This is a genomic window from Zoogloea sp. LCSB751 (assembly GCF_002028455.1).
Classification (GTDB): domain Bacteria; phylum Pseudomonadota; class Gammaproteobacteria; order Burkholderiales; family Rhodocyclaceae; genus Zoogloea.
In genome coordinates this window covers 1-57,306 of sequence record NZ_MWUM01000017.1, presented here as the reverse complement: position 1 = coordinate 57,306, position 57,306 = coordinate 1, and the positions used below count along the sequence as shown (strand labels likewise).

47 protein-coding genes (1 of these 47 only partly in view) are annotated in these 57,306 nt (G+C 67.5%); 22 read left to right on the top strand and 25 right to left on the bottom strand.

Annotated features, from left to right (window positions below; all coding sequences use genetic code 11):
• On the bottom strand, positions 1–82 hold the 5' portion of the coding sequence (gene pal, locus B4920_RS17640; RefSeq protein WP_079435933.1) for a peptidoglycan-associated lipoprotein Pal. Its footprint begins 446 nt before the window's first position; 82 of the gene's 528 nt are visible here — the first part of the coding sequence; the start codon lies at positions 80–82; its stop codon lies off the left edge, out of view.
• Positions 83–543: 461 nt separating this feature from the next.
• On the opposite strand from pal, the gene B4920_RS17635 reads away from it, so the two are divergent.
• The 5 genes from B4920_RS17635 to B4920_RS17615 are packed head-to-tail and all read left to right on the top strand — an operon-like array spanning position 544 to position 5,636.
• Positions 544–1,788, top strand: a complete 1,245-nt coding sequence (locus tag B4920_RS17635) for a GTP cyclohydrolase II (protein WP_079435932.1) — start codon at positions 544–546, stop codon at positions 1,786–1,788.
• Complete coding sequence (locus tag B4920_RS17630) at positions 1,785–3,029, top strand: URC4/urg3 family protein (protein WP_079435931.1); 1,245 nt, start codon at positions 1,785–1,787, stop codon at positions 3,027–3,029. Before B4920_RS17635 ends, B4920_RS17630 begins: the two co-directional genes overlap by 4 nt.
• Positions 3,030–3,055: 26 nt before the next feature.
• The gene (gene upp / locus B4920_RS17625) at positions 3,056–3,688 is read left to right on the top strand and encodes a uracil phosphoribosyltransferase (protein ID WP_079435930.1); all 633 of its coding nucleotides are present in this window, start codon (positions 3,056–3,058) and stop codon (positions 3,686–3,688) included.
• The gene (locus B4920_RS17620; protein WP_079435929.1) at positions 3,685–4,371 is read left to right on the top strand and encodes a TetR/AcrR family transcriptional regulator; all 687 of its coding nucleotides are present in this window, start codon (positions 3,685–3,687) and stop codon (positions 4,369–4,371) included. Before upp ends, B4920_RS17620 begins: the two co-directional genes overlap by 4 nt.
• On the top strand, positions 4,359–5,636 hold the full coding sequence (locus B4920_RS17615) for an amidohydrolase family protein (protein WP_079435928.1): 1,278 nt from the start codon (positions 4,359–4,361) through the stop codon (positions 5,634–5,636). The genes B4920_RS17620 and B4920_RS17615 overlap by 13 nt, the downstream gene beginning before the upstream one ends.
• 590 nt (positions 5,637–6,226) lie before the next feature.
• On the opposite strand, the gene B4920_RS17610 is transcribed toward B4920_RS17615, so the two are convergent.
• On the bottom strand, positions 6,227–6,991 hold the full coding sequence (locus tag B4920_RS17610; RefSeq protein WP_079435927.1) for a 2'-5' RNA ligase family protein: 765 nt from the start codon (positions 6,989–6,991) through the stop codon (positions 6,227–6,229).
• A gap of 98 nt (positions 6,992–7,089) precedes the next feature.
• Positions 7,090–7,506, bottom strand: coding sequence for a hypothetical protein (locus B4920_RS17605; protein WP_088179500.1), 417 nt, complete (start codon positions 7,504–7,506; stop codon positions 7,090–7,092).
• A gap of 301 nt (positions 7,507–7,807) precedes the next feature.
• On the opposite strand from B4920_RS17605, the gene B4920_RS17600 reads away from it, so the two are divergent.
• The 10 genes from B4920_RS17600 (at position 7,808) to B4920_RS17555 (ending at position 24,627) form a co-directional block, all read left to right on the top strand.
• Positions 7,808–9,829 (top strand): TonB-dependent receptor, encoded by a 2,022-nt coding sequence (locus B4920_RS17600; protein ID WP_079435926.1) that lies wholly within the window; start codon positions 7,808–7,810, stop codon positions 9,827–9,829.
• Between the two features lie 6 nt (positions 9,830–9,835).
• The gene (locus tag B4920_RS17595) at positions 9,836–11,038 is read left to right on the top strand and encodes a PepSY domain-containing protein (RefSeq protein ID WP_079435925.1); all 1,203 of its coding nucleotides are present in this window, start codon (positions 9,836–9,838) and stop codon (positions 11,036–11,038) included.
• A 184-nt stretch (positions 11,039–11,222) separates the two neighbouring features.
• Complete coding sequence (locus B4920_RS17590; protein ID WP_161493327.1) at positions 11,223–12,485, top strand: MdtA/MuxA family multidrug efflux RND transporter periplasmic adaptor subunit; 1,263 nt, start codon at positions 11,223–11,225, stop codon at positions 12,483–12,485.
• 3 nt (positions 12,486–12,488) lie between these two features.
• Positions 12,489–15,560 (top strand): MdtB/MuxB family multidrug efflux RND transporter permease subunit, encoded by a 3,072-nt coding sequence (locus tag B4920_RS17585; protein WP_079435923.1) that lies wholly within the window; start codon positions 12,489–12,491, stop codon positions 15,558–15,560.
• Positions 15,561–15,648: 88 nt separating this feature from the next.
• Positions 15,649–18,735 (top strand): multidrug efflux RND transporter permease subunit, encoded by a 3,087-nt coding sequence (locus tag B4920_RS17580; RefSeq protein ID WP_079435922.1) that lies wholly within the window; start codon positions 15,649–15,651, stop codon positions 18,733–18,735.
• Between the two features lie 104 nt (positions 18,736–18,839).
• A complete protein-coding gene (locus tag B4920_RS17575) occupies positions 18,840–20,246 on the top strand; it encodes an efflux transporter outer membrane subunit (protein ID WP_088179499.1) in 1,407 nt (468 codons plus the stop codon).
• A 154-nt stretch (positions 20,247–20,400) separates the two neighbouring features.
• The gene (locus B4920_RS17570; protein ID WP_079435921.1) at positions 20,401–21,447 is read left to right on the top strand and encodes a patatin-like phospholipase family protein; all 1,047 of its coding nucleotides are present in this window, start codon (positions 20,401–20,403) and stop codon (positions 21,445–21,447) included.
• A gap of 77 nt (positions 21,448–21,524) precedes the next feature.
• A complete protein-coding gene (locus tag B4920_RS17565; RefSeq protein ID WP_079435920.1) occupies positions 21,525–21,953 on the top strand; it encodes an antitoxin Xre/MbcA/ParS toxin-binding domain-containing protein in 429 nt (142 codons plus the stop codon).
• Positions 21,953–22,426 carry an RES family NAD+ phosphorylase gene (locus B4920_RS17560; protein ID WP_079435919.1) on the top strand — a complete coding sequence of 158 codons (474 nt, stop codon included), beginning with the start codon at positions 21,953–21,955 and terminating at the stop codon, positions 22,424–22,426. Before B4920_RS17565 ends, B4920_RS17560 begins: the two co-directional genes overlap by 1 nt.
• A gap of 179 nt (positions 22,427–22,605) precedes the next feature.
• Positions 22,606–24,627: a methyl-accepting chemotaxis protein gene (locus tag B4920_RS17555; RefSeq protein ID WP_079435918.1), complete on the top strand. Its 2,022-nt coding sequence runs from the start codon at positions 22,606–22,608 to the stop codon at positions 24,625–24,627.
• 7 nt (positions 24,628–24,634) lie between these two features.
• On the opposite strand, the gene B4920_RS17550 is transcribed toward B4920_RS17555, so the two are convergent.
• Complete coding sequence (locus B4920_RS17550; protein WP_079435981.1) at positions 24,635–25,405, bottom strand: sulfite exporter TauE/SafE family protein; 771 nt, start codon at positions 25,403–25,405, stop codon at positions 24,635–24,637.
• Between the two features lie 97 nt (positions 25,406–25,502).
• On the opposite strand from B4920_RS17550, the gene B4920_RS17545 reads away from it, so the two are divergent.
• The gene (locus tag B4920_RS17545) at positions 25,503–26,423 is read left to right on the top strand and encodes a LysR family transcriptional regulator (protein WP_079435917.1); all 921 of its coding nucleotides are present in this window, start codon (positions 25,503–25,505) and stop codon (positions 26,421–26,423) included.
• Between the two features lie 7 nt (positions 26,424–26,430).
• On the opposite strand, the gene B4920_RS17540 is transcribed toward B4920_RS17545, so the two are convergent.
• The 5 genes from B4920_RS17540 to B4920_RS17520 all read right to left on the bottom strand — a co-directional run bounded on the left by B4920_RS17540 (position 26,431) and on the right by B4920_RS17520 (position 31,863).
• Positions 26,431–27,543: an alpha-hydroxy acid oxidase gene (locus tag B4920_RS17540; RefSeq protein WP_254050976.1), complete on the bottom strand. Its 1,113-nt coding sequence runs from the start codon at positions 27,541–27,543 to the stop codon at positions 26,431–26,433.
• The gene (locus B4920_RS17535) at positions 27,540–28,220 is read right to left on the bottom strand and encodes a Fe2+-dependent dioxygenase (RefSeq protein ID WP_079435915.1); all 681 of its coding nucleotides are present in this window, start codon (positions 28,218–28,220) and stop codon (positions 27,540–27,542) included. Before B4920_RS17535 ends, B4920_RS17540 begins: the two co-directional genes overlap by 4 nt.
• Positions 28,221–28,274: 54 nt before the next feature.
• On the bottom strand, positions 28,275–30,557 hold the full coding sequence (locus tag B4920_RS17530) for a TonB-dependent siderophore receptor (RefSeq protein WP_216819931.1): 2,283 nt from the start codon (positions 30,555–30,557) through the stop codon (positions 28,275–28,277).
• Positions 30,558–30,743: 186 nt separating this feature from the next.
• Positions 30,744–31,070, bottom strand: a complete 327-nt coding sequence (locus tag B4920_RS17525) for a YkgJ family cysteine cluster protein (RefSeq protein WP_079435914.1) — start codon at positions 31,068–31,070, stop codon at positions 30,744–30,746.
• Positions 31,071–31,107: 37 nt separating this feature from the next.
• On the bottom strand, positions 31,108–31,863 hold the full coding sequence (locus B4920_RS17520; RefSeq protein WP_079435913.1) for a YafY family protein: 756 nt from the start codon (positions 31,861–31,863) through the stop codon (positions 31,108–31,110).
• Positions 31,864–32,050: 187 nt separating this feature from the next.
• On the opposite strand from B4920_RS17520, the gene B4920_RS17515 reads away from it, so the two are divergent.
• Positions 32,051–32,452, top strand: coding sequence for a VOC family protein (locus tag B4920_RS17515; RefSeq protein ID WP_216819929.1), 402 nt, complete (start codon positions 32,051–32,053; stop codon positions 32,450–32,452).
• Here the strand turns inward: B4920_RS17515 and B4920_RS17510 are convergent.
• The 5 genes from B4920_RS17510 to B4920_RS17490 form a co-directional block, all read right to left on the bottom strand.
• Positions 32,443–33,804 (bottom strand): TolC family protein, encoded by a 1,362-nt coding sequence (locus B4920_RS17510; protein ID WP_088179498.1) that lies wholly within the window; start codon positions 33,802–33,804, stop codon positions 32,443–32,445. The two genes, B4920_RS17515 and B4920_RS17510, sit on opposite strands and share 10 nt — an antisense overlap.
• Positions 33,801–34,121 carry a DUF3240 family protein gene (locus B4920_RS17505; protein WP_079435911.1) on the bottom strand — a complete coding sequence of 107 codons (321 nt, stop codon included), beginning with the start codon at positions 34,119–34,121 and terminating at the stop codon, positions 33,801–33,803. The genes B4920_RS17510 and B4920_RS17505 overlap by 4 nt, the downstream gene beginning before the upstream one ends.
• A complete protein-coding gene (locus B4920_RS17500; RefSeq protein ID WP_079435910.1) occupies positions 34,118–37,204 on the bottom strand; it encodes an efflux RND transporter permease subunit in 3,087 nt (1,028 codons plus the stop codon). The genes B4920_RS17505 and B4920_RS17500 overlap by 4 nt, the downstream gene beginning before the upstream one ends.
• Positions 37,205–37,208: 4 nt before the next feature.
• Complete coding sequence (locus tag B4920_RS17495) at positions 37,209–38,327, bottom strand: efflux RND transporter periplasmic adaptor subunit (RefSeq protein ID WP_161493326.1); 1,119 nt, start codon at positions 38,325–38,327, stop codon at positions 37,209–37,211.
• 94 nt (positions 38,328–38,421) lie between these two features.
• On the bottom strand, positions 38,422–39,342 hold the full coding sequence (locus B4920_RS17490; protein WP_079435908.1) for a bestrophin family protein: 921 nt from the start codon (positions 39,340–39,342) through the stop codon (positions 38,422–38,424).
• 275 nt (positions 39,343–39,617) lie between these two features.
• Between B4920_RS17490 and B4920_RS17485 the strand changes: the two genes are divergently transcribed.
• Positions 39,618–40,196: a hypothetical protein gene (locus B4920_RS17485; protein WP_079435907.1), complete on the top strand. Its 579-nt coding sequence runs from the start codon at positions 39,618–39,620 to the stop codon at positions 40,194–40,196.
• A gap of 62 nt (positions 40,197–40,258) precedes the next feature.
• On the opposite strand, the gene B4920_RS17480 is transcribed toward B4920_RS17485, so the two are convergent.
• The 4 genes from B4920_RS17480 to B4920_RS17465 form a co-directional block, all read right to left on the bottom strand.
• Entirely contained in the window at positions 40,259–41,473 is a 1,215-nt protein-coding gene (locus B4920_RS17480; protein ID WP_079435906.1) for a PepSY domain-containing protein, read from the bottom strand.
• A 10-nt stretch (positions 41,474–41,483) separates the two neighbouring features.
• Positions 41,484–43,616 (bottom strand): TonB-dependent siderophore receptor, encoded by a 2,133-nt coding sequence (locus B4920_RS17475; protein ID WP_079435905.1) that lies wholly within the window; start codon positions 43,614–43,616, stop codon positions 41,484–41,486.
• A gap of 105 nt (positions 43,617–43,721) precedes the next feature.
• The gene (locus tag B4920_RS17470; RefSeq protein ID WP_216819927.1) at positions 43,722–46,076 is read right to left on the bottom strand and encodes a fatty acid cis/trans isomerase; all 2,355 of its coding nucleotides are present in this window, start codon (positions 46,074–46,076) and stop codon (positions 43,722–43,724) included.
• 21 nt (positions 46,077–46,097) lie between these two features.
• Positions 46,098–46,628, bottom strand: coding sequence for a GNAT family N-acetyltransferase (locus B4920_RS17465; protein ID WP_161493325.1), 531 nt, complete (start codon positions 46,626–46,628; stop codon positions 46,098–46,100).
• Positions 46,629–46,763: 135 nt separating this feature from the next.
• On the opposite strand from B4920_RS17465, the gene B4920_RS17460 reads away from it, so the two are divergent.
• Both B4920_RS17460 and B4920_RS17455 read left to right on the top strand, forming a co-directional pair.
• Positions 46,764–48,059 carry a histidine kinase gene (locus B4920_RS17460; protein WP_161493324.1) on the top strand — a complete coding sequence of 432 codons (1,296 nt, stop codon included), beginning with the start codon at positions 46,764–46,766 and terminating at the stop codon, positions 48,057–48,059.
• Between the two features lie 124 nt (positions 48,060–48,183).
• Complete coding sequence (locus B4920_RS17455; protein ID WP_079435902.1) at positions 48,184–48,564, top strand: c-type cytochrome; 381 nt, start codon at positions 48,184–48,186, stop codon at positions 48,562–48,564.
• A 92-nt stretch (positions 48,565–48,656) separates the two neighbouring features.
• Here B4920_RS17455 and B4920_RS17450 read toward each other — a convergent pair whose 3' ends face one another.
• The 3 genes from B4920_RS17450 to B4920_RS28900 all read right to left on the bottom strand — a co-directional run bounded on the left by B4920_RS17450 (position 48,657) and on the right by B4920_RS28900 (position 51,257).
• Entirely contained in the window at positions 48,657–49,058 is a 402-nt protein-coding gene (locus B4920_RS17450) for a hypothetical protein (protein ID WP_079435901.1), read from the bottom strand.
• Positions 49,059–49,099: 41 nt separating this feature from the next.
• Entirely contained in the window at positions 49,100–50,965 is a 1,866-nt protein-coding gene (locus B4920_RS17445; RefSeq protein ID WP_079435900.1) for a sigma-54-dependent Fis family transcriptional regulator, read from the bottom strand.
• A 79-nt stretch (positions 50,966–51,044) separates the two neighbouring features.
• Positions 51,045–51,257: a hypothetical protein gene (locus B4920_RS28900; protein ID WP_139379544.1), complete on the bottom strand. Its 213-nt coding sequence runs from the start codon at positions 51,255–51,257 to the stop codon at positions 51,045–51,047.
• 120 nt (positions 51,258–51,377) lie between these two features.
• Here B4920_RS28900 and B4920_RS17440 point away from each other — a divergent pair, with 120 nt between their 5' ends.
• Positions 51,378–51,692, top strand: coding sequence for a c-type cytochrome (locus B4920_RS17440; protein ID WP_079435899.1), 315 nt, complete (start codon positions 51,378–51,380; stop codon positions 51,690–51,692).
• A gap of 128 nt (positions 51,693–51,820) precedes the next feature.
• Here B4920_RS17440 and B4920_RS17435 read toward each other — a convergent pair whose 3' ends face one another.
• From B4920_RS17435 to pedF, 3 genes are read right to left on the bottom strand one after another with little or no spacing between them, the layout of a single operon-like run.
• Positions 51,821–52,765 carry a beta-propeller fold lactonase family protein gene (locus B4920_RS17435; protein ID WP_079435898.1) on the bottom strand — a complete coding sequence of 315 codons (945 nt, stop codon included), beginning with the start codon at positions 52,763–52,765 and terminating at the stop codon, positions 51,821–51,823.
• Between the two features lie 4 nt (positions 52,766–52,769).
• On the bottom strand, positions 52,770–53,615 hold the full coding sequence (locus tag B4920_RS17430) for an ABC transporter substrate-binding protein (protein ID WP_079435897.1): 846 nt from the start codon (positions 53,613–53,615) through the stop codon (positions 52,770–52,772).
• On the bottom strand, positions 53,605–54,042 hold the full coding sequence (gene pedF / locus B4920_RS17425; RefSeq protein ID WP_079435896.1) for a cytochrome c-550 PedF: 438 nt from the start codon (positions 54,040–54,042) through the stop codon (positions 53,605–53,607). Before pedF ends, B4920_RS17430 begins: the two co-directional genes overlap by 11 nt.
• A gap of 299 nt (positions 54,043–54,341) precedes the next feature.
• Between pedF and B4920_RS17420 the strand changes: the two genes are divergently transcribed.
• Complete coding sequence (locus B4920_RS17420) at positions 54,342–56,375, top strand: sigma-54-dependent Fis family transcriptional regulator (RefSeq protein ID WP_079435895.1); 2,034 nt, start codon at positions 54,342–54,344, stop codon at positions 56,373–56,375.
• 509 nt (positions 56,376–56,884) lie between these two features.
• Here the strand turns inward: B4920_RS17420 and B4920_RS17415 are convergent.
• A partial coding sequence (locus B4920_RS17415) for an IS4 family transposase (protein ID WP_305847118.1) occupies positions 56,885–57,306 on the bottom strand: 422 nt, incomplete at its 5' end.

Below are 57,306 nucleotides of genomic sequence, written 5' to 3'. Positions count from 1 at the left end.
AGGCGGCCGGTTTTTGCGCGGTGGTCGAGCAGGCGGCCAGCACAAGGCTGCAGGCCAGGGTGGACAGGAGGGACTTGTTCATGGAGTGACTCCAGGAGTGGTGGGAGGAAAACGGTGGGAATGGCGTGGGTGTGCGCGGCCATGCTGCCCGTGGGGCAGGCGGGCCGTCCGGGCAGGCGCAACGGCCTGGTCGGTGGGGGAGCGATCGGGGTCGGCAGGCACTTCCCGGATGCGGGCGCATCCGTCACAACAGGGAGCCAGCAAAGGGCACACGGAAGTCAGTTCTAGGCTTACAGCTATCGATTGATATCAATTGTATTTGTGTAAATGTTTTTGCGAAAGGGTGTCGTTGGGCTTTGAGGTGGGCCGGGTGCTGCGTGAGAGGGCTGTGCGCCTTGCACCGCCTGGGATCGCCGGAGGCGAGTGGTGCACTGCAATAGTGCGTGGCCGACCCGGTTTGACGCGGAAATCGAAGCAATTTCCCGTGGCATGGAACTCGCTTGTAAAAAATTGACGATATGGTCAGGTTTTCAGGAGCGAAGCATGGCGTCCCACATCGTTCTGACTTCCCATCCCCGTGCCAGCCGTGGCCGCTCGGTGTCCGCCATCCGCTGGGGCGCGGCTACGGCCGCGGAGCGGGGGCCGTTGGTGGCGGGCCTGGCCGAGCCGACCTTGCGCAACGTGATCGGCACCCATTCCGGCTCTTATTCGGTGTACCGGGCGCTGGCGGTGGCGGCCGGCAACCTGCAGCGCAACCACCGCCCTGATCTCACCAACACGGTGCCGGCCATCGGCATCGGCCCCCATCCGCAGTGGGCGGATGCCGGACGCATCGTGTCCCTCGATCCGTGGGGGCACCGGGCGGCCCAGGAGTTCGCAGCCGAGATTGCGGCCGGCATGGACATCCGCCCGACCATCGCAGTGACCACGGCGCACATCAACATGCCGGAGCTGCGCGACGCGATCGAGGCCGGCCGCCTGGTGCCGGACGGGGACATCCTCGAAGCCAACGGCGACGTGCGTGTCACCAAGGCCGCCATCGACCCGGTGTGGTACCTGCCCGGTGTCGCGGAGCGCTTCGGCATCACCGAGAGCGCCCTGCGGCGGGCGCTGTTCGAGCAGACGGGCGGGATGTTTCCGGAGCTCGTCACGCGGCCCGACCTGAAGGTCTTCCTGCCGCCTATCGGCGGCATGACCCTCTATTTCTTCGGCGATGTGAGCCTGCTCGGCCGTCCGGAAACGCAGGTGGCCTGTCGCGTTCACGACGAATGCAACGGTTCCGACGTGTTCGGGTCGGACATCTGCACCTGCCGGCCCTACCTGGCCCACGGCATCGAGGTGTGCGTGGAGATGGCCCAGCGCGGCGGTGTCGGCCTGGTGGTGTATAACCGCAAGGAGGGCCGCGCCCTCGGCGAGGTGACCAAGTTCCTGGTCTATAACGCCCGCAAGCGCCAGTTCGGCGGCGACCGCGCCGAAACCTATTTCGAGCGCACCGAGTGCGTGGCCGGCGTGCAGGACATGCGCTTCCAGGAACTGATGCCGGACGTCTTCCACTGGCTCGGCATCACGCGCATCGACCGCTGGGCGTCGATGAGCAACATGAAGCACGGGGCGCTGACCGCCGCCGGCATTCAGGTCGTGGAACAGGTGGCGATTCCCGACGAATTGATTCCTGCCGACGCACGGGTGGAAATGGACGCCAAGACGGCGGCGGGTTACTTCACGCCGGTGGCGCCGCCGAGCGCGGCCGAACTGGCGGTTGCCAAGGGCAGGGGGTTGCACGCATGAACCATGGATCGGGATGGCACACGCCGGTTTCTGCCGGTCATCCGGCGGCGCCCCTGCTGAGTTCGGCGGCGGTGCGCGAGCGCTGCCGCGTGGTGACTGCGCGGGTGGAAGCGGGCCTGTCGCCCTTCTTCACCTGGCATCCGGATCAACTGTTGCCCTGCGCCGAGTACGTGGCGCAGACCATCCGCCTCAACTACCCTGATCTCGACGTGCCCTACCATAGCCGCTGGCGCCATTTCGAGGCCGGCGGACGGGACCGCTGGGGCGTGCTGGCCGGCACTCACGGCCTGGACGGCGACCGCTTGGCGCGGGCCCGTGTGGCGGTGGATCTGGTCATTCCCAGCGTGCTGCTGGACGCCGGCGCCGGTGCCGAGTGGCGTTACCGGGACGTGGCCGGCGGCATGGAACTGGGCCGTTCGGAAGGACTTGGCGTGGCCAGCCTGGCCTTGTTTGCCGGCGGTGCGCTGTCGGCCGATCCGGCCTGCCCGCTGCGCTGCGACGCGGCGGCGCTGCAGCGCCTGACGCCGGAGGTGCTGGCCGCGGCCTTCCAGGTGCGGCCAGACAATCCGCTGGTCGGGCTCGAAGGGCGCAGTGCGCTGTTGCAGCGTCTGGGGGCCGTCATGGAGGCGACGCCGGCGGTGTTCGGCACACCGGCCCGCGCCGGCAATCTGGTTGACTACCTGCTGGCCCATGCCATCGACGGCAAGATCGCTGCATCCTTCGTGCTGGCAACCCTGCTGCGCGCCCTCGGGCCCGTGTGGCCGGGCCGCGTGGTGCTGCAGGGCGTCCCGCTCGGCGACTGCTGGGCCCATCCGGCGCTGGAGGATGGCCTGCTGCCCTTCCACAAGCTGACCCAGTGGTTGACCTATTCCCTGCTTGAACCGCTGGAAACAGCCGGGCTGACCATCACCGGGCTGGACGATCTGACCGGCCTGCCGGAGTACCGCAACGGCGGCCTGCTGCTCGACTTCGGGCTGATCCGCCCGCGCGACGAGCGTTTCTGGCGCCATGCCTGGACGGTGGATGCGCCGGCTATCGTCGAATGGCGGGCGTTGACGGTCACGGGCCTGGACCGGCTGGCCACCGCCGTGCGCGAGCTGCTCGGGCTGGATTCCGCCACTTTTCCGCTGGCCCGCGTGCTGGAAGGCGGCACCTGGTCGGCCGGCCGGCGCATCGCCGCCCAGCGCCGCCCGGGGGGCGCACCGCCGGTGACCCTGGTTAGCGACGGCACCGTGTTCTGAAACCACCGCACGCACTGGAGGACTGTATGAGCGCACCCCTTACCGTCATCGACCACCCCCTGCTGCAGCACAAGCTGTCCATGGCGCGCAGCGCGGAGACCACCACCGACAATTTTCGCCGCCTGGTGCGGGAAATCGCCTCCATGCTGGCCTACGAGGTGACCCGCGACCTGCCCACCGAGCTGATCGACGTGACCACGCCGGTGGCGGCCTGCAAGGTACCGGTGATCAGCGGCAAGAAGCTGTGCCTGGTGTCCATCCTGCGGGCCGGCAACGGCATGCTCGACGGCATGATCGACCTGCTGCCCGGCGCACGGGTCGGGCACATTGGGCTGTATCGCGATCCGGAAACGCTGGAAGCCATCGAGTACTACTTCAAGCTGCCGGACGACGTGGAAGACCGCCTGGTGATCGTCGTCGATCCGATGCTGGCCACCGGCAATTCGGCCAGCGCGGCCCTGTCGCGCCTGAAGGAGGCCGGCGTGACCAGCCTCAAGTTCGTGTGCCTGCTGGCCGCGCCGGAAGGCCTGGCCGCGTTGCAGGAGGCCCATCCGGACGTGCCGGTGACGACTGCCGCGGTGGACAGCCACCTCAACGAGCACGGCTACATCGTGCCCGGCCTGGGCGACGCCGGCGACCGCATCTTCGGCACCAAATGACGGTAGCGCCGTCGCCCGGGGAGGTGGACACGCCCGCGCGCGGCGGGCGCATCCGGCGCCAGCACGAGGTCGCCATCCTCGCCGCCGCCGAGCAGGTCTTCGCGCGGGCTGGTTTCCAGGGCGCCACGATGGCGGAGATCGCGTTGGCGGCGGGGCTGCCCAAGTCCAACCTGCATTACTACTTCGGCACCAAGGCCGAGGTGTATCGGGCCGTGCTGGCCAACATCCTGCGCCTGTGGCTGGCGGAGACCGACCGCATCAACGCCGATGCCGACCCGCGAGAGGCGCTGGCCCACTACATCGAGGCCAAGATGCGCCTCACCGCCGAGCACCCGGACGCCTCGCGGGTCTTCGCCAACGAGTTGCTGCACGGCGCGCCGGAGATCGGCGACTATCTGTGCAATGAGTTGCGCCTGCTGGTGGCCGACAAGGCGGCGGTGATCGAAGCCTGGATCGCCGCCGGCAAGATGGCCCCGGTGGACCCGGTGCATCTGTTCATCAGCCTGTGGGCGCTGACCCAGACCTACGCCGACTTCGAGACCCAGGTCTGCGCGGTGCTCAACCGGCCCAGCCTGGAGTCGGCCGATTACCGGCGGGCCACCGCCCATGTGCTGAACCTGGTGCTGCGCGGCTGCGGCCTCGCGCCCCCCATTCTGGAAGGAAGTTTCCCGTGTTCGACCTGATCCTGCGCAACTGCAACTTGCCCGATGGCCGCCGTGGCATTGACATCGGCATCCGCGACGGGCGTATTGCCGCAGTCGAAACGGCGCTGGCCGGCGAGGCGGGGGACGTCATCGACGCGGCCGGCCAACTCGTCACGCCGCCGTTCGTCGACGCCCACTTCCACATGGACGCGACCCTGTCCTACGGCCTGCCGCGGGTGAACCAGTCCGGTACGCTGCTGGAAGGCATCGCCCTGTGGGGCGAGCTGAAGCCCCTGCTGACCCAGGAGGCGCTGGTGGAGCGGGCGCTGGCCTATTGCGACTGGGCGGTGGCCAAGGGCCTGCTGGCGATCCGCTCCCACGTGGATGTCTGCGATCCGCGCCTGCTGGCGGTGGAAGCCCTGCTGCACGTGAAGGACAAGGTGCGCCCCTACCTGGACCTGCAACTGGTGGCTTTTCCCCAGGACGGGGTGTTGCGCAGCCCCGGTGCGCTGGACAACCTGAAGCGGGCGCTGGACATGGGCGTCGACGTGGTCGGCGGCATTCCCCATTTCGAGCGCACGATGGCCGACGGCGTCGAGTCGGTACGCATCCTGTGCGAACTGGCCGTCGAGCGCGGGCTGCCGGTGGACATGCACTGCGACGAATCCGACGACCCGCTGTCGCGCCATATCGAAACCCTGGCTTTCCACGCCCAGCGCCTCGGCCTGCAGGGGCGGGTGACCGGTTCCCACCTGACGTCGATGCATTCGATGGACAACTACTACGTGTCCAAGCTGCTGCCGCTGATGGCCGAGGCGGGTGTCGCGGCGGTCGCCAACCCACTTATCAACATCACGCTGCAGGGCCGCCACGACAGCTACCCGAAGCGCCGCGGCATGACCCGCGTGCCGGAACTCCTGGCCGCTGGCATCCCGGTCGCCTTCGGCCACGACTGCGTGATGGACCCGTGGTACAGCCTCGGCAGCGGCGACATGCTGGAAGTGGCGGCGATGGGCCTGCACGTGGCGCAGATGACCAGCCAGGACGGCATGCGCGCCTGCTTCGCGGCGGTGACGGCGACGCCTGCGCGGATCCTGGACCTGGACGGTTACGGCCTCGAACCGGGCTGCCGCGCCGACCTGGTGCTGCTGCAGGCCGCAGATCCCGTCGAGGCCCTGCGCCTGCGGGCGACGCGTCTGCTGGTGTTGCGCGCCGGGCGGATCGTCGCCCGCAGCCCGGCCGCCGTTGCCACGCTGAACCTGCCGGGACGGCCGTCCCATGTGGATTTTTCTCTCCGGACTTGAGTGTTATCCCCGTCCGTCGTGGTCAACCCTGTGGGTAAGTTGTGAACGGGGGGCCTAGACGACTGATTGAACAGCGTTTTTGGTGTTTGCCTCAATTTTGTGCAATGCACTCTCCAAACCCGTGCGCCGTGTCTTGTGGATTGTTGTGCAGGCTGTGGTTTATCCCCGCCAGTCGTGGTCAACCCTGTGGATAAGGTGTGGGGGGTGTAAACAGGTTGTTGAAAATTAAAAGCTTTTCACTGTTGCTGCAAAATTGTGCAGTGCTTCGAACGATCTGGCGGCGGGGCGGGACGCCTTTTCGGGTGGCTGTTAGCTGTGAAAATCAGGGGGTAGGAGCCGGCTGCCCGCTGTGTTTTATCCCCGCTGTGCGTGGTCAACCCTGTGGGTAAGTTGTGAAAGGCTGCCTTAGACCACTGATCTGTCTGCATTTTTGGTGTTTGCTACAATTTTGTGCAATGCATCGTCCACATGCCCCAAATTGGGGATGTGGATTTGTGGACGTTTTGCCCGTTTTCTCCCCATCAGACGTGGTCAACCCTGTGGATAAGGTGTGAGGGGGGTATTCATGTCACTGATTGGTCAGAGTTTTTTCAAGTTGCTGAAAAAATAGGCAGATCCCCGCTGTGCGCCGCAGAGGGGAAAATCCGCGGATTCGAGCCTTCCCAGCACCTGTTGGCAAGATCGAATTCCCCCAGCGTAGTCAGCGGTCCGCCGATGTCGGACGCCGCGTAAGCCATCAGGCTGAGTCGCGTCACCGCACAGCGCACCCTGTCCCGGCCACCTTCGTCCAGGCGCTCCAGCAGCGGCCCGGTGGGCCATTCGCCGCCGTACAAACCGACGGTGACATGGGGTGTGTAGGGGCCGCCAGGTTCCGCGCGCGGGCCGCACAGGGCCCGCCGCAGACGGCCGATGCCGCCGTCCACGTCGCGGACGGCCAGGAAGGGTGCCGACGTGAAGCTCGCCAGCCCGCCGATCTCCACCATGAAGGGCGCGCCGGCCAGACGCAGGAGGGCATCGAGCTGCCAATCCAGCCCGGCCGGGCCGAAGTCGTCCGGCAGCACCGGCTGCTGTGTCGGAAAGCCGCACAGGGCCAGCGTGATGTGCGGCTGGCGACGGTAGCCGTCGAGCAGCACCTCGCCCAGTTGCCCTGCCGCCTGTTCAGCCAGGCTGCGCACCGCCGGCAGGTCCACGTCGATGGCCCACAGGGCGTAGTGCGGGCGCCCGAGATGCCATTCGTGGAAATCCCGGCGCACGTTGCGCAGCGTTCGCCCGGCGGCGGCGAAGTGCGTGCGGGCTACCTCGAAGACCGTATCGGGAATGGCAAGGGGGGATGGCGGCGCGTCGCGGGGAGGCATGGGGTGGGCTGAAGAAATGTCGGCGCTCCAGCATAACCGCTGGCGTGCCGACGATCATCCCATCCCGCAGACGACGGGCTTTCCGGAGGGGCGACTGTCTATTTGGCGGGAGCCGCAGCCGGCGCGCCGAAGCGCATACAGGCCTTGCTGCGCGGCGCCGGCAAGGTGATGCCCTTGGCCTTGGCCCGTTCGGCCATCTGCGCATGGTGTTCCGCCATGTAGGCCTGGCATTCCTCGGCGGTCTTCATCGCGCGCATCTTGTCCCGATGCGCGCGGCGCTCCTCAGGCGTCATCAGCCCCATGCCCGGCGTGTTGCGGCGGTTCATGCGCCAGCCGCAGTTGGGGCCCATGTCCGCTGTCGCCGCACCGTCAGCCTTCATACATGGCTGGTCGCCCTGCATCATGCCGCCGCCCATTCCACCGCCGCCCATGCCCGGGCCCGGCTGGGCTGCCGCGACGCCGACCATCAACAGGCTTGCCATGCCGGCAAGGATGCATTGCCTGAACATCTTCATTGTTATCTCCTGATGCGCGCGGGCCGTCATCCATCCCCAGGGCTGCCCACCGGCCATTTGCAGGGGCTGGAACCGTGTTACGCCATCAATATTAGGCGCTACTGATCGATGGGCAAGGGCCGCGGCGAGATTTCCTGTCGGGACTTGCCTCAGGTCAAGAAGTGCGTCGCGGGGTGTGACAAGGGGCGGGTCACGGCTGCGACATAGTGTCGCAATCCCTCGTTTCCTGGCCCGCATCAAGAAACTTTCCGGGAGCGCCTTGCTACAGTCCGGGCCCAGTTCCCAACCGACGAGGCTTTCGATGATTTCCGCAAGACTGACCCCCATCGCCGTTGCCGTTTCCATGCTGGCGACGCTTCCGGCCCAGGCAGCGGACACCGCTGACAGCGTGGCGCTGACCCTCGGCGAGGTGGTCGTCAGCGGTAGCGCCGACGGCCCACTGCAGGCGCGGCGTGTGCTGAGCTCGGTGGATATCCTGCCGCAGGCGCGCATCGAGAATCAGGTGGTGGCCAACAACTGGCAGTTGTTCGGCCAGCTGCCCGGCGTGATGCTGACCCAGTTCGGCCAGGGCACCACCTCCGGCAAGTTCTCCATGCGCGGCTTCAACGGGGAAGGGGAGATCAACGCGGTCAAGCTGCTGATCGACGGTGTGCCGTCCAACAGCAACGACGGCAACATGCCCTACATCGATCTGGCGCCGCGGCTGGACATCGAATCCATCGAGGTGGTGCGCGGCACCAACGATCCGCGCTACGGCTTGCACAACATTGCCGGGAACGCCAACATCCTCACCAAGAGCGGCGGCAACTATGTGCAGGGGCGGGCCACCCTCGGCAGCTTCCAGACGCGCGAGCTGCAGGCGGCAGCGGGCATCGAGCAGGGCGCACTGGCCCAGAACTACGCGTTGGCGGTGAATTCGACCGACGGCTACCGGGCCCATTCCGGCGCCGAGAACGGTGCCTTCAGCGCCAAATGGTTCATCACGCCGGAAGGCGGCGACAGCCGCTTCGGCCTGATCCTGCGCCACTCCACCGCCCGCGCCGATGAGGCGGGCTATCTGACCGATGCCCAGCGCCGCGCCGACCCGGACCAGTCGCCAGCCCACAATGCGACTGACGAAGACCGCCGGATGGCCACCCAAGTGGCGCTGCAGGCGGAAACCGCCCTGGGCAGCCAGCTGTTCTGGACCGGCCAGGTGTACCTGAACAATCTGGACGACCGCCGCTTCGTGACCTTCTCGGCGAACGTGTCCCAGCAGGAGCGCGTCGTCGCGGAAACCCACAGCGGCGCGTCCACGACGCTGACCTGGCGGGCCGGCAAGACGGTCCTCGGCGATCTGTCGGTGATGGGCGGCCTCGACGTGGAGCGCCAGGACAACCGCAGCACCCGCTACAACACCGTCAGCCAGGTGCGCCAGAGCCAGACCCGCGACCAGGCTTTCGAATTCGACACCGCCGGTGCCTTCGTGCAGGCCGTGCTCAAGCCGCTGCCCGGCCTGAGCCTGACGCCGGCCTTCCGCGCCGACCGCGTGGACGGCACCTATACCAACCGCCTCAACGGCAAGACCTACGACATCAACGACTACGGCACGATCAAGCAGCCGAAGATGAGTGCGGTGTATGCGCTGTCCGACGCGTACTCGGTGTACGGCAACTGGGGCCGCAGCTTCCAGGTCGGCGTCGGCACCGCTTCTTATAAGGTGAACCAGACGGCCGACCTGTCGCCGTCGATCAACGAAGGCTGGGAGGCCGGCCTCAAGTTCCGCCCGCTGGCGTGGCTGGAAGGCCGCCTGGCGGCCTGGCGCCAGACCGCTTCCAACGAAGCGCGGCGCAAGCTCAACGACCCGGCCAACGACGCCGAGAACATCGGCCAGACCCGCCGCCAGGGCGTGGACCTGCAGCTCAACGCCCAGCCTACGCGCCAGCTCGGCCTGTGGGTCGGTGCCGCGCTGCAGCGCTCGAAGATTCTGCAGGCCGATGTGGCATCCGCCGGCACCGTCGGCAAGGAGATCGACCACGTGCCGCACCTGCTTTACAACCTCGGCGCCGATTACCAGGCCAGCGAGGCCTGGCGCCTGTCGGCATGGGTGAACGGGCAGAGCGGCTACTACCTGGAGCGCACCAACAGCACTGGCAAGTTCGGCGGCTATACGCTGGCCAACGTAGCGGCCGCCTATCGCCTCAGCCCGCGCGTGAATCTCGAGGTGCAGGTGCGCAACCTGTTCGACCGTTACAACGAATACGCGTGGTGGGACGGCGCCCAGTCCCTGCATGCGCCGGGCGCGCCGCGCAGCGTGTACGGGACGGTCGCGGTCAAGTTCTGAGCCTCGATGAAACGCGAGTTGCGCCGCCTGTGGGTCAAGCTGCACCTGTACGTCGGCCTGCTGGCTGGCGGCCTGTTCGTGCTGCTGGGGCTCACCGGCAGCGTGCTGGTGTTCTACCTGGATGTGGATGGCCTGCTCAATCCGCAGATCCGCGTCAGCGCAGCGGCGCCCGCGCCGTCGCCGGAGGCGGTGTTCCAGGCGCTGCGCGCTCGCTACCCGCAGCGCGACGGGCCATGGCGCATCGAGATGCCGCTGGCGGCGGACGCGCCGGTGCTGGCCCGCTATTACAATCCGCCGGAAACGGCCGGGCGCGGCTTCGCGCCGCTGATGCTGAGCCTCGATCCACACACGCTGGAGGTCACCAGCGCGCGCTTCTGGGGCGACTACGCGACGACCTGGCTGTTCGATCTGCATTACACGCTGCTGGCGGGCGAGGGCGGCAAGACGACAGTCGGCATCCTCGGCCTGCTGCTGTCTTTCTCGCTGCTCAGCGGGCTTTATCTGTGGTGGCCCAGCCGCGCCCGCCTGGCCGCAGCACTCAAACCGGTGCTGCGCAGCGGCGCGGTCCGCCGCACCTACGACCTGCACGTGCTCGGCGGCGTCTATGGCCTGCCGGTGTTGCTGGTGCTGGCGCTGACCGGCAGCGCGCTGGCCTTGCCGGACTTCACCCGCGATCTGGTCGCCGGCGCGTCGCCGCTGAGGCCGGCGTATCGGCCGCCGGCCGGCCTGCTGGACGAAGGGGCCGCACCGATCTCCCTCGACGCGGCGGTGCGCATCGCCCGCGAGTCCTTTCCCGGTGCGGAGCTGCGCTGGATCGAGACCTCCGGCAGCGCGGGGCGGCCGATCTCGGTGCGCTTCCATCAGTCCGGCGAGCCCAGCCGGCGCTTCCCGCGCTCCCAGGTGTGGGTGGACCCGAGTGACGGACAAGTGCTGGCGGTGCGCGATCCGCTGCGGGAGTCCGCCGGCGACGGCTTCCTGGCCTGGATGCATCCGCTGCACAACGGTGAGGCCTTCGGGCTGCCGGGCCGCATCCTCGCTTGCGTGGCCGGGCTGCTGCCGGCGCTGTTGTTCGTCACCGGCTGGCTGCGCTGGCGGCACAAGGTCCGCGCCCGTGCGCTGCGGGAGACCCGGCCGGTGCTGCACACCACCACCCTGTGGGGGCGAATTCATTCGCCCTCCGCTCGTTTCAGGGAGTCCGAGGGCGAATGAATTCGCCCCCACAGGGCGGCATCTGAGGCATTTCTGGTCTACCGCAGTGAATTTGCTGGAACGGCTTTTTCCTTACGGGGTCTTTACGCAGTCTTACGAAGGCATCGTGTAGCATTGCGACCGCCTCTCGATGGCTTCGAACTGCCGGCCTGTAGCGGGCCGGCGCCTTCCGGAAAAACGCTCCATGTCCAGCCCTGCCTCTGCCTCGTCCGATTCAGAATCCCGTTCCCGTCGTCGCATTCTTCCCTGGCTCATCGTGCTGGCCCTCGCGGCCGGCGGAGGCTGGTATTACTCCCACCGCGGTGCATCGGACGGAGACGGGGGAGGTGGCAAGTCGGCAGACGGGCGGCGCGGCGGCCGTGACGGGCGTGGCGAGCGGCCGATCCCGGTAAGCCTAGCCACCATCGCCACCGGCGACATCCGGGTGATGGTGCCGGCCCTCGGCAGCGTGGTACCGCGCAACCAGGTGACGGTGCGTTCGCGGGTCGACGGTCCGCTGCTGGCGGTGAAGTTCACCGAAGGCCAGCCGGTCAAGGCCGGCGACGTGCTCGCGTTGATCGATCCCGATCCCTTTCGCGCCACCCTGGAGCAGGCCCGCGGCCAGTTGGCGCGGGATGCGGCGCTGCTGAAGAACGCGCAGATCGACCTCGAGCGCTACAAGGGCCTGCTGCGTCAGGATTCCATCGCCGAGCAGCAGGTGGCGACCCAGGAGGCGCTGGTGCGCCAGTACCAGGGCACCGTGCAGGCCGACCAGGCGGCGGTGAAGAGCGCCGAGCTGCAGCTCTCCTACACCACCATCAAGGCGCCGATCGCCGGTCGGGCCGGCCTGCGGGCGGTGGACCCGGGCAACATCGTCAAGGCCTCCGATACCACCGGGCTGGTGACCATCGCCCAGGTGAGCCCGATCACCGCCGTGTTCCCGGTGCCGGAAGACCGTCTGCCGGCGGTCATGAAGCGCGTGCGCGACGGCAAGGGGCTGATCGCCGAGGCCTGGGACCGGGAAATGAAGAACCACCTCGCCGACGGCAAGCTGCTGGCGGTGGACAGCCAGATCGACAGCACCACCGGCACCGTCAAGCTGAAGGCGGATTTCGCCAACAAGGACGGCAGCCTGTTCCCGAACCAGTTCGTCAATGTGCGCCTGATCCTCGACACGCTCAGTGGCGTCGTCACGGTGCCGACTGCGGCGGTTCAGCAAGGCGCCAAGGGCAGCTACGTCTACAAGGTCGGTGAGGGCAACAAGGTGGCGTCGGTGCCGGTCAAGCTGGGGCCGGTGGACGGCGACAAGGCCGCCGTCGAGGAGGGCCTCGCCGCTGGCGACCGCATCGTCGTGGACGGCCTCGACAAGCTGAAGGACGGCGCCCAGATCGAGGCCATCGACCCGAAGGCCGCGGATGCGCCTGGGCGGGAGAAGAAGCGTGGCAACGGCGGCCGTCCGGGGCATTAACGCATGAACCCGTCCCGTCCGTTCATCCTGCGGCCGGTGGCGACCTCCCTGCTGATGGTCGCCATCCTGCTGGTGGGCCTCGTCGCCTATCGCCTGCTGCCCATCTCGGCGCTGCCTGAGGTGGATTACCCGACCATTCAGGTCAAGACCCTCTATCCCGGCGCCAGCCCGGACGTGATGACCTCGGCCATCACCGCGCCGCTGGAGCGCCAGTTCGGCCAGATGCCGGGGCTCGACGAGATGTCGTCCACCAGCTCCGGTGGGGCCTCGGTGATCACCCTGCGCTTCAGCCTGTCCCTGAGCCTGGACGTGGCCGAGCAACAGGTGCAGGCGGCCATCAACGCCGCGTCCAACCTGCTGCCCACCGACTTGCCGGCACCGCCCACCTACAGCAAGGTGAACCCCGCCGACGCGCCGATCCTGAGCTTGGCGGTGAGCTCGAAGAGCCTGCCGATCACGCGCATCCACGACCTGGTGGAAAGCCGCCTGGCGATGAAGATCTCCCAGGTGCCGGGGGTCGGCCTCGTCAGCATCGCCGGCGGACGCCGCCCGGCGGTGCGGGTGCAGGTCAACCCGACCGCCGCCGCGGCCTACGGGCTGGGGCTGGAGGACATCCGCACGGCCATCGCCAATGCCAACGTGACCCAGGCCAAGGGCAGCTTCGACGGACCCCAACGGGCCTCCACCATCGACGCCAACGACCAGCTGCGTTCCGCCGACGAGTACCGCGGCCTGATCGTCGCCTACAAGAACGGCAACCCGGTGCGCCTGTCCGACGTGGCCAACCTGGCCGACGACGCCGAGAACCTGCGCCTTGCCGCCTGGGCCGACAGCCAGGCGGCGGTGATCATCAACGTGCAGCGCCAGCCGGGCGCCAACGTGATCGAGGTGGCCGACCGGGTCACCGCGCTGCTGCCGCAGATGACCGCCAGCCTGCCGGCGTCGATGGACGTGCGCGTGCTGTCCGACCGCACCACCACCATCCGCGCCTCGGTGCACGATGTGCAGATCGAACTGATGATGGCGGTGGCCCTGGTGGTGATGGTGATCTTCCTGTTCCTGCGCAGCGTGCCGGCGACCATCATCCCCAGCGTGGCGGTGCCGCTGTCGCTGGTTGGCACCTTCGGGGTGATGTACCTGGCCGGCTTCAGCCTCAACAACCTCACGTTGATGGCGCTGACCATCTCCACCGGCTTCGTGGTGGACGACGCCATCGTGATGATCGAAAACATCGCCCGCTACGTAGAGGAGGGCGAATCGCCGATGCAGGCCGCGCTGAAGGGCGCCAAGCAGATCGGCTTCACGATCATTTCGCTGACCTTCTCGCTGATCGCCGTGCTGATTCCACTGCTGTTCATGGCGGACGTGGTCGGCCGGTTGTTCCGCGAGTTCGCGATCACGCTGGCGATCGCCATCCTGATCTCTGCCGTCGTGTCCCTGACCCTCACGCCGATGATGTGCGCGCGCCTCCTCAAGCATGTGCCGGAGGCCGAGCAGGGGCGCTTCTACAAGGTCATGGGCGACTTCTTCGACCGCGTCATCGCCCGTTACGGCGTGATGCTGCAGTGGGTGCTCGACCGCCAGGGTCTGACCCTCGTCGTGGCCGTCGGTACGCTGGCGCTGACCGCGCTGCTGTACGTGGTGGTGCCCAAGGGCTTCTTCCCGGTGCAGGACACCGGCGCGATCCAGGGCATCACGGAGGCGGCCCAGTCGATCTCCTTCGATGCCATGTCGCAGCGCCAGCAGGCGCTGGCCGAGGTGGTGCTGAAGGACCCGGCGGTGGCCAGCCTGTCGTCCTTCATCGGCGTGGATGGCGCCAACGCGACCCTCAACAGCGGGCGCATGATGATCAACCTCAAGCCGCTGGACGAGCGGGATGCCAGCGCCGCCGAGGTGATCCGCCGCCTGACGCCGGAGGTGCGCAAGGTGGCCGGCATCACGCTGTACATGCAGCCGGTGCAGGATCTGTCCATCGAGGACAAGGTCAGCCGCACCCAGTACCAGTTCTCGTTGCAGTCGCCGGATTCGGCGGCGCTGAACGAATGGGTGCCGCGCCTCGTCGAGCGCCTGAAGGGCCTGCCGCAGCTCGCCGACGTGGCCAGCGACCTGCAGGACAAGGGCCTGCAGGCCTGGGTGGAGATCGACCGGGCCAGCGCCAGCCGCCTCGGTGTCAGCACCGCGGCCATCGACAACGCCTTGTACAACGCCTACGGCCAGCGCCTGATCTCCACCATCTTCACGCAGGCCACCCAGTACCGTGTGGTGCTGGAGGTGAAGCCGGAATTCCGCAGCAGCCCGGCGGCCATCGCCAACCTCTACGTGCCGGGCAGCGGCGGCGCCCAGGTGCCGTTGTCGGCGGTGGCGCGGGTCGTCGAGCGGCCGGCGATGCTGGCGGTGAACCACATCGGCCAGTTCCCGGCGGTGACCTTGTCCTTCAACCTGGCGCCGGGTGCATCCCTCGGCGCGGCGGTGGAGGCAATCCGCAGTGCGGAGGCCGAACTGGGCCTGCCGGCCAGCATCGAGACCAGTTTCCAGGGCGCGGCGCTGGCCTTCCAGGCCTCGCTGACCAATACGCTGCTGCTGATCCTCGCTGCGGTGGTGACCATGTACATCGTGCTCGGCGTGCTCTACGAGAGCTACATCCACCCGATCACCATCCTGTCCACGCTGCCGTCCGCCGGCGTCGGCGCACTGCTGGCGCTGCTGATGGCGCGCAGCGAGCTGGGCATCGTCGGCATCATCGGCATCGTGCTCCTGATCGGCATCGTCAAGAAGAACGCCATCATGATGATCGACTTCGCCCTGGATGCCGAACGGCGCGAAGGCCTCGCCCCGCGGGAGGCCATCTACCAGGCCTGCCTGCTGCGCTTCCGGCCGATCCTGATGACCACGCTGGCGGCGCTGCTCGGCGCGCTGCCGCTGATGCTGGGCTCCGGCGTCGGCTCCGAACTGCGCCACCCGCTCGGCGTGACGATGGTCGGCGGCCTGCTGGTCAGCCAGGTGCTGACGCTGTTCACCACGCCGGTGATCTACCTGGCCTTCGACCGCCTGGCGCGGCGGGGGAGGGCAGCATGACAGCCGACACGGGGGCGAATCCCTTCGCCCTTCAGCAGTTCCGTGGCGTTTCCGCATCCGGTGACGCACTCCGGAAGGGCGGTCCGCGATGAACCTGTCCCGCCTGTTCATCTTTCGCCCGGTCGCCACCGCGCTGCTGACGCTGGCGGTGGCGCTGGCCGGCGCGATCGCCTTCCGCCTGCTGCCGGTGTCGCCGCTGCCGCAGGTGGATTACCCGACCATCTCGGTGTCGGCCAACCTGCCCGGCGCCAGCCCGGAAACCATGGCGGCCACCGTCGCCGGGCCGTTGGAGCGCATCCTCGGGCAGATCGCCGGGGTCACCGAGCTGACCTCCTACAGCACCCTCGGCTCGACGCGGGTGACGCTGCAGTTCGAGCTGTCCCGCGACATCGACGGTGCCGCCCGCGACGTGCAGGCGGCCATCAACGCGTCCCGCGGCCAGTTGCCGACCAGCCTGCCGAACAACCCGACCTACCGCAAGGTGAACCCGGCCGAGACGCCGATCATCATCCTGGCCCTCACGTCGGACACGCTGACCAAGGGCCAGCTCTACGACGCCGCGTCGACGGTGCTGGCCCAGCGCCTGTCCCAGGTGGACGGGGTCGGCCAGGTGTCCATCGGCGGCAGCTCGCTGCCGGCGGTGCGCGTCGAGCTGGACCCGGACCGCCTGGCTGCCAACGGCCTCAACATGGACGACGTGCGCAGCGCCATCGTCGGCACCAACGCCAACCGCCCGAAGGGCGTAGTGGAGGATGGTGAGCGGGCCTGGCAGGTCGGCGCCAACGACCAGGCGCGCACCGCCGACGAGTACAAGCCGCTCATCGTGTCGTGGAAGAACGGCGCCGCGGTGCGCCTGTCCGACGTGGCCAATGTGCGCAACGGCATCGAGAACGACCGCAACTACGGCTACGCCAATGGCCGCCCGGCGGTGCTGCTGATGGTGAACCGCCAGCCCGGCGCCAACATCATCGACACCGTGGACCGGGTTACCGCGCTGCTGCCGCACCTGCGCGCCAGCATCGCGCCGGCCATCGACCTGGACGTGGTGATGGACCGCACGCCGACCATCCGCGGCTCCCTGCGCGAGGTGGAGCACACCCTGATGATCTCGGTGGCGCTGGTGGTGATGGTGGTCTTCCTGTTCCTGCGCAACCTGCGGGCGACGGTGATCCCCAGTGTGGTGGTGCCGGTGTCGCTGATCGGCACCTTCGCGGTGATGTACCTGGCCGGTTTCAGCCTCGACAACCTGTCGCTGATGGCGCTGACCATCGCCACCGGCTTCGTGGTGGACGACGCCATCGTGGTGCTCGAGAACATCGCGCGCCATATCGACGAAGGCCTTGCCCCGCGTCAGGCGGCGCTGCGCGGGGCGCGGGAGATCGGCTTCACGGTGGTGTCGATGAGTCTGTCGCTGATCGCCGTGTTCATCCCGATCCTGGCCATGGGCGGCATCGTCGGGCGCCTGTTCCGGGAGTTCGCAATCACCCTGTCGGCGGCGATCCTGGTGTCGATGGTGGTCTCCCTCACCGCCACGCCGATGATGTGCGCGCGCCTGCTGCAGAAGCGCCCGCCGGAAGGCGAGCGCGGGCGCTTCGACCGCCTTGCCGGCGGTGTGCTGGACCGCCTGGTGGACGGCTACCGGCGCAGCCTGGGCTGGGCGCTGGCGCACCCGTGGCTGGTGCTGGTGGTGTTGTTCGCCACCATTGCGGCCAACGTCCAGCTCTACAACACCATCCCGAAGGGCTTCTTCCCGCAGCAGGATACCGGGCGCATCCGCGGCTTCGTCGAGGCCGACCAGGCGATTTCCTTCCAGGCCATGCGCGGCAAGATGGACGTCTTCCTGGCCATCGTCGGGGCCGATCCGGCAGTCGCCAACGTGGTCGGCTTCACCGGCGGCGGGCAGCTCAATTCCGGCTCGATGTTCATCACCCTCAAACCGATCGCCGAGCGCAAGGAATCGGCGGAGGCCATCGTCAGCCGTCTGCGCAAGAAACTGGCCCACGTGCCGGGGGCCAGCCTGTACCTCAACCCGGTGCAGGACATCCGCATCGGCGGGCGCTCCAGCAATTCCAGCCAGCAGTTCACGCTGCAGTCCGACAACCTGGACGAACTGCGCCTGTGGGAGCCGCGCATCCGCAATGCGCTGAGCCGCCTCGACGAGATCACCGACGTGAGCTCCGACCAGCAGGACCGGGGGCCGCAGACCACGCTGGTGATCGACCGCGACGCGGTGGCCCGCTACGGCCTGACCATGCGCGCGGTGACGACGGCGCTCAACAACGCCTACGGGCAGCGCCAGGTGTCCACCATCTACAACCCGCTCAACCAGTACCGGGTGGTGATGGAGGCGGCGTCCGACTACCTGCAGGGGCCGGAATCCCTGGCGCGGCTGACCCTGGTGTCGTCGTCCGGCGCCCAGGTGCCCCTGTCGGCGGTGGCCCGCATGGTGTCCACGCTGGCGCCGCTGTCGGTGAGCCATCAGGGCGGCGCGGCGGCGTCGACGATCAGTTTCGCGCTGCCCGAAGGGCGCTCCATCGGCGAGGCCACCGACGCCATCCGCGCCGCGGTGGCGCGCATCGGCGTGCCGGTGAGCATCCGCACCAGCTTCGAGGGCAGCACCGGCGCCTTCCAGAAGTCCATGAGCACCCAACCGCTGCTGATCCTGGCCGCGGTGGTGACCATCTACATCGTGCTCGGCATGCTCTACGAGAGCCTGATCCACCCGATCACCATCCTGTCCACGCTGCCGTCGGCGGGCGTCGGTGCGCTGCTGGCGCTGATGGGCATGGACACCGAGTTCAGCCTGATCGCGATGATCGGCGTGATCCTGCTGATCGGCATCGTCAAGAAGAACGCCATCATGATGATCGACGTGGCGATTGCGCTGCAGCGCCAGGGCGCCAGCGCCCGCGATGCGATCCACCACGCCTGCCTGCTGCGTTTCCGGCCGATCCTGATGACCACGCTGGCGGCCCTGTTCGGCGCCATCCCGCTGGCCATCGGCACCGGCGACGGCGCCGAGCTGCGTCAGCCGCTGGGCATCGCCATCGTCGGCGGCCTGATCCTCAGCCAGATCCTGACCCTCTACACCACGCCGGTCGTCTTCGTGATGCTCGACCGGCTGCGCCGCCAGCCCAAGTCCGCGGCGGCATTGCAGGCGGAGAGCGCCCTTTGAAGATGAAGAAGATGAATGCGATGGACAACAAGGCCCCCGGGGGGGAAAAGCCAGTAGGGGCGAATTCATTCGCCCAAGGTGGCGGATTCCACCTCCGCGGGCGAATGAATTCGCCCCTACTGTGTCTTTTGCTGGCGGCATGCACGGTCGGCCCGGACTACGTGCGGCCTACGGTGGAAACCCCCGCGGCCTTCAAGGAAGCGGCCGGCGACTGGCGCCCGGCGAGCCCGCAGGACCCGGTGTCCGGCGACGCCTGGTGGACGGTGTTCGGCGATCCGGTACTCGACGGCCTGCAGGCCAAGGTGGACATCTCCAACCAGAACCTGCGTGCTGCCGAGGCCCAGTACCGCCAGGCCAGAGCGCTGGCCGATTCGGCCCGCGCGTCCTGGTTCCCGACCATCAACGGCACTTTCGGCGCGACGCGTTCGGCCAGCGCGGCTTCCAACGCCAGCGCCGGCAACGCACCGCCGGTCAACAGCTTCAGCCTCGGCGCCAGCGCCAGCTGGGAGGCCGACGTATGGGGGCGTATAGCCCGCAACGTGGAAGCAGCCGACGAGCGCGTGCAGGCCAGCGAGGCGGATCTTGCCGCGGCCCGCCTGTCGGCCCACGCGACGCTGGCCCAGACCTATTTCCAGCTGCGCGCGGCGGAGCGCCAGAAGGCGCTGCTCGACGCGGCGGTGGCGGCCTACGAGCGCTCCCTCGAACTGACCCGCAACCGCTACGCTGCCGGCGTGGCCACCAAGGCCGACGTGGCCCAGGCGGACAGCCAGCTGCGCAGCACCCGCGCGTCGGCGCTGGATGCGGGCCTGTCGCGCAGCCAGTATGAGCACGCCATCGCGGTGCTGATCGGCCAGGCGCCGTCGAGCTTCGCGCTGCCGCCGGTGGCGGGCCCGCTCGCCGCCGCGCCGGTCACGCTGACGCTGCCGTCCACGCTGCTCGAACGGCGTCCCGACATCGCTGCTGCCGAGCGCCGTGTGGCCGCCGCCAATGCGGCCGTCGGCGCGGCCCAGGCGGCGCGCTTCCCGGTGCTTGGCCTGTCCGCTTCCACGGGCTTCCGCCGCTCGCAGATCGAGGATCTGCTGACCGTGCCGAGCCGCTACTGGTCCCTCGGTCCGACGCTGGCGGCGACCTTGTTCGACGCGGGCGCCAAGAAGGCCGCGGTGAGCCAGTCCGTCGGCGTCTGGGAGCAGGCCGTGGCGACCTACCGACAGACCGTGCTGGCGGCCTTCCAGGAAGTGGAGGACAACCTCGCCGTGGTGCGTGTGCTGGAGGAGGCCGGCGTCGAGCAGGCCGCCGCGGTGTCCGCCGCCGCCGAGGCCGAGACCATCGCCCTCAACCAGTACCGGGCCGGTGCGGTCAGCTATCTCAACGTGGTCACCGCCCAGGCCACCCACCTCAGCGCCCAGCGCAGCGCCAGCGACCTGGCCGCCCGCCGGCTGGTGGCGGCGGTGTTGCTGGCGAAGAATGCCGGCGGCGGACTGGGCGGGAAGCTGCCGCCCGAGACGCGGTGACGTTCCAGCAGGAAGGCCATGTGGGGAAGCGCCCTGGCCCCTGATTCTCCGGGCTACCCCGATCGGTGCGAACTTTCGTCATCGACGGACGTCCATCATGTATGCTGCGGTGCACCAATCCAGGCCGCAGCACCTGAATGGAGGTATTCCGTCCATGTTGAAGAAGCTTTGGAAAACCCGGGACATTGCCGTTCCGTCCCTGAGCCTGGCCTTGCAGGGGGGCGGGGCGCACGGCGCCTACACCTGGGGCGTGCTCGACCGCCTGCTGGAAGACGACTGGCAGATCGACGGCATCAGCGGCACCAGTGCCGGCGCGATGAACGCCGTGGCGCTGGCCCAGGGCTGGACCCGCGGCGGATCGGAGGGCGCACGGGAGAGCCTGGCGGCGTTCTGGGAGGCGGTATCCGATACCACGCCTTTCGAGCTGGACCTGCTGCACAGCCTCAATCCCGCCGGTGACGGTTCGCTGCCCGGGGCGATGGGAATGATGCTGGGCCTGACCAAGGTGTTCTCCCCGTACCAGCTCAACCCCTTCGAGTTGAATCCGCTGCGCGACGTAGTGCGCGCCCAGTTCGATTTCGAGCGCATCCGCCGGGACTGTCCGCTCAAGCTGTTCATCGCGGCGACCCGCGTGCGTTCCGGCAAGGTCCGGCTGTTTCACACCCGCGAGCTGAGCGAAGACGCGCTGCTCGCCTCGGCCTGTCTGCCGACTCTGCACCACGCGGTGCAGATCGACGGAGAAGACTATTGGGATGGTGGCTTCACCGCCAATCCAGCGATCTACCCGTTGATGTACGAATGCGCCACGCCGGACATCCTGCTGGTGCTGCTCAATCCACTGGTGCGCCCGGAGGCGCCCCGCAGCGCCGAGGAGATTGCCGCGCGCAGCGTCGAGCTGGGCTTCTCGACGACGTTCCTGCGCGAGATGCGCATGATCGCCCACGCCCGCAGCTATATCGAGGAGGGCAGCAACTGGCTGCCCCAGGGGCGGCTGGAGCGCAAGCTGACCCGCCTGCGCTTCCACATGGTGGAGGCCGAGGAACTGGTGGATGCCGGCACGGCCAGCAAGCTCAACGCCACGCGGGCCTTCCTGACCGAGCTGCGCGACCTCGGGCGGGCTCGGGCGGCGCGCTGGATCCGCTCCCACCGCCAGGACGTCGGCGTGCGTCCTTCGATAAGGCTGGCCGACCTGTTCGCCTGAGGTGCTGGCCGGCTTCTCTTGACGCAGGGTGTCGACTGATCCATATTCGAGTATCAATTGATACTTCAGAGCCTGGCATGCCGATCGTTACCCCTGAGCAGATTGCCGCCGTGATGGCGCTTGTTCCGGTTCCGCATTCGTTTGCTGAACTCGATGAGCGGGTGGCCGAAGGATTGCCGAAGTCCGCCCTCAAGGCCGGTGCCGAAAAACTCGGCCGCAGCGTGGAGGAACGCCGTGCGCTGCTCTACCGGGTGGTTCCCGAGGCGACGCTGAAGCGTCGCCGGGACCGCCTGAGTGCGGCCGAATCGGAAAGGACCGAGCGTCTCGCCCGGGTCTATGCAACGGCGCGACATGTCTGGGATTCGGACGAGGATGCGCGGGCCTTCCTGCACGCGTCGCACGCCATGCTCGGGGGGCGCGCGCCGCTGGAGGTCGCGATGACCGAACTGGGCGCGCGGAGGGTCGAAACCCTGCTGTGGAGGCTGTTCTACGGCATCGCGGCGTGATGCGGATCTATCGCATCGCCGACAAGCGTCACCCTGTCTGGGATGGCTCCGGCGCGGCCCTGGTCGGCGGGCGCTGGAACAGCCCTGGACGCCCGGCGATCTACGGCTCCCTGAGCTATGCCTGCGCGATGCTGGAAATCCTTGCCCATGCGGGCATCGGCCGTATTCCCTCGACCCAGCAGTTCGTGGTGGTGGATGTGCCGGCATCCGTGTCCGTGGAGCGCCGCGATGCAGGCATGCTGCCCGACGACTGGGATACCGAGGACAGCGCCGCGGCGCGCAGCTTCGGCGACGCATGGCTGGCCTCCGGCCGCAGTCTCGTCCTCGTTGTGCCGTCCGTGGTCGCACGGCTGGAGTTCAATGCCGTGATCAACCCCGCCCATCCGGATTTCCGGCGGCTGCTCGTGAGTGCGCCTGAAGCGGTCGTCTGGGATGGGCGCTTGTTTGCGGGCCGGGGCACGCTGTCGCGGTGAGCGTGCCGTCCGCGCCACCGTGATGCGGACAGCGTGGAAAAAGACCGTTTGCGTTTATTTCAATCTCAAGACAGCCCGTTTTGAGCCGATATGCTTGGGCTCGCCCGTACTGCGTGGCATGTCAGCTGTGCCGTACAGGGGTGTCGATAAACGCCAACAAAAGAATAAAGAGGAGATACATGCTCAAGCACAAGCCCCTGGTCCGGCAGGTCGTCCTGCTGTGTACCCTTGGTATCGCCCTGATGGTGGTCGTCCTGGTTGCCACCGTTGCCGCCCTGTCGCGCCAGAGCGCGCTGAAGAAGGCCGAAGAGTCCCTCGCCCAGCAGGCGGACATGACCGTTGCGATGCTGGCCTACGCGCAGGATGCACTGAAGGCGCGGGCCGCCGATGCTGTCGTGCAGTTCGCCGGCAGCGTGGCCGGCACGCCGCGGCTGACCGGCCGCGAGATCCAGATGGGAAGCGAAACCCTGCCCGAACTGGCCATCGGCACTACCGTCGTCAGCGCCAACGCGGCGCTGCTGCAGGACTATGCCCGGCGCTACGACGACCGCGAGCCGTCCTTTTTGGTACGCAAGGGCGATGGCTTCTACCGCGCGGTGACGCTGCTGAAGGGCAAGGACGGCAACTACCGGCACGGCGAGAAGGTCGGCGATACCGGCGCCTATCCGTCCATCCTGCTCAGCGGCAAGCCCTATCTGGGGTCCATCGAGCGCAACGGCAAGATGTTCGTGCTGGCCGCCAACCCCCTCAAGGACGCAGCAGGCAACGTGATCGGTGCGGTGACGATGCGTGTCGACGCGGAGAGCAACGTCAAGCTGATCAAGGAGAAGCTGGCGCAGATCCGCGTCGGCAAGACCGGCTACCCCTACATCGTGTCGGTGCCGTCCGGCGACGCGAAGGACGTGCGCTTCATCTATCACCCGAAGTTCGAGGGCAAGTCCCTGGCCGACCTGGATCCGCGCACCCAGGGCATCATCAAGAGCCTGGTGGAGAAGCGCAATGGCACGCTGGTCTACAAGTGGGGCGAGCCGGAGGCCGACAAGATGGTGGTCATCCGCGAACTGCCCGATCTGCACTGGATGGTGGCCAGCGGTTCGTGGGTGGATGAGTTCGTCGAGGACGCCAACGGGCTGCGCAACGACATCGCGCTGCTGGCGGTGGCCTGCGGCACCTTGCTGATCCTGGCGCTGGGCTATTTCCTGCGCCTGCGCCTCAAGCCCTTGTCGCACCTGGCCGAGCTGGTGTCCCGCTTCGGCGACGGCGACCTGACCGTGCGGGCGGACGTGGATGCCCGCAGCCGCAGCGAGATCGACCTGATCGGCAGCAGCATCAACACCGCAGCAGAGTCCATGCGCGCGCTGAGTGGCAGCATCCGCCAGACCAGCGATCACCTGCAGCGCACCGCGCAGAACATGTCGACGGCATCCGAGACCCTGGGCGACGCGACCCGCCGGCAGAGCGATTCCGCCAGCGCGATGGCCAGCACCACCGAGCAGCTGACGGTCAGTGTGGAGCAGGTGGCCGGCAATGCGTCCCACGCGCTGGAGCTGACGCAGGAAACCTCACGGGCGGTACAGGACGGCGTCGGCTCGGTGCAGAGCAGCATCGAGCAGCTCAATGAAACCGCGCGCACCGTGCAGGCTGCGGCGACCCAGGTCGAGCAGCTCGGCCAGCAGTCGGCGGAGATCCACCGGGTGCTCAATGCGATCCGCGACATCTCCGAGCAGACCAATCTGCTGGCCCTCAATGCGGCCATTGAAGCAGCGCGGGCTGGCGAGCAGGGGCGCGGCTTCGCAGTGGTGGCCGACGAGGTGCGCAAGCTGGCCGAGCAGTCCGGCCAGTCCGCGTCGCTGATCGACTCCATCCTCAACAGCATTCAGGACGGGGTAGCCTCGGTCGCCAATTCGGCCCGCAAGGCGGTGGAGCAGGTGGATCGCAACGTGGTGGCCTCGCGCCAGGTTGGCGAGGCGCTGCAGTCCATCCATGAGCGCGCCGAGCGCACTTCCCAGGCGGTGGCCGACATCGCCCGCGCCACGCGGGAGCAGACCCAGGCCAGCCAGACGATCTCCGGCGGCATCGATTCGGTGGCCCGCTCGGTGGCCGAAACCAGCCAGTCGGCAGCGTCCAATCGCAGCGAAGCGGCCGAGCTGCTGCGGGTCGCCCGTGATCTGGACAGCGAGGTCGGGCGCCTGCGCGTGTGACCCGAGCTCAGTCCATCACCAGCGGGCTGACCAGCATCCACATGGCGCTGAGCAGCAGCAGGCCAGAGAAGGCACGATGCATGGTCTTCTCCGGCAGGCGGTGGGCGAAGGCTACCCCGGCCGATACGGTGAACAGCCCGCTGGCGGCCATCGGCAGGCCCATCGTCCAATTGACCCGATGGGCGCCGGCATAGACCAGCAGTGCAATCAGCGAGCTGGGTGTGACCAGTGCCAGCGCAAAGGCCTGGGCGACGGTCTGGCGCAGGCCGAACAGGCTGGTCAGCAGCGGCGTGGCGACCAGTCCGCCGCCGATGCCGAGCAGGCCCATGCTGCCGCCGCCGAGCAGGCCGACCAGCGGTACGTGGCGTTCGTCTACCCGCGGTGCAGGGGACGCGTTGCGGGAGCGGCCGGGGACGATGCGTTTGAGTGCCATGGCCAGCAGGAACAGCGAGAACAGTATCTTCAGCGTAGCCGGGTCCAGCGCGTTGGCGAAATGGGCGGTGCCCCAGGTGGTGAGCATGGCGATCACGCCGATCGCCAGCGCGCGCCGGAAGGGCACCGGGTGGCGCTGGCTGTAGCGCCACCAGCCGACCATCAGGTTGGGCACCATCATCACCAGCGCCGTGCCCTGGGCCAACGGTTGCTCCATGCCGTAGCCGATGACGAACAGCGGGATCGCAATGATGCCGCCGCCGATGCCGAACATGCCGCCGAAGAAGCCGAGGGCGGCGCCGAGGATCAGGGCCGGGAGAAATGCGAGGAAGTCGGGGATGGGCATGATGGTCACGCAGGTGAAAATCCGGAACCCATCATAAGCAGCGGTGGCAGAGATACAATGCTCTCAGGTTAATTTGATCCGTACCTGAATCGCACGAATGCAGGATTCATCCGATCTGGCCTTCTTTGCCGTCGTCGCCCGCCAGGACAGCCTGGCTGCTGCTGCGGCCGAACTGGGCGTCACCCCGCCGGCGGTGAGCCGTCGACTGGCGGCGCTGGAGGCGCGCTTGGGCGTGCGCTTGCTGAACCGAACCACGCGGCGCCAGAGCCTGACACCGGAAGGGGAGCGCTACCTCGACGAGGGCGCGCGCATCCTGCGGGACATCGAAACCCTTGAGCGCGGCCTGTCGGCAAGCCGCGAGCAGCCTCGTGGCCTGTTGCGCGTGAACGCCACGCTGGGTTTCGGGCGCTGCCACCTGGCGCCGGCCATCGCCGATTTCGCGTTGCGCTACCCGGAGGTGGAGGTGATCCTGCAACTCACCGACCGGCCGCTTGACCTGACTGCGACCGCCACCGATGTCGGCGTCCGCTTCGGCCCGCCGCCGGATACCCGCGTACTGGCCCGCCGGATCGCCGCCAACCGGCGTCTGCTGTGCGCGTCGCCGGCCTATCTGGCGGCGAGTGGCGAGCCTGCCGACCCGCAGGATCTGGTCCGTCACCGCTGCATCGTGATCCGCGAGAACACCCGCGCCTACAACAGTTGGGAACTGGCCGATGGCGAAAAGCACGTTACCGTGAAGGTGCGCGGCGGCCTCAGCAGCAACCACGGCGAAGTGGCGGTCGGCTGGGCGCTGGCCGGCCACGGCATCGTGCTGCGTTCGGAATGGGATGTGGCGCCGCATCTGCGCAGCGGCGAACTGCGGCGGGTGCTGGCGCCGTGGGTCGGGGCGGTGGCGGACATCCACGCCGTCTATCCCCAGCGCCACCTGCTCAGCGCCAAGGTGAAGGTCTTCATCGATTTCCTGGCCGAGCGTTTCGCCGCCTACCGGACGGAGGCCGATGGCACGGCGTCCTGGTAGGCGTGGTTCAGGCGACCAGCAGCGTTGGCGGGATGTCCTGCAGCGTGCGGCAGCCGCACAGGGCCATGGCGATTTCCAGCTCGTCACGCAGCAGGCGGATCACATGGGCGACACCGAGGGCGCCGGCATTGGCCAGGCCGAAGATGTAGGGCCGGCCGACCAGCACCGCGCTGGCGCCGAGGGCCATCGCCTTCAGCACGTCGGTGCCGCGGCGGATGCCGCCGTCCACCAGCACCGGCAGGCTGTCGCCGACCGCATGCACGATGGATGGCAGTGCGGTGGCGGTGGGCAGGCTGGTGTCGAGGGTGCGCCCGCCGTGGTTGGAGACGATCAGGCCGCCGACCTGCAGACGGGCGGCTTCGCGGGCGTCTTCCGGGTCGAGGATGCCTTTCAGAATGATTGGCAGGTGGGTCTGGGCCTGCAGCCAGGCCACGTCGTCCCAGCCCGGTGCGTCGAGCAGTAGATCGTCGAAGAGGCCGCTGGCGCCGGGGGCGAGGGGGCGGGCGAGGCGGGGCGGCAGGCTGTCCAGATTCACCGCCCGGACGCCCGGCGGCAGGCGGAAGCCGGCGCGGCGCTCGCGGTCGCGGGCGCCGTGGCAGGGCGCGTCGACGGTCAGTACCAGGGCTTCGTAGCCGGCGGCTTCGGCGCGGCGTAGCAGTTCCAGGTTGAAGCCCTTGTCGTGTTGCAGGTAGAGCTGGAACCACAGAGGGCCGCGCTCCGGGTCGTCGCGCACCGCGTCGGCGATCTGTTCCAGCGGCAGGCTGGCCTGGGTGCTGAGGACCAGCCCGGCCTGCTGGGCGGCGGCGGCACAGGCCGTGGCGAGTTCGCCGTCCGGATGGGCCATGCGCTGGTAGGCCACCGGGGCGAGCAGGATGGGGTGGGCCAGTTCGCGGCCGAGCAGGGACACGCGGGTATGTCCACCGGCCAGTGGGCGCAGCACGCGGGGGCGCAGGTGGAGGACGTTCCAGGCTTCCCGGTTGTCGGTGAGGCTCAGTTCGTCGGCAGCGCCACCGGCGAAGTAGGCCCAGGCGCTGGCGTCGAGCACGCTGCGGGCATGGGCTTCGTGGTCGCCCAGGCTGACCACGCCGGGCGGCAGGGTGTCGATGCGGGGTGCGTTCACGTGTCGGTCCACATGCGCAGGAGGTTGTGATAGGTGCCAGTGATGGCCACCGCTTCGTCGCATTCTCCGTGTTTTTCGCGCAGGCGCATCAGCGCCATGTCCAGGTCGAACAGCAGGCGGCGTTGTTCGTCGCTGCGAACCATGCTCTCGATCCAGAAGAAGCAGGCGATGCGATGCCCGCGGGTGACCGGCGTGACCTGGTGGATGCTGGTGCCGGGGTAGAGCACCGCGTGGCCGGCCGGCAGCTTGACGCCGCGGCTGCCGTAGGTGTCCTGCACCTGCAGTTCGCCGCCGTCGTACTCGTCCGGATCGGACAGGAACACCGTGCACGAGACGTCGGTGCGCACCCGCTGGCCGTCGGCGGTGAAGCGCACGGCGTTGTCCACGTGAGCGCCATAGAACGGGGTGTCGCCGCCGTAGCGGTTGATCCGTGGGGTGAAGATCTTCTTCGGCAGCGCGGCGGTCAGGAACAGCGGATGGCGCTCGACGCGGCTCTGGATCAGGCTGCGGATCGCCTGGGCGGCGGTGCAGTCGTGGGGCAGTTGCTGGTTGTTCTTGACCTGGGCGGCCTGGGGGCCGGCGCTGTCGCGGCCGTCGGCCCACGGCGCGTCGGCCAGTAGCTGGCGGGCCTGGCGGACTTCGTCGGGGCTGAGGACGTCCGGTATCTGCAGGAGCATGGCGGGTTCCCGTAAGGAAAACGGGCGGACCCGAAGTCCGCCCGTGGGTTCGACCTAGAACTTGAAGGTCGAGGTCAGCATGTAGAGCCGGCCCGCCCCGGGCACGTAGAACGACGTGTAGAGGGAGTCGGCGTACAGCTTGTTGGTGATGTTGGTGACGTTGGCCTTGACGATGAACTTGTCCGGGATCACCGCGTATTCCGCCATCAGGTCAGCCGTCGCATAGCCTTCCGAATACCAGCCGGGGTTGCGGTTGGGCGTCATCTTGCTGCGGAAGTTGATGCCGCCACCGGCGCGGAAGTTCTCGGTGAACTGGTAGGTGGACCACAGGGAGCCGGAATGCTTGGGCACCAGCGACGGGCGCGAACCCTGGGCTTCGCCGTCCGGGGCGCCCTTGTCGATCTCGGCGTCCCAGATCCACATGTAGGAGCCCCACATTTCCCAGCGCGGCGTGATGCGGCCGGTGAAGTCGAACTCGGCGCCGGTGGAGTGGCGCTTGCCGGACAGCACGGACAGGTTGATCAGCGGGTCGGTGTTGCGCTCGTTGAGCTTGACCGAGCGGAACAGGGCGTAGCGGGTGCTGAAGCGGCGGTCGGCGGAGTCGATCTTGGCGCCGAGTTCCAGGTTCATGCTCTTCTCGGGCGGCGTGTCCTGGTTCTGCGTGCTGTACGAGTAGGTGTCGCCGGAAGTGTTGAACGAGTTGGCGTAGGACAGGTGGAAGGACTGCAGGGGGCTCGGCTGGTACAGCGCGCCGACCCGCTGGCTCCACTTGTAGATCGATTGCTGGAAGTTGGTGATCGCCTTGGTGGTCAGGTTGAACTGGTCGTAGGTGCCGGACATGGCGTCGTAACGGACGCCGCCGAGCAGTTTCCAGTGATCGGCCAGCTGGACCAGGTCCTGGGCGTAGAGGCCGCCGGACAGGCTCTCGAATTCGCTGCTCTTGGCGATGCTGCGGATGCTCTCGTCCACCGTGGCGCCATCGAAGGGCGTGCCGATGGTGGTATTGGCCTTGGCCGGCACCACGCCGCCCTGGGCCGCGTTGAGCGCGCCGTAGACGCGCTTGCGCTCCCACGCGAAATCGACGCCGGTGAGCGCCTCGTGCTTGAAGCCGAAGGCGTCGAACTTGGAGGACAGGTCGCTCTGGGCGAAGAAGTTCTCCATGCTCTGCATCTTGAGGTTGGTGCCGCGGGTCACCACGGTGCCGTCGCTCAGGGTGGCCAGGCTGGCGGCCAGGCTACCGGGCTGGAGCGCGGCGGCGGCGAAGCGCAGGGAGCTGGCCCGCTGGTCGCGCTGGAAGTCACCCTTGCGGAACTTGGTGACCAGCTCGGTATCGGCGGAGAAGCGGTGGGTGTGGATCAGCGTGGCGTAGTTGGCGGTGCCCTTGTTGTAGTCGCTGGCCAACCCGTAGTAGGTCTTGGGGTCGAGCGGCAGCATGCCGGTGGACGATACCGGCGAGGTGGCGGTCGGGCGGACCCACGGCAGGCCGTAGTTGATGCCGTTCTTGTTGTCGAGGTGGTAGTAGCCGACCTCGATTTCGTCGGTGGTGCCGATGCCCCAGCGGTAGTCGGCGGCGAAGCCCTGCTTGTCGATGCTGGCGCCGGCGCCGTTGTTGTCGGCGATGGTGCGCATCGCGTTGAAGCGGAAGGCCTCGTTGTCGCCGGTGCGTACGTTGAGGTCGGCGACGGCGCGGCGGTAGTTGTGGCTGCCGAGGGTCACGTCGACCTGGTTCTCGCCGTACAGCTGGGCCTGCTTGTTGACCTGGTTGACCGCGCCGCCGGTGGAGCCGCGCCCGAACAGCATGGAGGCTGAGCCGCGCAGCACTTCGAGGCGGTCCAGGTTGAAGGTATCGCGGTCGTAGAAAGCCGGGTCGCGCATGCCGTCGATGAACAGGTCGCCGGTGGTGTTGATCGGGAAGCCGCGCATGCGGATGTCTTCCTCGCCGCCCTCGGCCGCCAGGAAGGTGATGCCGGCGGTGGCCTTGAGGGCTTCCTTGACGGTGTCGATCTTGCGGTCGTCGATGAGCTTCTCGGTGACGACGGTGATCGATTGGGGAATGTCGCGCAGCTGTTGCTGGCCCTTGCCGATGCGGGTGGTGGTGGTGCGCAGGCTGTCCTTGCCTTGCTCGGCTTCGGCGGCGGCCTTGACCACCACCGGCTTGAGGGTCTTGACGTCGTCCTCGGCGGCGGGCGCCTGGGCCCAGCCGTTCATCGAGGCGGCGAACATCATCGCGCCGAGGGGCAGGATGGCCCGCTCGGCGTTGCTTGCGCTGGGCTGCTCCGGCGCGGCTTTGCGGTGGGGAGGATGAAAATTCTGATGACGGGTTTTCGTGCGTGCCAATTTGGCCTCCTGGGATGAATGTCGTCGGTGGGACGGTGGAATTCAGGACCTGAGGCTGGCTGGCTTGGCTAGCGCATGGCTGGCTTGCCCATAGGATCTGCTTACAACTTTAACGTAAATGAGAGTTGTTCGCAATTATGTGCAAGCCCATCGACAGCTTGCTGACGGATTGCCGTAGGGCCGGACTCAGCCCGGCAGGCCGGACAGCGCTGTCATTCCATGGCGGGCACGGGCTTTGGCGCACTGCCCGTCGCCGGCTTGGACTTCCCGGCAGGGCTCCGGGCGCTGCTCGTAGACGGTGCATCCCACCTGTTGTCCAACGCTCCCAGCCAGCGCGATGCAGTGGGGGCGGGCGTCATTGGTGCCGGCCATGCAGCTGAACCACGGATTGACCTGTTCGGTCAGCTCGGCCGGCAAGCCGCGGGCTTCGGCCTCGGACCAGTAGAAGGACACGCGGAAGCTGGCGCAACAGGCGCCGCAGTCGAGGCAGGGATTGGCGTCGGAGCTGCTCATCGGACGTCGTCGGTGGACCGGTGGAAACTAGAGGTGATCAGGCTTTCGTAAGGCGCGATTCTGGCATGTCCGGCAGACCTTGTGGACCGCCTCCGGGGCAGTCGGCAGATGGCTTCGCAGACTCCTGCTGGACGGACAGGAGATAGCGCGCGAGCATGCCGTCACCATCGAAACGGCTGTCGAGGGCGACGACGCCACGGATACGGTCGAGACGGAAGCTGCGGAACTCCCCGCGCAGTTCGCACCAGGCGCCGAGGGTCCAGGTTTCGCCCCAGAACACCAGGCCGAGCGGCTGGATGAGCCGCTCGCTGTCCGCGCCGTCGGCCCGCGTGTAGGCGATGCGGACCTTGCGCTGGGTGGCGATGGCCTCGCGCAGCTTTGCCATCGGCGCGCGCATCGCATCGGGAACGTGGAAGCCGGGCACGAGCAGTGCATCGCGGGCTGGATCGTCGCGCAGTTTTTTTGGCAACACCGCCTCGATGCGCAGCAGCGCGCGTTCCGCCGCGCGGCCGAGTTCAGGGTCGGCCCAGCTGCGCACCATGCGGCTGCCAAGGGCCAGGGCGGCGAGTTCGGCGGCATCGAACATCAGCGGCGGCAGGCGGTAGCCCGCACGCATCAGGTAGCCGACGCCGGCTTCGCCGCTGATCGGCACGCCGGAGCGGGACAGGTCGGCGATGTCCCGGTAGACGGTGCGCTCGGACACCTGCAGGGCCTCGGCCAGCTCGCGGGCGGTGACGGCCCGTCCGCGGTCGAGGAGGAGAACGATCTGGAACAGGCGGTCGGCGCGGCGCATGCAGGGACTCCGGAGAAAGACGACCCCAGCCCACCTTGCACGCAGCCCGGGAGGCGCGTCGGTCCGTGGCCGGGGGCTGCTGACATAAGGCTGGCAGGATAACGCGCTGGCCGGCCGATTGTGCCCGGGCTACTGACGGAAGGCTGTCAGGAGCAGGCGGCCAGAATGGCGGCTCCAATCAATCCGCATGAAGGAGCACAACATGGTCAAGACCTTGATCAACTGGTTCGAAATCCCCGTCGCCGACCTGGAGCGGGCGGTCCGTTTTTATGAGGCGACCTTTGCGGTCAGCCTGCGCCGCGAGGCGATGCACGGCATGCAGATGGCCGTCTTCCCGTACGTCGAGCCGGCGACCGGTGGGGCCTTGCTGGCCGCGCCGCAGGCCCGGCCCGGCGAGCAGGGCATCCTGATCTACCTGGACGGGGGCGACGACCTTGCTGTGCCGCTCGCCCGCGCGGTGGAGGCCGGCGGGCAGGTGCTGCTGCCGAAGACCGAGATCAGCCCGGAGATCGGCTACATCGCGATGTTTGCCGACAGCGAGGGCAACCGCATCGGGCTGCACTCGCCGGGTGCCGCAATTCAGGGGTGATCGTGCTCCCCGTGCTCGTCGTCGTCCATGTCCAGCGCCCACAGCTGGTGGGCGTCGAGGAGCAGGCGGTAGCGGGCTTCGCTGGCGTCGAGGCGGGCCAGGCTGGCCGCGAGGCGGGCTTCGTGGGCCAGGCGGCGGGCGTTGAGGGTGTCGGAAAGACTGCCCTCGCCGAGTTGCCAGGCCCGTTCGCTGAGGTCGGCGCTGCGAACCAGCGCTTCGGCGGCAGCCTGCTGGCCGAGCCAGCCGGCGCGGGCGGCGGTGGTGCGGCGGTACAGGGCGGCGGCCTCGGCCTCGATGCGGCGCTGGATGCCGGCCTCCCGGTGGGCGCTGGCCTGGGCGCTGGCGACGGCGGCGTCGGCATCGGCACGGCGGCCTTCCCCGGGTAGCGGCAGGCTGAGGGTCAGACCGATCAGGCGCTCCTCGCCGTCCCGTTCGCGGGCCACGCGCACGCCGACGCTGGGGTCGGGGCGCCGTTCGGCCTCGGCACGGGAGGCGCCGACGCGTGCGCGCAGGCTCTCCGCCCGGGCGACGCCCAGTTCATGGTTGTGTTCGAGGATCGCGGTGACCCACTTTGCGGCATCCTGGCCAACAGCCTCCGGCGCCACTTCGGGCACGCTGTCGGGCAGTTTCAGTGCGGGATAGAGGCGGCGCAGGCTTTCGGCGGTCACCTGGGCGCGCCCTTCGGCCTGGGCCAGCTGGGCCTCGGCCTGGGCCAGCGCGGCATCGGCCTGCAGCTTTTCCAGGCGCGGGGCGTCGCCCAGCTCGACCCGGCGTTTGACCACGCCGGCCTGGCGGGCCAGCACGTCGCGCTGCTTGCGCCATTGCTCGGCACTGGACTGTTCGCGCAGCCAGTCGAACCAGCCGGACAACAGCGCCCGGCTGGCCTCGTGCAGTGCGTCGCCGCGGCCGATTTTGGCGCTGGCGATGCCGGCGGCACCGAGCTGGCGGTCCAGCTCGCCCTTGCCGGGCAGGCGCAGCGCACGTTCGAGCGCCACGTCCACTTCGTTGAAGCGTTCGGCCGGTGTCGTGCGCACGCGGCGCTGCTGGTCGGTCAGGCGCAGTGTCCATTCGTGGGGGCCGGCAGCCAGGCGCCGGCTGCGTGCCTCTTCGGCCTCCAGCATGGCGCCGGCGGCGCTGACCATCGGGCTGCTGCGCAGCACGCTGGTCACCTGGGCTTGGGGGGGTAGATCCGGTGCGTCGGCGGCAGGGCCGGCGAGGGCCGCCAACGGAAAGAGCATCATCAGCAGGGGCGAATTCACTCGCCCGCGGGCGTTGAACAGGCGTTGGGCGAATGAAGTCGTCCCCACAGGTGCCGTGGCCGCCTCGGGAGAACAATGGGTGTGCCGCTTCATGCGAGCCTCCCGCTGGCCATCACCGGCACCATCCAGAAGAACACCCGGTTGGTGCCGAAGCGTTCGCGCAGGATGTCGAGCAGGGCCTGGGCGTCGCCCAGCGGGGCGACCAGTTCGACCCGGCAGCAGGCGGCGCGGCCGCGCACGTGCTCGGCGGTGCCGGTGAAGGTGACCCGCTGGCCCTGGCCTTCGACGCGCTGGGAGGTGAAGCCCGGCGCCAGTGTCGGGTGTTCGAGCAGCGTTTCGAGCAGCGCGTCTTCCACTTCGATGGGCAGCACCAGGGTCAGCACGATATGGGACGGAGTATCGACGATCATTGACTTGCAACCTCGGGGGCGACGGGGGCGATGCCGAAACGGCGGTACAGGACGGGGAGCAGCAGCAGGGTCAGGGCGGTGGCGCTGACCAGCCCGCCGATCACCACGACGGCCAGCGGGCGTTGCACCTCGGAGCCCGGACCGGTGGCGAACAGCAGCGGCACCAGGCCGAGGGCGGCGATGTTGGCGGTCATCAGCACCGGGCGCAGGCGGCGTTTGGCGCCTTCGACAACCACTTCGCCGATGGGCATGCCGCGGGCGTGGAGCTGGTTGAAGTAGCTGACCATCACCACCCCGTTGAGCACCGCGATGCCGAGCAGCGCGATGAACCCGACCGAGGCCGGCACCGACATGTATTCGCCGGAGACGGCCAGCGCGAGCACGCCGCCGACCATCGCGAAAGGCACCATCGACAGCACCAGCAGGGCCTGGCGGACGGAGCCGAAGGTGGAGAACAGCAGCACGAAGATCAGGCCGAGGGCGATCGGCACCACCACGATCAGGCGGGCGGCGGCACGCTGCTGGTTCTCGAACTGCCCGCCCCAGGCGAGGCGGTAGCCGTTGGGCAGCGGCACCTTGGCAGCCACCGCGGCCCGGGCTTCCTCGACGAAGCCGACCAGGTCGCGGCCGCGCACGTTGGACTGGATGACCGAGTAACGCTGGGCGTTTTCCCGGTCCACCTTGACCGGGCCGTCCACCCGCTCGACCTTGGCGATGCTGGACAGCGGCAGGCTGCGACCGTCGGGCGCAGTGATGCGCAACGCCGCGAAGGCGTCCGGGTCGTTCTGCAGGTTGGCCGGGCCGCGGATCAGCAGCGGCACGCGGCGGGTGGATTCGATCACCGTGCCGGCGATGCGCCCTTCGAGCAGGCTGCGCAAGGTGTTCTGCACGTCTTCCACGTTGAGCCCGAAGCGGCCAGCGGCCAGGCGGTCCACCTGTATCTTGAGATATTGCACGCCCTCGTTGCGGATCGTGACGGTGTCCTCGGCGCCGGGCACCGCCTTGACGACGCCTTCAATCTGCGCGGCGAGGTGGTTGAGGGTATTGAGGTCAGGGCCGTAGAGCTTGATCGCCAAGTCGCCGCGCACGCCGGTGAGCATTTCCGACACGCGCATGTCGATGGGCTGGGTGAAGGTCAGTGCGATGCCGGGGAAGTTCTCCATCACCGCCCGCAGCTGGTCGGTCAGCCAGTCCTTGTCCGCCTTGCGCCATTCGTCGCGGGGCTTGAGGACGAGGAATGTGTCGGTCTGGTTGAGGCCCATCGGGTCGAGGCCCAGTTCGTCGGAGCCCGAGCGGGCCACGATGGCTTTCACCTCAGGCACTGCTTTCATCACGGCCTGCTGCACGCGCAGGTCGGTATCGATGGTCTGGGCCAGGCTGATGGAGGGCAGCTTTTCGAGCTGCATGATGATGTCGCCTTCGTCCATCGTCGGCATGAAGGTCTTGCCGAGGGTGACGAAGGCGCCGGCGGCGACCAGCAGCGAGACGCCGGCTATGGTGGCGACCAGCTTGCCGCGGGCCAGCGCGAACTGCAGCAGCGGCGCGTAGACGGCCTGCAGCTTGCGGATCAGCCAGGGCTCATGGGCTTCGCCGCGCTTCAGCAGGTAGGAGGCCAGCACCGGTACGACGGTCAGGGACAGCAGCAGCGAGGCCGACAGCGCGAACACGATGGTCGTCGCCACCGGTCCGAACAGCTTGCCTTCCAGGCCCTCCAGCGTCAGCAGCGGCAGGAACACGATGACGATGATCAGGATGCCCGAGGCGACCGGCGCGGCGACTTCCCGCGTGGCGCGGAAGACCAGATGCAGCAGCGGCTGGCGGTTGGCGGCGCCACCCTCGCCGAAATGGGTTTCGATGTTCTCGACGACCACCACGGCGGCGTCCACCAGCATGCCGATGGCGATGGCCAGACCACCGAGGCTCATCAGGTTGGCCGACAGACCGACCTGGCGCATGGCGATGAAGGTGGCCAGCGCCGCCAGCGGCAACATCAGCGCCACCACCAGCGCGGCACGCAGGTTGCCGAGGAAGGCCAGCAGCAGCACCAGCACCAGCACGATGGCCTCCATCAGCGCCTTCGACACCGTGTGTATGGCACGACCGACCAGTTCGCTGCGGTCGTAGAAAGGCACGACCTTCACGTCCGGCGGCAGTTGCGGAGTGAGTTCTTCCAGTCGCGCTTTGACGCCGTCCACCACCTTGCCGGCGTTGGCGCCGCGCAGGCCGAGGACCAGGCCTTCGACGGCCTCGCCCTCACCGCTGCGGGTGACTGCGCCGTAGCGGGTCAGCGCGCCGATGCGTACCGCGGCTACGTCGCCGACGCGGACTACGTTGCCGGCGTCGCTCTTCAGCACGATGGCGCGCACGTCGTCCAGGTTGCGGATTGCGCCTTCGGCACGCACCAGCAGGGTTTCCTCGCCTTCGCTGAGGCGGCCGGCGCCGTCGTTGCGGTTATTGGCTTCCAGGGCCGCTTGCAACTGGGCCAGCGTCAGGCCACGGGCGGCGAGGGCCGCCGGGTCGGGGGCGATCTCGAAGCTCCGGGCCTCGCCGCCGAGGCTGTTCACGTCGGCCACGCCGGGCACCGTGCGCAGGGCCGGGCGGATCGTCCAGTCGAGCAGGGTGCGCTTCTCTTCGAGGGAGATCGGCCCTTCGATGGTGAACATGAACATTTCGCCGAGGGGCGTGGTGATCGGCGCTAGGCCGCCACCGGCGCCCGGCGGCAGGTTGCCCATCACGCCGGCCAGGCGCTCGCCGACCTGCTGGCGGGCCCAGTAGATGTCGGTGCCGTCCTCGAAGTCGAGGGTCACATCGGCCAGCGCGTATTTGGACGTGGAGCGCAGGATGCGCTGGTGCGGGATGCCCAGCATCTCCTGCTCGATGGGCACGGTGATGCGGGTCTCGACCTCTTCCGGCGTCATGCCCGGGGCCTTGATGATCAGCTTGACCTGGGTCGTCGACACGTCGGGGAAGGCGTCGATGGGCAGGCCGTTCCAGGCCTGCACGCCGGCGCCGATCAGCAGCAGCGTGGCGACCAGCACCAGCAGGCGCTGGGTCAGTGAGAACTCGATGAGGCGCGACAGCATGGTCTTATTCTTTCCCGATGCCGAGCCAGTTGGCCTTCAGCGCGGCGACGCCGGCGGTCACCACCGTGGCGTCGGCCGGCAGGCCGCTGACCAGTGCCGCATCGCCGACCCGGCCGTTGATGGTGACCGCTACGGCGCGGTAGCCGGCGGTCTTGCCATCGTTGGCGACGACGAAGACCCATTGTTTGTCCTGGTGGCGCAGCACCGCGGCGGCAGGGACCTGCACACCGCCGGTGCTGCCGTCAGCGGGCAGGTCCAGGTCGACGGCGGTCACCTGGCCGGGGCGCAGGTTCTGCGCACCGCGGGTGATCAGGCCGCGCAGCAGCACGCTCTGGCTGCTTGCATCGACGGCGCGGCCGACTGCCACCAGCTCGCCGCTGGCGCCGGCAGTGGCAATGCGCAGCGGCGTACCGACGCGGGCCCGGCTGGCGACGGCGAGTGGGGCCTGGATCTCGACGGATAGAGGGTCCAGGCGGGCAATACGGTACAGCGGTGCGGACTGTTCTACGCGCTGGCCGACGCTGACCTGTTGTTCCAGCACGCTGCCGGCGATCGGCGCGACGAGGCTGAGGGTCTGCCCGCCGCTGTGCTGGGCAAGGCTCAGCTCCTGGCGGCGTTCGGCGGCCTGGGCCGCGGCCTGGGTGGCATTGGCACGGCTGGCCTGCAGGCGGGATTCGGCGATCAGGCCCTCGCGGAAGAGCTGCTCGTCCCGGTTGAGGCTCTGGCGGGTGAGGCTGGCCTGGGCATCGGCCTGGATGCGGTCGCGCTGCAGTTCGAGCGCCTGGGGGCTGGCGATGCGAGCCAGCACCTGCCCCTTTTTGACCGTCAGGCCGGGGGCGGTTTCCAGGCTTTCGACGACGCCGGCCAGCGGCGCAGCGATGACCCGGACCTGGTTGTTGGGAATGCTGACGGTGGCCGGCAGCCCGGCCGCCGCGGGGTTGCCGTTGCCGCCGGCCTTGCGCGTGGCGATGCCGAGGGCCTGGCTCTGGGCGGCGGACAGGGCGATGAAATTGGCGTCGGCAGCCTGGGCGCTGCCGTACGGAAGGCTGGACAGCAGGACGGCCAGCAGGCTGGCCGTGATCGACAGGGACAGGGGGCGGGCGGCTGAAAGCAGGGGCGACATGGGGACTCCGGCACGAGGCATGGTCCCGATTATCGCCTAGCCGTCTTAAGCGCGTCTTAAGCCTGCCCAAGGCGGGCAGGCTTCGTGCAGGGGCTTACAGCAACAGAAAGTCTTGTGCCTGCAGCGGCTCCGGCAGCTTCTCCAGGCCGCGGTACTCGCCCAAGTCGATCTCGATGATGCGGGTGATGGCGTCGAGGGGCAGGTCGTTCTGGGCCGTGCCGAAGGGCTCTTCCAGTTCGTCGCCGAGGGCGTCCAGCCCGAAGAAGGTGTAGGCCACCAGGGCGGTCATCAGCGGTGTGGCCCAGCCCAGGGAGTGCACCATGCCGATGGGCAGCAGCACGCAGTACAGGTGCGCGGTGCGGTGCAGCAGCAGGGTGTAGGCGAAGGGCAGTGCGGTGTAGCGGATGCGCTCGCAGGCGCCCTGGATGGCGGTGAGCTGGTTCACGTGTTCGGCCAGGGCGGTGTAGGTGATCGAGTCCAGGCGTCCGTGCCGGTGGGCGTCGAGCAGCTGCCCGGTGACGAGGCGCAGGATGCCGTCGGGCACGTTGCGGCTGGCGCTGACCCTGGCGAGCTCGTCGGCGCTCAGCTCCGCGTTGGCGGCTGCGGCCACCGGACGATCGCGCAGGCGGGCGGTGAGGGCCTTGGCGAAGGCGGTGCACAGGCGCAGCACGTCCTGGCGCTGGGCGCGGCCGGCGGCGTCACCGTCGAGCAGCTGGCTGTCGCGGGCCAGGCTGCGCATCACCACCAGCAGGTTGCCATAGTGCTTGCGGGCCTCCCACCAGCGGTCGTAGCAGGCGTTGTTGCGGAAACCGAGGAACAGCGACAGGGACAGGCCGAGGAAGGTGAAGGGGCCGGTGGCGAAATCGGGAAAGCGCGGGCCGGTGAGGGCGGCGATCAGCGTGACGATGGCGGCGACGACGGTGACGAAGATCACCTGGGGGAGAATCAGCGGGATGATGGAACCCTTCCAGATGAAGAAGAGTTCCCGCAGACGTGGGCGGGGGCGAACGATCATGGTGGAGTCGGCGGGTCGTGGAGAGGACCCATATCGGTACAGGACGGCCTAACTTAAGGCACGGATGCTGCATTGCACAAGCCGTGGCGGAAAAACTGTCGTCACGTCGACGGGCAACCGGCTACGCCAGCTTTCCATGGCAGGACTGGAGAAAGACGTGATATTTGTCACGCTTATCCCTATGGCATTCGTGAAATACGAACTTGCGCTAGGCATGATGTATTGCCGTTGTCTTAATGCGAATGTTCTCGATCCACTCAGGAGGTCTCTCCATCATGATGCGCCGAATTGCCCCCAAGATCCTCGTTCCCCTTACCATCAGCATGGTTGCCGGAACGGCAAGCGCCGCGTGCGTGCAAGCTGCCGGCACGGTCCGTTTGATACCTGACCCGAGCTGCCAGATCGCCGCCCAAGCGCCGGGGCCGACTTATATCGGCAGTTGCTTCAGCGTCCATCTGTCGATCATCGGTCTGCCGGCTGCTACGGGCTACGCGGGGGTGACGTCGGAAGCCCTGGTCGGTGCAAATGGGGTCGGCACAGCTTCGCCGGCGGTGGTCCCGTCCGATGCCAACCCAGCGGTGCCGCGGCAGATCGTGCAGACGGCCCGCACCGCGATCACGATTGGCAGGGGCAGCAATCAGACTACCCTCTATACCAGCGATGTGGTGGTGATCCAGCCGACCTTCGATGCGACGACGGGCCAGATGGGCGTACCAGCCGCGGTGAGTGAGCAGATCATCATCACCGGCAGCGACAATAAGGGAGCCTACGCCAGGGTAACCGGTAATTTGACGGCGGTCGGTAACAGCATCGGCCAGACGGTGCCCGTGATGGGCAGGCTTTGCCTGCCCTGAGTCCGGCTTTCCAGCCGTGTTCTACGCCCCTTGCGAGGGGCGTTTTCGTTTCCTGCCGGGCATCACGCCGATGCTGCGGCGCGTGGGGCTGACGATGCTCGGACCTTGAGGTTGCGGGCTTTGTGCTTGCGGGCCCAGATCACCACTCCGGTGACGCTCAGGCCCGCCACGGCCAGCCCGCACAGGGACACCAGGATCCGCCCCGGGAGTCCGGCGATGCGCCCGGAATGCAGCGGGAACATGGCCTGCAGGAAGATGTCCCCGGCGCTGCCTTCGCCGGGAATGCTGCTGCCAACCAGCGTGCCATCGCGGGCGTCGAAATACAGCCAGGGGTTGCCGAGTCCGCCATCGCCATGGCTGCTGCCGGCATCAAAGAAGCCCACGCCGTACACGCCGAAGGCTGACGACAGCATGACGCCGCCAGCCGGTACCTGCCAGCCTCGCCGGGTGGCTTCGGCGTTGGCGTGCCGGATGGCGTCTCCGAAGCCCAGCAGGGGCTCGACTGGCCGGTTCGGCGGCGCCGGAGCGCGGTCGGCGAAGGGCGACGGCGACAGCAGCGAGAGGCGGGCGAGCAGCGGGCGCACGACCTCCTCGCGCAGGTTCATGGCCACCGAGGTGACGGCGAGGATCAGCAGCAGCGGAAAGAGCCATACGCCGCCCGAGCGGTGCAGGTCGAAGTTGAGCCGGTAGCCGCCGGCCCGCCAGCGGAAGGAGAAGGAGCGGCGCCAGGCGGCCCGCGACGGAAAGGACAGCGCCAGCGCGATCAGGCAGTCGACCACCCAGGCCAGGGCCAGGATGCCCATCAGCAGCACCCCGAGCTCGAGCCCGAAGCCGTCCGGGATGTGCATGCTGTAGTGCAGCTTGTAGAGGAAGGGCAGTACATTCTCGCGTTGCAGGGACAGGGCCCCCCATTCCCGCTGGCCGAGCACGGCACCGCTGACGGGATCGAGGGCGACCTGATTGAAGCCGAGTTCGAAGAGCTTGCCGCTGGCCGGGTCGATGCGGGGTTCGACGAAGATCCCGAGGCTGTGCCCTGGCTCCACGGACAGGGGCAGGTAGCGTACCCGCAGGCGCGGATCGGCGGCTTCCAGGCGGGCCGCCAGTTCCGTGGACGGCTGCGGCTGGCCCGGCGTGGGAGCGTGGAAAAGATGGGGATTCAGCCATTCGTCCAACTCGTGGTCCCAGGAGATCACCGCGCCGGTCAGGCCGGCGATGAACAGGAACACGGCGGCGAACAGGCCGAACCAGCGGTGCAGGCGAACCAGCAGGGGGCGCATGGGGTGCTCCTCAGTAGGTCCAGGTCAGCGCCACGCTGCCGTTGCGCGGGGCGCCGTAATAGCCCTGGCCGTAGCTGCCCCAGTAGAGGCTGCTCAGGTATTTCTCGTCGGTCAGGTTGCGCAGGGTCGCGCTGACGCTGAGCTGTTTGCTGATGTCGTAGCGGGCCATCAGGCCGATCAGCGTGTAGGCCTTCTGGCGCAGTTCGTCGCTGCCGTCCATGGCGTAGACGTCGCCCTGGTGGCTGAGGTTGGCGCCGATCTTCAGCTTGTCGATGAAGGGCAGCCGATACGTGGCGGCCAGGCGCAGCAGGCGGCGCGGGGTGTAGGTACGCACGTCCTGGCCGTGGTTGTCGTGGAGCGACAGTTGGGTGTAGCCGAGGTTGGCCTCGAGGCGCGGGGTGATCTGCCCGGTCATGTCGAACTGGAAGCCCCGCGAGCGGGCATCGATACCGGCGTAGTAGGCCTTGGTGCCGTTATAGCCGGCGATCTCGGCGAGGTTGTCCTGCACGGTGCGGAAGACGGCCAGCGAGGCGTTGAGGCGGCGCTGAAAGAACTCGCCCTTCAGGCCGACTTCGCTGCTGCGGCCTTCCACCGGTTTCAACACGTTGCCGCTGGCGTCCAGCTGATACTGGGGGGTGAAGATGTCGGCGTGGCTGGCGTAGGCCGACAGGTTGGGGCTGAGGTCGTACACCACGCCGAAGTAGGGCGTCACGTCGCTGGCCTTGCTGTTTTGGGCCACGCCGTAGGAGGTGCCGTCGCTGTCCGCACGGGTGGCGCGGGTGCCGCCGATCAGCTTGAGGCCGTCGGCGGGGTTGATGCGGGCGGCCGCGTAGACGCTGCGCTGGCGGTAGCTGAAGGCGCTGCCGTCCACCGCGGCATCGAAGAGCGGCATCGGGTAGCTGCCATCCCAGTTGTCGAGGGGCGGCAGGGCGCTGCCGATGCCACGCCCGTAGTGGGAGATGTCCGTGAGTTCGGATTTGGACCAGTTGGCGCCGAGCGTGAATTCATGCTCCTGTCCCCACAGGCGGAATGGGCCGCTGAGCTGCACGTCGGCCTGGGTCTGCCGGTTGTTGGCATCGTAGCGCGACGGGTAGGCGAGCACGCCGAGGCCGGTGGCTTTGTCGGGACGGTCGTAGACGTAGAGGAGGGCGCTGTCGTTGCTGTTGTCGTTGCGGGTCAGCACGGCTCGGGCCTGCCAGTGGTTGTCGAATTCGTGGGTGAGTTCGGCGAAGCTGGTCTGGAAGGTGGAGTCCCAGTAGGCCCAGTCGGCGGCGGGGCTGGTGGAGCGGTCGTAGTGGGTTCGCGTGCCGTCGGTGTAGAACATCGGCAGTGCGCCCCAGATGGGGCTGCGGGCCTTGTTGTGCTGCTGATTGTGGCCGATGGTCAGCTGGGTCGCCGGGCCGAGGTCGGCTTCGACGATGGCGTAGAAGACCATCTTGGCCTGGCCGTAGCGGTCCAGGTAGGAGTCGCCGTCTTCCCGGGCGACCACCAGGCGTCCGCGGATCGCGCCGGATTCCACCAGCGCGCGGGACACGTCGGCGTCCAGCCGGTAGGTGTTCCACGAACCGAGTGAGCCCGTCACGCGGGCCTGCAGGTCCACGGTCGGCCGCTTGCGCACGAAGTTGATCGTGGCGGCCGGGTAGCCGGTGGAGGTCATCAGGCCGTTGGCGCCATAGACGGCCTCGACCCGGTCGTAGATGGCGCTGTCCATGTCTCCATACACGTTGCCGTAGATGAAGGGCATGCCGATGCCGTCGGCCTGGAAGCTGGTGATGTCGAAGCCGCGGGCGGTGTAGTAAGTGCGGTTGGTCTCGATCTTTTCAACCATTACACCGGACGAGGCGGACAGGGCGTCATTGACGCTGTCGAGCCGGAAGTCGTCCATCTGCGCGCGGGTGACCACCGATACGGTCTGCGGGGTTTCGCGCAGGGACAGGTTCAGGCCGGTGGCCGAGCGGCTGCGGCGCACCGTGTAGGCGCCGCTGCGTTCGGACGGTGGTTCCTGGTCGGCCTGGGCGGCGACCTTGACGGGCGCTAGTGTGACGTCTTCGGCGGCGCTGGCCGGCAGGGCGAACAGCGCAAGAAGCGCGCAGGCGAGGGGAGAACGGACGAAGGCCGCGGTCGCGGCGGGATGGCGATGCATGGAGGCTCCTGGGCACGGGTCGCTTGCTGGCTGCCTAGGAACATGCCTCGGTGGCTGGCTATTTGATAATGGTTCTCATTATTGTAATGAATGGACGCCCCGGGATCAACGGTTCTCGAGCCGGCTGTAATCGAGGATCGCCGCTTCCCGCGGCGCAATCTGACGCCAGTGGGCATGGATGGCATCGCTCACCGCCCAGAAACGCGAGTCGGTACGGCGGATCGCGAAGCGTTGGGTGAGGCGCTGTACGTCGGCGTCGCCGGCGAGGGTCTGCACCGCCCGCACGAAGCGCGGCAGCTCGTCGGCGTCGAGCTGGAAGATCGTGTTGGGGTAGGCGCCGACGATGCCATCGAGGACGCTCAGGCTGTCTTCGTCGGGCAGGCGGCGGGTGTCCTCGCGGAACAGCTCGGCCACGTTGCTGTGGGCGCTGTTGCGCAGCACCGACACCACGTGGATCGAGCCGTCCGGGTTGGTCAGGACCACCAGACTGTGCTCGGGCAGCAGGGATGCGGGACGTCCGGTTACCTTGTCGAGGGCGCGCAGCTGGGCGCGCTGCTCGGCGTTGAAGCCGTTCGCCACCAGGTCGATTTGCTTTTCCCGCACCGGGCGCAGGTATTGGGCGACGTTGCGGTACAGCTCGCCGAGGGTGTCGGCACTGCGGTAGCGCATTCCTGTTTCGCCTGGGTAGTAGGTGGCGGCGTCGGCGAAATCCCGGATGCGTTCGGGGCGACCGCGGTACCAGTGGTCGAGCACCTTCTGACGATCCTTCAGAGGCAGCAGGGTCAGGAAGTTCTCTTCCCCTTCCATGCGCAGGAAATCCATGTAGAGCCGGGTTGCCAGTTGGTGGCTGGTGTTGCCATAGACGTCGAAGCCGGCGACCAGCAGGTAGTGCATCCGCTCGAGCAGCGGGTAGCCGAGCAACATCGCGGTCTGCGGCCGTTCGCCGGCCAGACCGCGGACCACCGAGGCGCTGTCGAAGTGGCGGAATACCGTCAGGCCGGCGGTCGGATTGTGTCCGTCGCCGTTCCACAGCTCGGCCAGGCGTGGCGGGAGTCGTGCACCGCGCGCCATGAAGTCGGCCTTGGTGCGCAGGTAGGCCTTTTCGGCCTGGGCGTAGCGGCGCCAGGCCAGGATGCCAGTGCTGCTGTCGTCCTCGGCGGGCAGGCGCAGATTCGGCTGGGTGGCATCGAGGAGGCCCTGGATCTGGTGATTGGCTTCACTCTCCGGCGAATAGAACAGCACCCAGAAGTGGTCGGTGATGACGTTGAGGGCGACCTGGCCGCGGCACACCGGGCCTTTCATGAAGCCGGTCAGCGTGAACTGGGCGTCGTCGAGCATGAGGCGGTAGCGGGCATCCACCGGCAAGGCGCGGAAAGCGGCGAAGGGGTTCGTCGCGGTCCTGGGCGAGTAGTCGGGTAACTGGGCCACGGCGATCGGCGCATCGAAGAACCACTTGCGCAGGCGGCCCATGCGCGCCGGATCGAGGGCCAGCGGCATGTGGGTCTTGGCGACCAGGGTTTCTTCCAGCGGGCGCAGGCGGTAATACACCCGCTCGACGCCCGGTGGGTCGTAGGGGCGACGGGTGGCGATCACGTCGATGGGCTGGCCGGGGGGCGTGCGGCTGCGGACCAGCTCGAAGCGGTAGTCCGGCTGCTCGTCGAAATACAGCTGGCCGACGTACCAGTGTTCGTAGATGTAGCGGGCGGCCAGCTGGTCGCGCAGCGTGTCGCCGTTGAGCAGGCGCTCCCATTCGGCGACGCTGGCCTGCACTGCTGCCAGCGGCGCCGGGCGCGGCGTGTAGGGGGCGCCGGCCTCGATCCAGCGGGCGAGGATGTCGTGGTCCTGCTGGCTGAGGGCCGGCAGGCCGTAGGGCATGCCCCACTCGGGATGCTCGGCGACGAAGCTGTCCATGCTCTCGACCTTGGCGCAGCTCTGGCTGCGGTCGAGGGCGAAGTCGAAGCGCTCATCCGGTAGTGCTCCGGCAGTCGGGCCAGGATGCTGCTGCTTGAGGGCCAGGATGCGGTACAGCACGCTGGCATCGCGGTTGGCCATTGGTGTGGCGGCGCGTTCGTTGAGGACGGGATGGAAGCCCTTGGCGCGCCATTCCACGGTGCTGTGGGCGTCGAAGCCAAGCCGTGTCGGGCTGGCTGCCAGCAGGCGGGTGCCGGCGTACACCGGGTCCGGGTTGGCGCCGCGGGTCAGGCCGTCGTAGCGGGTCAGCTTGAGCTGGCAGGGGGCGTCATAGCAGGCGTGGCAGCTCACGCAGCGGCGGTCCAGGATCGGACGGACCTGCTGCCAGTAGTCGGGGGCCGGCGCGAGGGGGGCAGGAGGTGCGTCGTAGCGGGCCGGGTCCGGACGGCCCAGTTCGTAGTCCAGCTGGACTTTGGCGACGACGGTGGTGCAGCCGGCGAGGACCAGCAGGGCAAGGCCGAAGACGGCGCGCATGGGCTTCGGAGGCATCGGTGGGGAACTCGGATCGGGTTAGGGTCGGGGGTGCGGCGTGACGGGTGAGAGCAGGCTCATGTAACGGGCGTCAGGCCCGTAGCCTGCCAGGCGCTGTGCCAGCGCCGCGGTGGTCGCGACCGGTTCGAAACCGTGACGTGCCCACCAACCGGCCGAGCCCTGGATGGCGATCAGGCTGGCGCGCCCGATGCCGCTGGCGGACAGGGCTGTCATGAAGGCGTCGACCAGCGCGCCGGCAGCACCGCTGCCCCGGGCTTCGGGCGCCACCGCCAGATCGTGCAGGTAGAGCGTGTCGGCATCGGCCGGCGCTTGGCAGGTCTGGGCGTCCAGATGCGGTGGATCGTCGAAGCGCCACGGCAGCGCCAGCAGGTAGGCGACCGGCGGACCGCCGGCCGGGCCGGCGACGAAACAGGTGTGCGGCGCGGCGGCCAGCTTGGCGCCCATCGAGCGGGGTGATTCGGGAACGATGGCCGTGTAGCAGCGCGCCTGGATCTGCAGGATGGCGTCCAGGTCGCCGCTCAGGGCGGGGCGGATGGCTAGGCGGGACAAAGGCGGGGTGTACGGGGCCGAAGGGGGTACGATTATCGCCGATCCCTCATGCCTGTGTGGCAGGCCCCTGTTACCGGCTGCAACTGGCACATGCCTTGCTGTTTCCTACCCCAAAGGGAATATAAGGAGACGCAAATGGATTTGCGCTGGAGACTTTTCGGCTATGTGCTGGGCTTTGCGCTGGCTTTGTCGGTGGCTGCCGTGGCATGGGTCGGGCTGGCCCTGCAGCAGGATGTGGCCGAGGAAATGGAGGCCTCCACCCGCCTGGCGGATGTGATTCTGGCCGTTGGCAGCGTGCCGGAACACCGGGCGGCCGAACTGCGTGCGTTGCTGGCAGGTGGTCAGTTGCGACACGTTGCGGTGTCCGTGGAGCGCTCCAATTTGGAGCAGGGTGCAGCGCCTGCGCCGTCGGGGCTGCTGGCGACCCTTGCCGATTATCTGCTCGATGGGCGTGTGATCCATGAACGCCGCATTCCGCTGGGCGACGAGATGCTGGTGATCCGTGCCGACCCCCGCGCCGAAATCCATGAAGTGCTGCGCGACGGTGTGCGCAACATGCTGACGCTGGTCGTGTTCTGCCTGGGCATGGCGGTCGTGGCGTGGGTGGCGGCTCATCGGGCGCTGAAGCCGGTCCGCCTGCTCGAACAGGGCCTGGCCCGGCTCGGACGCGGAGAGGATCAGGTTCGTCTGCCGCCCTTCCAGCTGAAGGAGTTCGCCAGTATCGCCCAGGCCATCGAGACCCTGTCCGGCGAGCTGGCTGAATCGCGGGCGGCCCGCCAGTTGCTCGCGCGGCAACTGCTTGAACTGCAGGAAAGCGAGCGTCGGGAACTGGCCCGCGAGCTGCACGATGAACTCGGCCAGGCGCTGACCGCCGTCAACGTGTCGGCGGCCTACATCCAACGCCAGGCCGGTCGGGCCGAAGCTGCGCAGTTGGCAAGCATTGCCGGCGACATCCGTACGCAGACCAACGGGATGCTGGCCCAGGTGCGCAACCTGCTGTCGCAGTTGCGCCCTCACGGTCTCGAAGGCCTGCAGATGGTCGACGCCCTGAATGACCTGGTCCGTGGCTGGCGCGGTCGGGTACCGGAGATCGGCATCGAGGCCGAGTTCCCGCCGTCCTTGCCACCGCTGCCACCCAATGCCGGCCTTGCACTCTATCGCACGCTGCAGGAAGCCCTGACCAATGTGCTGCGCCACAGCGTGGCGAGTCGCGTGCGTCTGTCCTTGCAGACCCGCGGACAGGCGCTGGAGCTGACCGTCGCAGACAACGGAGTCGGCAAGGTCGAGGATGTGGTGCCGCGTTCCCGCGGCGGCTTGCTGGGCATGCGCGAGCGTGCCGAGATGGCCGGCGGTAAGTGTTGGCTGACCGACGCTCCGGGCGGCGGTCTGCAGGTCCGTCTCAGTTTGCCTTTGCCGCTGTCCCAGGGCTGAGGCCAATGTTTTCCCGAAACCATTCCGGGATTCTGCCCGCGATCCGCCAGCCGGCGGATGCGGGCGATGTTTTCAGGCCGCCGAACGGGTGGCGTGAAGACTTTTTTAGCCAAGGAGAAACAAGATGAACGCCTTACGCAAGACGGCGCTGCTGGCGGGCCTGGCCCTGGTTGCCACGGCTGCCAATGCCGCGGTGGATGAGGACATGAAGGCGCTGGCCAGCAAGAGCGGCTGCCTGACCTGTCACGCCATCGAGTCCGGTACCCCCGGACCGAACGGCATGGCCCCCATCGGCCCGGCCTGGCAGGACGTGGCCAAGGCCTACAAGGGCAAGCCGGGCGCCGACACCTTCCTGACCCGTGTGGTACTGGAGGGCTCCAACCCGTACGGCAGCCACTGGAAGGACAAGGTCAGTGGCCTGGCCATGCCGCCCAACAAGGTTGCCATCAAGGAAGCCGACGCCAAGAAATTGGTGAAGTGGATCCTGACCCTGGCACCCAAGTAAGCCGGGGGCACGCACGGCTGCGGCCGTGAAGGATGCTGTACCGAGAACCCCGGACGTCCCCCCCGTCCGGGGTTCGCATTTCTGGGTTGGTCTTACAGCAGGCTGTCGATCTGCTCGAAGTGCCCGTCGGCGAGCCGGCCGTCGGCGCTGAAAACCAGCTGCAGTATCACATCGCTCTTGCCGCCATACCAGCTGCGGGAGAGGGGGATCTTGCCGAACACGCAGGGGCCGCCCTGGGGGGGGAGCTGGGACACATTGGGGCTGCGCTCGACGAGGGCCAGGCACTCGGTGCTGCTTTTCTCCGAGAAGGTGGTGCCATGGGCGGCGAGCCGCCGGCGGGCATCGTCGAGGGACATGCCGGGCTGGAACTCGGCTCCGAGTTGGTCGGGGAGCGGGCTGGGAGCCGGCGAGCAGGCCGCCAGGCTGGCGCTCAGGCACAGGCCGGCAGCCAGGCGCGACAGGGTGGTATGGGTGAAGGGCACGGCGTTGGTCAAGGCTGGCAAAGCCCGAGTATCCCACGCCGGGCCGTTGCGGATCACGAGGCCGATAGCTGGCGCAGCTTTCGATAGAGGGTCGTGCGGGTGATGCCGAGTTCCCGTGCCGCCGCCGAGATGTTGCCGTTATGGCGGGCCACGGTGCTTTCCACCAGTCGTCCTTCGGCTGCCCGCAGGCTCTGGGCGGCCGGGCGCTGGGTCGGCAGGTCCGGGTCGTCCACCAGGTCGTGGGGCAGATGCTCGGGCGTCAGGGTGTCCTCATCCGGCCCCAGCATGGCCATGGCCAGGCGCAGGGCGTTCTTCAACTGACGGATGTTGCCCGGCCACGGATGGTGGCGGATCAGGTCGAGGGCGGTGGCCGACAGGCGTACCGGCCGTTGCGGCGATTCGTCCTGCAGGATGCGCCGGGCCAGTGCCTCGATGTCGCTGCGCTCCCGCAGGGGCGGGAGGGACAGGCTCATTGCCGACAGGCGGAAATACAGATCGGGGCGGAAGTCGCCGCTCTCGCACAAGGCCTTCAGCGACCGGTGGCTGGCGCAGACCAGGGACAGATCGATCTCTTCTTCCGGGCCACCGCCGAGCGGCGTGACACGGCGCGTTTCGAGGACGCGCAGCAGAACGGCCTGAAGCTTGAGGGGCATGTCGCCGATTTCGTCGAGGAACAGGGTGCCCTGGTGGGCCTCGCGCAGCTTGCCACGCGCCCCTTCGTCGCGGGCGCCGGTGTAGGCGCCGGCCGTGTAGCCGAACAGTTCGGCCTCGATCAGGTTGGCCGGGATGGCGGCACAGTTGATTGCCACGAAGGGGCCGTTGCTGCGCGGCCCGCTGGTGTGGAAGGCCTGGGCAAAGACTTCCTTGCCGGAACCGGTTTCGCCCTGGATCAGCAGCGGAATGTCCAGCCCGAGGATGCGCCGCGCCCGCCGGATGGCATGGCTGACGGTCTTGTCGCCAAGGTCCAGTTCGTCGAGCGTGGGGCCGATCGGCGTTGCCGGGGCGGCGCTTGCCTGCATCTCCCGCGCGTTGATCGGGCGCATGCGCTGCATGTTGGTGAGCAGGATGCGGGCGACGAATTCCTGGCCCTGGCGGCTGCGCAGGCGGGTAGGGTGGGCGCTGGTCTGCAGGGCGTGGTCGAGCACCGCGTTCCAGCGGGTCTCGAAGATGTTCCAGAACGGCGGCTTGTCGTGCCGCCGGGTGTCGGCCAGCCCCAGCAGACGTTCAGCGCGGCGGTTGCAGGCGAGCAGGGCGCCGGCTTCGTCGAAGACCGCCAGTCCCTCGAGGGGCGAGGCCAGTGCCTCGGCCTGGTGATGAAAGCGGATCAGCACCGCTGCATCGCTGACGGTTTCGATCAGGCGGTTCTCGATGATCTCCGCGGTGGTTTGCAGCAGGGCCTGGGCGTGGGTCTGGGTGATCTGCAGGTTGCTCGATACGTCGAGAATGCCGAGGACGCCGCCGGTGGGCGCATGGATCGGCGTCGCGACGCAGGCGAGGAACTTGTTGCGTTCGAGATAGTGTTGGTTCCCCATCACGGCCACCGGGCGCTGTTCTGCCAGTGCCGTGCCGATGGCATTGGTACCCATCACCGACTCGGCCCAGGAATGTCCCGGTTTGAGGGACACGCGGGCCGCCTTCTCCAGGAAGTCCGAATCGCCCACCGAACGCAGGATGACCCCCGAGTCGTCGGCGAGCAGGATCGTAGACGAGGAATGGGCGATCTGCTGGTGCAGGTGCTCCATGATCGGCTGGGCATAGGCCACCAGCCGGGCGTTGGCCTCCAGGCGATCGGACAGGTTGCCTTGCTGGCTGGTGGCCGGCAGGCGCTCGGTGGGGCGCAGGCCGTCGGCCGCGCAACGTTCCCACGAGCGCTGGATGGCCTCGAGCGGGAAGGAGGAGGGTGGGTCCTGATTATTCACGAGTACTGAACAGCAGGAACCGTGCCTGCCATGAAAATGCTGACGTTCACGTCAGTCTAATTGAATTAAATCATGAAAATCAGTAGTTAAGCGACATGGCCATGCTGGATGACGGGTTTTTATGGGCGCCGTTTGTGCGCGAAGTGGAGCAGGTGTTCAAGGCTACGTTACGGGATGGAGCAGGTGTTCCGCTGCGGAACAAGCGCGCACCCGAAAGATCGCTCCATGCATTTGGCAAGTCTTTGTCTGCAAAGAGTTTTTGTGGCGGCAGCCGGCGGGTGTCGATCTGCATGCTTTTTGCTGCCAGTCCAGGGTGGCGCGGTTCAGGGGCACAGTCGGTGCCGTATTCAGTGATCAGTCTGACCGCAGTCTTGATAACCAGTCTGTCAAAAATGACTAGAAGGAGGAGCTCATGAAATTCGTCAATCTGCTTTGCGTCGCCGCCCTGGGAGCGGCCGCAGCAACCCCGGCCCTGGCATCCGAAGAGATCATCAAGAAGGCTCGCTGCGTGGCCTGCCACGCGGTGGACCAGAAGCGTGTCGGCCCCGCTTACAAGGAAGTGGCGGCCAAGTACAAGGGGCATCCCGAGGCGGAGGCAATGCTGATTTCCAAGGTGCGCCATGGCGGCACCGGTACCTGGGGTCAGATTCCGATGCCGCCCCATGGTACCGACAAGATCAGCGATGCCGACCTGAAGGCTGCTGTGGAGTGGATTCTCAAGCTTTGATGAGCGTCACGGGGGAGGGTCCCCGTTACAGCTGAACGACACACCTGCTCCAGAGTGGAGCAGGTGTGTCGTTGTGATGCGCTGCAGATGGGCGCTGTGAAGCCGCCGAATGGCAGTACGGAGCGGGTTCAGTGGATGACGACGCCCCAGGGAAGCTCACCGACGGGGATTTCCTTGATGGCCTCCAGGCGTTCGGTGTCGATCACCGACACGCTGTTGGAGCGACCGTTGGCCACGTAAAGCTTGCGGCCGTCGGGGGTGATGGCCATGTTCCAGGGGCGCTTGCCGACCGGGATGGTGGCTTCGATCTGGTTGTCGTTGGTGCGGATCACGCTGACGGTGCCGTCCTTGCCGTTGGAGACGTAGGCACGGCTGCCGTCTGGCGCCATTGTGACCCCGTTGGAGAAATTGCCGCCCTTGATTTCGGCGATGACCTTGCGCTTGCCCATGTCGATGGCGTAGACCGTGCTGACCATCTCGCAGGCCACGTAGGCGCGCTTGCCATCCGGTGTGAAGCCGATGCCGCGTGGGCGCTTGCCGACTTCGATCGAGGCGACCTGTTTGCGGGTCTTCACGTCGATCAGGTCCACCTGCTGGGCTTCCTCGGCGCTGACCAGCAGCCAGCGGCCGTCGGGGCTGAACACTGCATGCTCGGGGTTCTTGCCCTTGACCTTGATCTCCGCCAGCTTGCGCCGCTTGGCGGCATCCAGGATGACGACGCTGTTGGATTCTTCCACTGCGGCGGCGATCAGCTTGCGGTCGGCCGATACGCTCACCCCTTCCGGCGATTCTCCGAGGGGGATGGACGCGACTTGCTTGCCCTCGGCGATATCGACCACCACCAGGCTGCTGGTCGGGGCCTCGCTGACGAACAGGCTCTTCCCATCGGTGGCGATGCCGCGGGGGCGCTGGCCGCCGGGCAGACTGGCGACCACCTCGTCGGTGGCGGTGTCGATCACCGATACCGATGCGGATTTTTCGTTGGGAACGTAGGCAAAGGGCGCGGCGAGGGCCGCTCCCGGCAGCAGGATGCAGCTCGCCAGGAGCTGTCGCAGGGTGAAGGGCTGGGGCATGGTCTCAGAGGGTTGGCTTGACGTAGGTGACGCCGTGGCGGGCGAAGATGGCTGCGACCGTGCCATTCTTTTCGAGCTCCTTGAGAGCCTTGTCGATGGCATCGGCAAGACCGCTCTCCTCGGCCTTGACGGCCATGCCCAGCGGCCAGCTGTTGATCTTGAGTTCCGGCATCTGGACCACTTCCACAACGAAGCGGCTGTCCTTGCCGAGCGCGACTTCGATCTCCGAGCGCGGCCCCATCACGGCGGCCAGTTCGCCGGCCTTGAGTTTGTCTACCGCTGCTGCGACGCTGCCGAAATGGACCACGTTGTCGCGCAGGCGGCCGTTCAGCACGCCGAGCAGGAAGGCATCGGCCAGGCTGCGCCCCTCGACACCGATCTTCTCGCGGGTGAACACTTCCAGCGCCGTGGCGGCGGAGCCGCGGATTGAGCCGATGCGCTGCAGGCGGGCCACCGCCACCGTTTCCAGGTGGTAGGGGCCGAAGATCTTCACCTTGTCGTTCTTGCCCTGCAGGTAGGAGTCGACGGGCACATGCATCATCACGTCGGACGGCTGCATGCCCAGGTAGTGGCCCTTCCAGACCATGTTGCGCAGGTCGTCGTCCATGTCCTCGTCGGCGTTGTAACCGATGACCTGCGGATTCAGACCGAGTTGCTTGCCAAGGGCTTCGGCAAGTTCCACGTCGATGCCCTTGCCCTGGTTGGAGTAGGGGGCGAAGTTGTTATACACGGCAACCTTGAGGCTGCCGCGTTTCTTGATCTCTTCCAGCGTGTCGGCGCGGGCCGGCAGGCTGGAGGCCAGGGCCGCCGCGCCAGCGGCCAGCAGGAAACGACGACGATCAGTCTTCACGGACGGTCTCCAGCCAGGCACGGATGGTCCACATGGCTTCCTGGCTCAGGATGCCTTCGAACGGGGGCATGTACACGCGGCCGTCGCGGGTGGCGCCATGGCGGATGCGGTTCAGGAAGATTTCGTCGCCTTCCTGGCCGGCCGGCAGGTAGCGCAGATCGGGGGCGATGCCGCCGGAGATTGCGCCGAGGCCGTGGCAGCGGGCGCAGTTCTGGTTGAACGCCGAGGAGCCGATGCGGATCGCTTCCTTGTTGCCCAGGTAGGGGTTCTTCGGCAGCCAGTCCTTGCCGACGGAGGGCAGCGTCGAGGTGTCGACGGCCTGGGGCGTCACGTCGCCGTGAGCGATGACGACGGTTGCAGCCAGGGTCAGCGCGGCAGCGGAGAGGGCACGGAGAAGGACGGAATTACGGACAGTCACCTGGGTCACCTTTGGTCGTGTGATTGGAGTTCGTCGAGCGATCCGCCAGCGGGCGAGTCGCCGTGTGTGAAGACCTTTCAGCAAGGGGCGTGCCACTTTTAGAAGGGAGCCGTCGTGAAATGGGACACCTTTGCCGCATCAGGATTTTTCCAGTTTTCTTTATAGCTCTATAAACTGGCCTGAGTTTTGCTGATTGAGCGAGAGGGTGGAGCAGTCACATTGCTGAAATGTGGTCCAGCTGCTACATTTTGGCGCACACCACGATGCTGGCTCGAGCTGGCACACAATCCGTTCAAACGGAGGAGGAGATGATGCAGGTTCCTTTCAGCGCGGAGGCCAGGGCACTGGGTCTCTTGGAAGCGCGGTCGCTGTACTTTGGCCGGGGAGAGCTTCCTGAGGCGTTGCTCGACCAAAGCGTATTACGCTCTTGGGAGCGCTGCCGGAAGGCGGGCCTCGATCCGGCTCGTCTCGAGTGTGGCGAACCCAACGTGCGGGCGGTGTCGGAGGCGCGGGAGCGCAACCGCACGTTGATCTCCCACGCCGAGCCGGTCCTCGAACATCTCTTCGAGCAGATCCGCAACTCCCACAGCATGGTCATCCTCGCCGACGCGCGCGGCATGGTGCTGCAGACCTATGGCGATCCCGATTTCCTGAGCCAGGCCGAGCAGGTATCCCTGCACCCGGGGGCCAGCTGGCACGAATTCGACCGCGGTACCAACGCCATCGGCACCGCTCTCGCCGAGCGTGGCGCAGTCAATGTTTTCGGTTCCGAGCATTTCTACGAGGGCAATGCCTTCCTGACCTGTAGCGCGTCCCCGATCCAGGATGCGCAGGGCCGTCTGATGGGGGTGCTGGACATCTCCAGCGATTACCGCGCCTTCCAGCGTCACTCCCTCGGCTTGGTGAAAATGTCGTCCCGCATCATCGAAAAGCGTCTTTTCGAGTCCGAGTTCGCCCACCAGGGACTGCTCAGCTTCCACGCCCGTCCGGACCACGTGGGCAGCATGTGCGAAGCGCTGCTGGCCATCTCGCCGGATGGCGACATCGTCGGCGCCGATCAGTCCGCTCTCGAGCTGCTCGGCCTGCGTCGCGAGGATCTGCCCCGGCGCCACTACAGCATGCTGTTCGACGTGCCGCTGGGTACCTTGATCGATCGTGCCCGGCGCGATCCTTCGTCCCTGATCGCGATTGCCGGCCGCAACGGCGAGCGCTTCTATGCCCGCCTGCGCGGTAATTTCGCGTCGATGCCGGTGTCGAGCCCGGTCGGCATGGAGGGGCGCAGCGAGCGGCCTGTCCGCCCGGCCCGGGTGGAGGCGGAGCCGGCTTCCCAGGTTCGCCTGACGCTGCATACCCTGGCCACCGGCGACGAACGCCTGCAGGCGGCCATCGACAAGGGTGTGCGGGTGCTCGGCCGCGACATCCCGATTCTTATTCAGGGCGAATCCGGAGCCGGCAAGGAAATGTTCGCCAAGGCCTTCCACAACAGCGGCCCGCGGGCTCAGGGGCCCTTCGTCGCGCTCAACTGTGCGGCGATTCCGGAAACCCTGATCGAGTCCGAGCTGTTCGGTTATTCGGGCGGTGCCTTCACTGGCGCCCGCAAGGAAGGCGCGGTCGGCAAGATCCAGCAAGCCCACGGTGGGACCCTTTTCCTCGACGAAATCGGCGACATGCCCCTTTCGCTGCAGGCCCGCCTGCTGCGTGTGCTGCAGGAGCGCTGCGTGACGCCGCTGGGGACCAACAAGAGCATTCCGGTGGACATCACCCTCGTCTGCGCTACCCACCGGCGCCTGAAGGAAGAAGTAGCGCGCGGCGGTTTCCGGGAGGACTTGTACTACCGCCTCAACGGCCTGTGCATCAATCTGCCGTCCCTGCGCGAGCGCAGCGACATCGATCGCCTGATCGACAAGCTGATGCGCGAAGAAGCGGGCCCCGATCGTAACGTGGAAGTGTCCCACAAGGTCATGCAGGCGTTTCTGAGCTACCGCTGGCCCGGCAACATCCGTCAGCTCAACAATGTCATCAAGGTGGCGATTGCGCTGCTCGATGACGACGAGGATGTCATCGAAACCTGGCATCTGCCGGACGACATCTTCGAGGAGATCGGCGAGGCGATGCCGGCGATGGCCTCCGCCGCGCCGTCGCGCAGCCTGTCTCCAGGCCTGGCGACTGGGCCCGTCTCAGCGGCCGCTGCCAGCGGAGCGGCGAGCTTCGGACGCCTGGAGGAGATCGAGCGCGACATGATCCAGCGCACACTCGAGGCCGAGAATGGCAATATTTCTGCGGCCGCCCGCAGGCTTGGAATCAGCCGCAACACCCTGTATCGCAAGCTCGGACGTTTCTGATCGCGCGGCGACGGCAGGCCGTCGGGAGGCGTTCTGCTGTTTTGTGTGGGGCAAGCGTTGTTTGCGCCCGATCCGTGATCCGTCCCCCTTTGTTTTGAACCCTCCTCGCGAGGGTTTTTTCTTGTGCTCCCCAGCTTGAAGGCACGGGCTCAGGACGAAGCGTTTCGTCCGAGCGGCCAGTCTTGGGGCTCGTGCGGCTTCCTGCGGGTAGAGCGCTGAAACAAGCGTAGAGCAAGAGAGCACGGAGTAAGAAAAAGAAAAGCCCGAGCTACAGAGCAACTCGGGCTAAATCCACACCAAAGGAGGAGGGTGGAGGAGACAGCGCTATCTTAGGCCTGCTTCGCTGATCGGAAATGCAAAGTTTCCTATCGATTGATAAGAAAATCTAATTATTGTGTGCATCCGTCGAGAGAGGGGTCGTCGCAGCGCTCTTGAAAGCTGTTGAGCGGGCCCTCCCCGTGACAACTCCTCCGTAAGAGGACGGCTTACGGCATCCCCTTACACACAACTCACCCCTGATCCATTTTCCTTGCCTGGCGCATGCCTTCGACAAAGACGGCCAGCTGCTGGAGACCGAGCCAGATTGTCTTGGCGCCGGGCTCACCATCATGTCGGCGGGCCAGGAAGCCTCCACGCTGGGCGATCAGGCGCAAGACGGTGTTCAGCGCGGGCACGGCTGTCGGGATGGGCTTCTTGTTCAGGATAAAGGCGGCCCGCCACTCATCGGCTTCGAACGCCATGTCGGCGGGTAAATCGGGCAGGCTCCGACCCAGGCGCATCAGGCGGTTGATCCGCCAGGCGATCACCATGTAAAGCGCCAGCGCACTTTGCAGGCGACGCGTGTCGGCCAGTTGCAGGCGCTCGACCCGGCAGCCTTCCTTGAGCACCAGGAAGAACAGTTCGATCTCCCAGCGGGCGCGATACCAGTCGA

What these genes read in the sequence shown, in the direction of transcription:
- B4920_RS17635 (WP_079435932.1), top strand. Translation starts at nt 544, where the DNA reads ATGGCGTCCCACATCGTTCTGACTTCCCATCCCCGTGCCAGCCGTGGC.
- B4920_RS17630 (WP_079435931.1), top strand. Translation starts at nt 1,785, where the DNA reads ATGAACCATGGATCGGGATGGCACACGCCGGTTTCTGCCGGTCATCCG.
- upp (WP_079435930.1), top strand. Translation starts at nt 3,056, where the DNA reads ATGAGCGCACCCCTTACCGTCATCGACCACCCCCTGCTGCAGCACAAG.
- B4920_RS17620 (WP_079435929.1), top strand. Translation starts at nt 3,685, where the DNA reads ATGACGGTAGCGCCGTCGCCCGGGGAGGTGGACACGCCCGCGCGCGGC.
- B4920_RS17610 (WP_079435927.1), bottom strand. Translation starts at nt 6,991, where the DNA reads ATGCCTCCCCGCGACGCGCCGCCATCCCCCCTTGCCATTCCCGATACG.
- B4920_RS17605 (WP_088179500.1), bottom strand. Translation starts at nt 7,506, where the DNA reads ATGAAGATGTTCAGGCAATGCATCCTTGCCGGCATGGCAAGCCTGTTG.
- B4920_RS17600 (WP_079435926.1), top strand. Translation starts at nt 7,808, where the DNA reads ATGATTTCCGCAAGACTGACCCCCATCGCCGTTGCCGTTTCCATGCTG.
- B4920_RS17595 (WP_079435925.1), top strand. Translation starts at nt 9,836, where the DNA reads ATGAAACGCGAGTTGCGCCGCCTGTGGGTCAAGCTGCACCTGTACGTC.
- B4920_RS17590 (WP_161493327.1), top strand. Translation starts at nt 11,223, where the DNA reads ATGTCCAGCCCTGCCTCTGCCTCGTCCGATTCAGAATCCCGTTCCCGT.
- B4920_RS17585 (WP_079435923.1), top strand. Translation starts at nt 12,489, where the DNA reads ATGAACCCGTCCCGTCCGTTCATCCTGCGGCCGGTGGCGACCTCCCTG.
- B4920_RS17580 (WP_079435922.1), top strand. Translation starts at nt 15,649, where the DNA reads ATGAACCTGTCCCGCCTGTTCATCTTTCGCCCGGTCGCCACCGCGCTG.
- B4920_RS17575 (WP_088179499.1), top strand. Translation starts at nt 18,840, where the DNA reads ATGAATTCGCCCCTACTGTGTCTTTTGCTGGCGGCATGCACGGTCGGC.
- B4920_RS17570 (WP_079435921.1), top strand. Translation starts at nt 20,401, where the DNA reads ATGTTGAAGAAGCTTTGGAAAACCCGGGACATTGCCGTTCCGTCCCTG.
- B4920_RS17565 (WP_079435920.1), top strand. Translation starts at nt 21,525, where the DNA reads ATGCCGATCGTTACCCCTGAGCAGATTGCCGCCGTGATGGCGCTTGTT.
- B4920_RS17560 (WP_079435919.1), top strand. Translation starts at nt 21,953, where the DNA reads ATGCGGATCTATCGCATCGCCGACAAGCGTCACCCTGTCTGGGATGGC.
- B4920_RS17555 (WP_079435918.1), top strand. Translation starts at nt 22,606, where the DNA reads ATGCTCAAGCACAAGCCCCTGGTCCGGCAGGTCGTCCTGCTGTGTACC.
- B4920_RS17550 (WP_079435981.1), bottom strand. Translation starts at nt 25,405, where the DNA reads ATGCCCATCCCCGACTTCCTCGCATTTCTCCCGGCCCTGATCCTCGGC.
- B4920_RS17545 (WP_079435917.1), top strand. Translation starts at nt 25,503, where the DNA reads ATGCAGGATTCATCCGATCTGGCCTTCTTTGCCGTCGTCGCCCGCCAG.
- B4920_RS17535 (WP_079435915.1), bottom strand. Translation starts at nt 28,220, where the DNA reads ATGCTCCTGCAGATACCGGACGTCCTCAGCCCCGACGAAGTCCGCCAG.
- B4920_RS17525 (WP_079435914.1), bottom strand. Translation starts at nt 31,070, where the DNA reads ATGAGCAGCTCCGACGCCAATCCCTGCCTCGACTGCGGCGCCTGTTGC.
- B4920_RS17520 (WP_079435913.1), bottom strand. Translation starts at nt 31,863, where the DNA reads ATGCGCCGCGCCGACCGCCTGTTCCAGATCGTTCTCCTCCTCGACCGC.
- B4920_RS17515 (WP_216819929.1), top strand. Translation starts at nt 32,051, where the DNA reads ATGAAGGAGCACAACATGGTCAAGACCTTGATCAACTGGTTCGAAATC.
- B4920_RS17510 (WP_088179498.1), bottom strand. Translation starts at nt 33,804, where the DNA reads ATGAAGCGGCACACCCATTGTTCTCCCGAGGCGGCCACGGCACCTGTG.
- B4920_RS17505 (WP_079435911.1), bottom strand. Translation starts at nt 34,121, where the DNA reads ATGATCGTCGATACTCCGTCCCATATCGTGCTGACCCTGGTGCTGCCC.
- B4920_RS17500 (WP_079435910.1), bottom strand. Translation starts at nt 37,204, where the DNA reads ATGCTGTCGCGCCTCATCGAGTTCTCACTGACCCAGCGCCTGCTGGTG.
- B4920_RS17495 (WP_161493326.1), bottom strand. Translation starts at nt 38,327, where the DNA reads ATGTCGCCCCTGCTTTCAGCCGCCCGCCCCCTGTCCCTGTCGATCACG.
- B4920_RS17490 (WP_079435908.1), bottom strand. Translation starts at nt 39,342, where the DNA reads ATGATCGTTCGCCCCCGCCCACGTCTGCGGGAACTCTTCTTCATCTGG.
- B4920_RS17485 (WP_079435907.1), top strand. Translation starts at nt 39,618, where the DNA reads ATGATGCGCCGAATTGCCCCCAAGATCCTCGTTCCCCTTACCATCAGC.
- B4920_RS17480 (WP_079435906.1), bottom strand. Translation starts at nt 41,473, where the DNA reads ATGCGCCCCCTGCTGGTTCGCCTGCACCGCTGGTTCGGCCTGTTCGCC.
- B4920_RS17475 (WP_079435905.1), bottom strand. Translation starts at nt 43,616, where the DNA reads ATGCATCGCCATCCCGCCGCGACCGCGGCCTTCGTCCGTTCTCCCCTC.
- B4920_RS17470 (WP_216819927.1), bottom strand. Translation starts at nt 46,076, where the DNA reads ATGCCTCCGAAGCCCATGCGCGCCGTCTTCGGCCTTGCCCTGCTGGTC.
- B4920_RS17460 (WP_161493324.1), top strand. Translation starts at nt 46,764, where the DNA reads ATGGATTTGCGCTGGAGACTTTTCGGCTATGTGCTGGGCTTTGCGCTG.
- B4920_RS17455 (WP_079435902.1), top strand. Translation starts at nt 48,184, where the DNA reads ATGAACGCCTTACGCAAGACGGCGCTGCTGGCGGGCCTGGCCCTGGTT.
- B4920_RS28900 (WP_139379544.1), bottom strand. Translation starts at nt 51,257, where the DNA reads ATGCAGATCGACACCCGCCGGCTGCCGCCACAAAAACTCTTTGCAGAC.
- B4920_RS17440 (WP_079435899.1), top strand. Translation starts at nt 51,378, where the DNA reads ATGAAATTCGTCAATCTGCTTTGCGTCGCCGCCCTGGGAGCGGCCGCA.
- B4920_RS17435 (WP_079435898.1), bottom strand. Translation starts at nt 52,765, where the DNA reads ATGCCCCAGCCCTTCACCCTGCGACAGCTCCTGGCGAGCTGCATCCTG.
- B4920_RS17420 (WP_079435895.1), top strand. Translation starts at nt 54,342, where the DNA reads ATGATGCAGGTTCCTTTCAGCGCGGAGGCCAGGGCACTGGGTCTCTTG.